This is a genomic window from Parabacteroides bouchesdurhonensis (assembly GCF_900186615.1).
GTDB lineage: Bacteria > Bacteroidota > Bacteroidia > Bacteroidales > Tannerellaceae > Parabacteroides > Parabacteroides bouchesdurhonensis.
On the sequence record NZ_LT896588.1, the window covers coordinates 1,862,428 to 1,920,098 of the forward strand.

At 40.9% G+C, this 57,671-nt stretch carries 48 protein-coding genes, 2 tRNA genes, 2 rRNA genes and 3 other annotated features (1 of these 55 running past the window's edge); of the genes, 32 read left to right on the plus strand and 20 right to left on the minus strand.

Features of this window, described 5'->3' with window-relative positions; translation table 11 throughout:
* The first annotated feature begins 40 nt into the window (after positions 1-40).
* Positions 41-112, plus strand: a sequence feature (16S ribosomal RNA rRNA prediction is too short).
* A 92-nt stretch (positions 113-204) separates the two neighbouring features.
* Positions 205-341 (plus strand) — a sequence feature (16S ribosomal RNA rRNA prediction is too short).
* A gap of 11 nt (positions 342-352) precedes the next feature.
* Positions 353-1,313, plus strand: a sequence feature (most likely nonfunctional fraction of RNA operon).
* Positions 1,314-1,500: 187 nt separating this feature from the next.
* From C1721_RS07915 to der, 10 genes are all read left to right on the plus strand, one after another.
* A tRNA-Ile gene (locus C1721_RS07915) sits at positions 1,501-1,574 on the plus strand.
* A 92-nt stretch (positions 1,575-1,666) separates the two neighbouring features.
* Positions 1,667-1,740 (plus strand) — tRNA-Ala (locus C1721_RS07920).
* A 200-nt stretch (positions 1,741-1,940) separates the two neighbouring features.
* Positions 1,941-4,824 (plus strand): 23S ribosomal RNA (locus C1721_RS07925).
* Positions 4,825-4,912: 88 nt separating this feature from the next.
* Positions 4,913-5,023 (plus strand): 5S ribosomal RNA (rrf, locus tag C1721_RS07930).
* 110 nt (positions 5,024-5,133) lie between these two features.
* Positions 5,134-6,291: a sensor histidine kinase gene (locus C1721_RS07935; RefSeq protein WP_102407880.1), complete on the plus strand. Its 1,158-nt coding sequence runs from the start codon at positions 5,134-5,136 to the stop codon at positions 6,289-6,291.
* Positions 6,292-6,379: 88 nt separating this feature from the next.
* Positions 6,380-6,970 carry a YceD family protein gene (locus C1721_RS07940; protein WP_102407881.1) on the plus strand — a complete coding sequence of 197 codons (591 nt, stop codon included), beginning with the start codon at positions 6,380-6,382 and terminating at the stop codon, positions 6,968-6,970.
* A 12-nt stretch (positions 6,971-6,982) separates the two neighbouring features.
* Positions 6,983-7,168 (plus strand): 50S ribosomal protein L32, encoded by a 186-nt coding sequence (gene rpmF / locus C1721_RS07945; protein WP_005634607.1) that lies wholly within the window; start codon positions 6,983-6,985, stop codon positions 7,166-7,168.
* A 107-nt stretch (positions 7,169-7,275) separates the two neighbouring features.
* On the plus strand, positions 7,276-8,280 hold the full coding sequence (locus C1721_RS07950) for a beta-ketoacyl-ACP synthase III (RefSeq protein WP_102409333.1): 1,005 nt from the start codon (positions 7,276-7,278) through the stop codon (positions 8,278-8,280).
* Entirely contained in the window at positions 8,264-9,154 is an 891-nt protein-coding gene (gene era / locus C1721_RS07955) for a GTPase Era (RefSeq protein WP_102409331.1), read from the plus strand. Before C1721_RS07950 ends, era begins: the two co-directional genes overlap by 17 nt.
* A 14-nt stretch (positions 9,155-9,168) precedes the next feature.
* The gene (der, locus tag C1721_RS07960) at positions 9,169-10,482 is read left to right on the plus strand and encodes a ribosome biogenesis GTPase Der (RefSeq protein WP_102407882.1); all 1,314 of its coding nucleotides are present in this window, start codon (positions 9,169-9,171) and stop codon (positions 10,480-10,482) included.
* Positions 10,483-10,936: 454 nt separating this feature from the next.
* Here der and C1721_RS07965 read toward each other — a convergent pair whose 3' ends face one another.
* From C1721_RS07965 to C1721_RS07980, 4 genes are read right to left on the minus strand one after another with little or no spacing between them, the layout of a single operon-like run.
* Positions 10,937-11,947 carry an FAD:protein FMN transferase gene (locus tag C1721_RS07965; protein WP_102407883.1) on the minus strand — a complete coding sequence of 337 codons (1,011 nt, stop codon included), beginning with the start codon at positions 11,945-11,947 and terminating at the stop codon, positions 10,937-10,939.
* A gap of 5 nt (positions 11,948-11,952) precedes the next feature.
* Positions 11,953-13,533, minus strand: coding sequence for a peptide chain release factor 3 (locus tag C1721_RS07970; protein ID WP_102407884.1), 1,581 nt, complete (start codon positions 13,531-13,533; stop codon positions 11,953-11,955).
* Positions 13,534-13,564: 31 nt separating this feature from the next.
* The gene (rfbD, locus tag C1721_RS07975) at positions 13,565-14,434 is read right to left on the minus strand and encodes a dTDP-4-dehydrorhamnose reductase (protein ID WP_102407885.1); all 870 of its coding nucleotides are present in this window, start codon (positions 14,432-14,434) and stop codon (positions 13,565-13,567) included.
* 9 nt (positions 14,435-14,443) lie between these two features.
* Complete coding sequence (locus C1721_RS07980) at positions 14,444-14,992, minus strand: DUF4924 family protein (RefSeq protein ID WP_102407886.1); 549 nt, start codon at positions 14,990-14,992, stop codon at positions 14,444-14,446.
* A 281-nt stretch (positions 14,993-15,273) separates the two neighbouring features.
* Here C1721_RS07980 and C1721_RS07985 point away from each other — a divergent pair, with 281 nt between their 5' ends.
* From C1721_RS07985 to rpsA, 3 genes are all read left to right on the plus strand, one after another.
* A complete protein-coding gene (locus tag C1721_RS07985; RefSeq protein ID WP_102407887.1) occupies positions 15,274-15,933 on the plus strand; it encodes a LysE family translocator in 660 nt (219 codons plus the stop codon).
* Between the two features lies 1 nt (position 15,934).
* The gene (locus C1721_RS07990) at positions 15,935-16,579 is read left to right on the plus strand and encodes a carbohydrate-binding family 9-like protein (protein WP_102407888.1); all 645 of its coding nucleotides are present in this window, start codon (positions 15,935-15,937) and stop codon (positions 16,577-16,579) included.
* A 191-nt stretch (positions 16,580-16,770) separates the two neighbouring features.
* Positions 16,771-18,564, plus strand: coding sequence for a 30S ribosomal protein S1 (gene rpsA, locus C1721_RS07995; RefSeq protein WP_102407889.1), 1,794 nt, complete (start codon positions 16,771-16,773; stop codon positions 18,562-18,564).
* 59 nt (positions 18,565-18,623) lie between these two features.
* On the opposite strand, the gene C1721_RS08000 is transcribed toward rpsA, so the two are convergent.
* Complete coding sequence (locus tag C1721_RS08000) at positions 18,624-18,887, minus strand: hypothetical protein (protein ID WP_102407890.1); 264 nt, start codon at positions 18,885-18,887, stop codon at positions 18,624-18,626.
* Positions 18,888-19,133: 246 nt separating this feature from the next.
* Here C1721_RS08000 and C1721_RS08005 point away from each other — a divergent pair, with 246 nt between their 5' ends.
* On the plus strand, positions 19,134-19,994 hold the full coding sequence (locus C1721_RS08005; RefSeq protein WP_102407891.1) for an AraC family transcriptional regulator: 861 nt from the start codon (positions 19,134-19,136) through the stop codon (positions 19,992-19,994).
* Positions 19,995-20,013: 19 nt separating this feature from the next.
* Positions 20,014-20,310 (plus strand): HU family DNA-binding protein, encoded by a 297-nt coding sequence (locus tag C1721_RS08010; protein WP_102407892.1) that lies wholly within the window; start codon positions 20,014-20,016, stop codon positions 20,308-20,310.
* A gap of 96 nt (positions 20,311-20,406) precedes the next feature.
* Here C1721_RS08010 and C1721_RS08015 read toward each other — a convergent pair whose 3' ends face one another.
* Genes C1721_RS08015 through C1721_RS08025 form a run of 3 tightly spaced genes read right to left on the minus strand, consistent with a single transcriptional unit; the run spans position 20,407 to position 24,107 of the window.
* On the minus strand, positions 20,407-22,179 hold the full coding sequence (locus tag C1721_RS08015; RefSeq protein WP_102407893.1) for a DUF4091 domain-containing protein: 1,773 nt from the start codon (positions 22,177-22,179) through the stop codon (positions 20,407-20,409).
* 15 nt (positions 22,180-22,194) lie between these two features.
* Complete coding sequence (locus C1721_RS08020; protein ID WP_102407894.1) at positions 22,195-23,265, minus strand: TIGR04133 family radical SAM/SPASM protein; 1,071 nt, start codon at positions 23,263-23,265, stop codon at positions 22,195-22,197.
* 8 nt (positions 23,266-23,273) lie between these two features.
* Positions 23,274-24,107, minus strand: a complete 834-nt coding sequence (locus C1721_RS08025; RefSeq protein ID WP_102409335.1) for a radical SAM-associated putative lipoprotein — start codon at positions 24,105-24,107, stop codon at positions 23,274-23,276.
* A 245-nt stretch (positions 24,108-24,352) separates the two neighbouring features.
* Between C1721_RS08025 and C1721_RS08030 the strand changes: the two genes are divergently transcribed.
* Both C1721_RS08030 and C1721_RS08035 read left to right on the plus strand, forming a co-directional pair.
* Positions 24,353-26,200: an ABC transporter ATP-binding protein gene (locus tag C1721_RS08030; RefSeq protein ID WP_102407895.1), complete on the plus strand. Its 1,848-nt coding sequence runs from the start codon at positions 24,353-24,355 to the stop codon at positions 26,198-26,200.
* A 17-nt stretch (positions 26,201-26,217) separates the two neighbouring features.
* Complete coding sequence (locus tag C1721_RS08035; RefSeq protein WP_102407896.1) at positions 26,218-28,662, plus strand: glycoside hydrolase family 95 protein; 2,445 nt, start codon at positions 26,218-26,220, stop codon at positions 28,660-28,662.
* On the opposite strand, the gene C1721_RS08040 is transcribed toward C1721_RS08035, so the two are convergent.
* The 7 genes from C1721_RS08040 to C1721_RS08070 all read right to left on the minus strand — a co-directional run bounded on the left by C1721_RS08040 (position 28,659) and on the right by C1721_RS08070 (position 36,125).
* Complete coding sequence (locus tag C1721_RS08040; protein ID WP_102407897.1) at positions 28,659-29,855, minus strand: porin; 1,197 nt, start codon at positions 29,853-29,855, stop codon at positions 28,659-28,661. The genes C1721_RS08035 and C1721_RS08040 overlap by 4 nt on opposite strands.
* A gap of 214 nt (positions 29,856-30,069) precedes the next feature.
* Positions 30,070-30,756, minus strand: coding sequence for a phosphate signaling complex protein PhoU (gene phoU, locus C1721_RS08045; protein WP_102407898.1), 687 nt, complete (start codon positions 30,754-30,756; stop codon positions 30,070-30,072).
* A 160-nt stretch (positions 30,757-30,916) separates the two neighbouring features.
* On the minus strand, positions 30,917-31,669 hold the full coding sequence (gene pstB, locus C1721_RS08050) for a phosphate ABC transporter ATP-binding protein PstB (RefSeq protein ID WP_102407899.1): 753 nt from the start codon (positions 31,667-31,669) through the stop codon (positions 30,917-30,919).
* 162 nt (positions 31,670-31,831) lie between these two features.
* Positions 31,832-32,716, minus strand: a complete 885-nt coding sequence (pstA, locus tag C1721_RS08055) for a phosphate ABC transporter permease PstA (protein WP_102407900.1) — start codon at positions 32,714-32,716, stop codon at positions 31,832-31,834.
* Positions 32,717-32,725: 9 nt separating this feature from the next.
* Positions 32,726-33,913: a phosphate ABC transporter permease subunit PstC gene (gene pstC / locus C1721_RS08060; RefSeq protein ID WP_102407901.1), complete on the minus strand. Its 1,188-nt coding sequence runs from the start codon at positions 33,911-33,913 to the stop codon at positions 32,726-32,728.
* Positions 33,914-34,089: 176 nt separating this feature from the next.
* A complete protein-coding gene (locus C1721_RS08065; protein WP_102407902.1) occupies positions 34,090-35,586 on the minus strand; it encodes a butyryl-CoA:acetate CoA transferase in 1,497 nt (498 codons plus the stop codon).
* 80 nt (positions 35,587-35,666) lie between these two features.
* Entirely contained in the window at positions 35,667-36,125 is a 459-nt protein-coding gene (locus C1721_RS08070) for a hypothetical protein (RefSeq protein ID WP_102407903.1), read from the minus strand.
* A 241-nt stretch (positions 36,126-36,366) separates the two neighbouring features.
* Between C1721_RS08070 and miaB the strand changes: the two genes are divergently transcribed.
* From miaB to C1721_RS08130, 12 genes are all read left to right on the plus strand, one after another.
* Positions 36,367-37,743 carry a tRNA (N6-isopentenyl adenosine(37)-C2)-methylthiotransferase MiaB gene (gene miaB, locus C1721_RS08075; protein WP_102407904.1) on the plus strand — a complete coding sequence of 459 codons (1,377 nt, stop codon included), beginning with the start codon at positions 36,367-36,369 and terminating at the stop codon, positions 37,741-37,743.
* A gap of 191 nt (positions 37,744-37,934) precedes the next feature.
* Positions 37,935-38,813 (plus strand): cell division protein FtsX, encoded by an 879-nt coding sequence (locus tag C1721_RS08080; RefSeq protein ID WP_102407905.1) that lies wholly within the window; start codon positions 37,935-37,937, stop codon positions 38,811-38,813.
* Positions 38,814-38,827: 14 nt separating this feature from the next.
* Positions 38,828-39,070 carry a DUF3098 domain-containing protein gene (locus tag C1721_RS08085; protein WP_102407906.1) on the plus strand — a complete coding sequence of 81 codons (243 nt, stop codon included), beginning with the start codon at positions 38,828-38,830 and terminating at the stop codon, positions 39,068-39,070.
* Entirely contained in the window at positions 39,067-39,861 is a 795-nt protein-coding gene (locus C1721_RS08090; protein WP_102407907.1) for an undecaprenyl-diphosphate phosphatase, read from the plus strand. Before C1721_RS08085 ends, C1721_RS08090 begins: the two co-directional genes overlap by 4 nt.
* Positions 39,861-40,571: a tRNA pseudouridine(55) synthase TruB gene (gene truB / locus C1721_RS08095; RefSeq protein WP_102407908.1), complete on the plus strand. Its 711-nt coding sequence runs from the start codon at positions 39,861-39,863 to the stop codon at positions 40,569-40,571. The genes C1721_RS08090 and truB overlap by 1 nt, the downstream gene beginning before the upstream one ends.
* A gap of 9 nt (positions 40,572-40,580) precedes the next feature.
* Positions 40,581-41,630 (plus strand): tRNA preQ1(34) S-adenosylmethionine ribosyltransferase-isomerase QueA, encoded by a 1,050-nt coding sequence (gene queA / locus C1721_RS08100; protein ID WP_102407909.1) that lies wholly within the window; start codon positions 40,581-40,583, stop codon positions 41,628-41,630.
* Positions 41,631-41,640: 10 nt separating this feature from the next.
* Positions 41,641-42,096, plus strand: a complete 456-nt coding sequence (gene folK / locus C1721_RS08105; protein ID WP_102407910.1) for a 2-amino-4-hydroxy-6-hydroxymethyldihydropteridine diphosphokinase — start codon at positions 41,641-41,643, stop codon at positions 42,094-42,096.
* Positions 42,097-42,127: 31 nt separating this feature from the next.
* Positions 42,128-42,316: a hypothetical protein gene (locus C1721_RS08110; RefSeq protein ID WP_102407911.1), complete on the plus strand. Its 189-nt coding sequence runs from the start codon at positions 42,128-42,130 to the stop codon at positions 42,314-42,316.
* Between the two features lie 82 nt (positions 42,317-42,398).
* Positions 42,399-42,842 (plus strand): copper resistance protein NlpE, encoded by a 444-nt coding sequence (locus C1721_RS08115; protein WP_102409337.1) that lies wholly within the window; start codon positions 42,399-42,401, stop codon positions 42,840-42,842.
* A gap of 201 nt (positions 42,843-43,043) precedes the next feature.
* The gene (gene metK / locus C1721_RS08120; protein WP_102407912.1) at positions 43,044-44,333 is read left to right on the plus strand and encodes a methionine adenosyltransferase; all 1,290 of its coding nucleotides are present in this window, start codon (positions 43,044-43,046) and stop codon (positions 44,331-44,333) included.
* A 154-nt stretch (positions 44,334-44,487) separates the two neighbouring features.
* Positions 44,488-47,400, plus strand: coding sequence for a M16 family metallopeptidase (locus C1721_RS08125; protein ID WP_102407913.1), 2,913 nt, complete (start codon positions 44,488-44,490; stop codon positions 47,398-47,400).
* 607 nt (positions 47,401-48,007) lie between these two features.
* Entirely contained in the window at positions 48,008-49,375 is a 1,368-nt protein-coding gene (locus tag C1721_RS08130) for a hypothetical protein (protein WP_102407914.1), read from the plus strand.
* A 247-nt stretch (positions 49,376-49,622) separates the two neighbouring features.
* On the opposite strand, the gene C1721_RS08135 is transcribed toward C1721_RS08130, so the two are convergent.
* The 3 genes from C1721_RS08135 to C1721_RS08145 form a co-directional block, all read right to left on the minus strand.
* Positions 49,623-50,393, minus strand: coding sequence for an ABC transporter ATP-binding protein (locus C1721_RS08135; protein WP_102407915.1), 771 nt, complete (start codon positions 50,391-50,393; stop codon positions 49,623-49,625).
* 1 nt (position 50,394) lies between these two features.
* On the minus strand, positions 50,395-51,141 hold the full coding sequence (locus tag C1721_RS08140) for an MlaE family ABC transporter permease (protein WP_102407916.1): 747 nt from the start codon (positions 51,139-51,141) through the stop codon (positions 50,395-50,397).
* Positions 51,142-51,204: 63 nt separating this feature from the next.
* Complete coding sequence (locus tag C1721_RS08145; RefSeq protein WP_102407917.1) at positions 51,205-53,274, minus strand: cation:proton antiporter; 2,070 nt, start codon at positions 53,272-53,274, stop codon at positions 51,205-51,207.
* Positions 53,275-53,370: 96 nt separating this feature from the next.
* Between C1721_RS08145 and lptB the strand changes: the two genes are divergently transcribed.
* A complete protein-coding gene (lptB, locus tag C1721_RS08150; protein WP_102407918.1) occupies positions 53,371-54,123 on the plus strand; it encodes an LPS export ABC transporter ATP-binding protein in 753 nt (250 codons plus the stop codon).
* Positions 54,124-54,130: 7 nt separating this feature from the next.
* Here lptB and C1721_RS08155 read toward each other — a convergent pair whose 3' ends face one another.
* Positions 54,131-55,036, minus strand: a complete 906-nt coding sequence (locus C1721_RS08155) for a CPBP family intramembrane glutamic endopeptidase (protein WP_102409338.1) — start codon at positions 55,034-55,036, stop codon at positions 54,131-54,133.
* A gap of 70 nt (positions 55,037-55,106) precedes the next feature.
* Entirely contained in the window at positions 55,107-55,352 is a 246-nt protein-coding gene (locus tag C1721_RS08160) for an RNA recognition motif domain-containing protein (protein ID WP_102407919.1), read from the minus strand.
* A 325-nt stretch (positions 55,353-55,677) separates the two neighbouring features.
* Between C1721_RS08160 and tig the strand changes: the two genes are divergently transcribed.
* Together tig and clpP are read left to right on the plus strand one after the other, a co-directional pair.
* Complete coding sequence (gene tig, locus C1721_RS08165; RefSeq protein WP_102407920.1) at positions 55,678-57,030, plus strand: trigger factor; 1,353 nt, start codon at positions 55,678-55,680, stop codon at positions 57,028-57,030.
* 188 nt (positions 57,031-57,218) lie between these two features.
* Positions 57,219-57,671 carry the 5' portion of an ATP-dependent Clp endopeptidase proteolytic subunit ClpP gene (clpP, locus tag C1721_RS08170; protein ID WP_102407921.1) on the plus strand. 210 nt of this gene lie beyond the right edge of the window, so only the first 453 of its 663 coding nucleotides appear in the window; the start codon lies at positions 57,219-57,221; its stop codon lies beyond the right edge, outside the window.

The window sequence follows — 57,671 nt, forward strand, 5'->3', positions numbered from 1 at the left end:
ATATTTGTTAAAGATTCATCGCTGATAGATAGGCATGCGTTCCATTAGGCAGTTGGCGGGGTAACGGCCCACCAAACCGACGATGGATAGGGGTTCTGAGAGGAAGGTCCCCCACATTGGTACTGAGACACGGACCAAACTCCTACGGGAGGCAGCAGTGAGGAATATTGGTCAATGGGCGAGAGCCTGAACCAGCCAAGTCGCGTGAAGGATGAAGGTTCTATGGATTGTAAACTTCTTTTATAGGGGAATAAAGTGCGGGACGTGTCCTGTTTTGTATGTACCCTACGAATAAGCATCGGCTAACTCCGTGCCAGCAGCCGCGGTAATACGGAGGATGCGAGCGTTATCCGGATTTATTGGGTTTAAAGGGTGCGTAGGTGGATAGATAAGTCAGCGGTGAAAGTTTGTGGCTCAACCATAAAATTGCCGTTGAAACTGTTTATCTTGAGTATGTTTGAGGTATGCGGAATGCGTGGTGTAGCGGTGAAATGCATAGATATCACGCAGAACTCCGATTGCGAAGGCAGCATACTAAACCATCACTGACACTGAAGCACGAAAGCGTGGGTATCAAACAGGATTAGATACCCTGGTAGTCCACGCAGTAAACGATGATTACTAGGAGTTTGCGATATACAGTAAGCTCTACAGCGAAAGCGTTAAGTAATCCACCTGGGGAGTACGCCGGCAACGGTGAAACTCAAAGGAATTGACGGGGGCCCGCACAAGCGGAGGAACATGTGGTTTAATTCGATGATACGCGAGGAACCTTACCCGGGTTTGAACGCATTTGGACCGGAGTGGAAACATTCTTTCTAGCAATAGCCATTTGCGAGGTGCTGCATGGTTGTCGTCAGCTCGTGCCGTGAGGTGTCGGCTTAAGTGCCATAACGAGCGCAACCCTAATCACTAGTTACTAACACATCAAGGTGAGGACTCTAGTGAGACTGCCAGCGTAAGCTGTGAGGAAGGTTGGGATGACGTCAAATCAGCACGGCCCTTACATCCGGGGCGACACACGTGTTACAATGGCGTGGACAAAGAGCAGCCACCTGGCGACAGGGCGCTAATCTCCAAACCACGTCTCAGTTCGGATCGGAGTCTGCAACTCGACTCCGTGAAGCTGGATTCGCTAGTAATCGCGCATCAGCCATGGCGCGGTGAATACGTTCCCGGGCCTTGTACACACCGCCCGTCAAGCCATGGGAGCCGGGGGTACCTGAAGTCCGTAACCGCAAGGATCGGCCTAGGGTAAAACTGGTGACTGGGGCTAAGTCGTAACAAGGTAGCCGTACCGGAAGGTGCGGCTGGAACACCTCCTTTCTGGAGCACAGAATTACCGAGTATAGTAACGAAGGTATTAACTTCCTTACTTGTGCTGCTTTAGTTGTAATGTATTTATATATGATCTTAAAACTGGACAACCCAGTAGAGAAAACAGAAGCTTCGACGCGGTATCCCCGCGGAAAGAAAGTTTCAGGAAGAAAAAGATAAGCCAGTCCTATAGCTCAGTTGGTTAGAGCGCTACACTGATAATGTAGAGGTCGGCAGTTCAACTCTGCCTGGGACTACACTCCGGGAGAAGTAGTAAAAGTAGTCAGGAAGTTAAAGTAGATAAGTCTACTAACTACTAACTACCAACTACTATCTACCAAACCAAGAGGGGGGATTAGCTCAGCTGGCTAGAGCATCTGCCTTGCACGCAGAGGGTCAACGGTTCGAATCCGTTATTCTCCACACTAAATAATGGATCAATGAGGCAATAGGCCAATATGCCAATGAAAAGAAATTGGCAAATTAGCATATTGAATAATTATCACATTATTAAGAAGATCTTTGACATGATGGACAGAATCAATAAAGTAAAGAAGTAGAGCGAACTTACAGAGATATCATCCCGACACGACAGCTAGTAATAGCTTGCAAGTGTCACCGGAAAGAAAGTAAGTAAGGGCAGACGGTGGATGCCTAGGCTCTCGGAGGCGATGAAGGACGTGATAAGCTGCGAAAAGCTTGGGGAAGGTGCAAATAACCATTGATCCCAAGATATCCGAATGGGGCAACCCGGCAGGTTGAAGGCCTGTCATCCCTTAATGGGAGGCAAACGTGGGGAACTGAAACATCTAAGTACCCATAGGAGGAGAAAACAAAAGTGATTCCGCAAGTAGTGGCGAGCGAACGCGGAACAGCCCAAACCGTTATTGTTTAGGCAATAGCGGGGTTGTAGGACCACGATATAGCAAGAACTTAATCAAGTGGAATGTTTTGGAAAGAACAGCGAAATACGGTGATAGCCCGGTACACGACTGGTTAACGAAGCTTAGTGGTATCCTGAGTAGCGCGGGGCACGAGAAATCCTGTGTGAAACAGCGGGGCCCATCCCGTAAGGCTAAATACTCCCGAGAGACCGATAGTGAACCAGTACCGTGAGGGAAAGGTGAAAAGAACCTCGAACAGAGGAGTGAAATAGACCCTGAACCCGTCTGCCTACAAGCGGTCGGAGCAACTTAAGTTGTGACGGCGTGCCTTTTGCATAATGAACCTACGAGTTACTTTCTCCGGCAAGGTTAAGTTCTTCAGGAACGTAGCCGAAGCGAAAGCGAGTCTTAACAGGGCGATTTAGTCGGAGTGAGTAGACGCGAAACCAAGTGATCTACCCTTGTCCAGGATGAAGGTTAGGTAACACTAACTGGAGGTCCGAATGGTTATACGTTGAAAAGTGTTCCAATGAGGTGAGGGTAGGGGTGAAAGGCTAATCAAACTTGGAGATAGCTCGTACTCCCCGAAATGCATTTAGGTGCAGCCTGTGAACTATATAGCATGAGGTAGAGCGACTGATTGGATGCGAGGGCTTCACCGCCTATCAAGTCCAGATAAACTCCGAATGCGTGCTATAGTTATTCATGGAGTGAGGGCGCGGGTGCTAAGGTCCGTGTCCGAGAGGAGAAGAATCCAGACCACCAGCTAAGGTCCCGAAATAACAATTAAGTTGAACTAACGAAGTCAGACTGCAAAGACAGCTAGGATGTTGGCTTGGAAGCAGCCATTCATTTAAAGAGTGCGTAACAGCTCACTAGTCGAGGGGTTTGGCGTGGATAATAATCGGGCATAAATTGTTTACCGAAGCTGTGGATTTCGAAAGAAATGGTAGGGGAGCATTCTAACGGCGCAGAAGATAAGGGATAACCCTTGTTGGAGCTTTTAGAAAAGCAAATGTAGGTATAAGTAACGATAAAGGAGGTGAGAAACCTCCTCGCCGAAAGACTAAGGTTTCCTGATCAACGTTAATCGGATCAGGGTAAGTCGGGCCCTAAGGTTAAGCCGAACGGCGATACCGATGGAAGAATGGTTTAATATTCCCATACTACTTTATGGAGTGATGTGGAGACGGAGAAGTGACAGTCCTGCCGGCAGACGGAATAGCCGGTTAAAGGGTGTAGACGTAGATCGAGGTAGGCAAATCCGCCTTGAGAGTCGAACCTGACAGTATGCAGCGTGCTTGCACAAAGCAATATGGATGTAAACAGGCTCCCAAGAAAATCCGCTAAACATAATTCATAAAGTACCCGTACCGTAAACGGACACACGTAGTTGGGTTGAAAATACTGAGGCGCTCGAGTGATTCACGGTTAAGGAACTAGGCAAAATGGTCCTGTAACTTCGGGATAAAGGACGCCATTCCAGAGATGGAATGGCCGCAGAGAATAGGCCCAGGCGACTGTTTAACAAAAACACATGGCTATGCAAAATGGAAACATGCAGTATATAGCCTGACACCTGCCCGGTGCTGGAAGGTTAAGAGGAGAGCTCAGGAGCAATCCGAAGGTTTGAATTGAAGCCCCAGTAAACGGCGGCCGTAACTATAACGGTCCTAAGGTAGCGAAATTCCTTGTCGGGTAAGTTCCGACCTGCACGAATGGTGTAACGATCTGGGCACTGTCTCAACCGTGAGCTCGGTGAAATTGTAGTATCGGTGAAGATGCCGATTACCCGCGATGGGACGAAAAGACCCCGTGAACCTTTACTATAGCTTTACATTGAGTTTGGGCAATGGATGTGTAGGATAGGCCGGAGACAAAGAAACGGGTACGCCAGTATTCGTGGAGTCATCGTTGAAATACGGCCCTTCTATTGTTTGAGTTCTAACCCGCAGGAGTGGGGACACTGTATGGTGGGTAGTTTGACTGGGGTGGTCGCCTCCAAAAGTGTAACGGAGGCTTCTAAAGGTACCCTCAGACCGATTGGTAACCGGTCGTAGAGTGTAATGGCATAAGGGTGCTTGACTGAGAGACCGACAAGTCGATCAGGTAGGAAACTAGAGCATAGTGATCCGGTGGTTCCGTATGGAAGGGCCATCGCTCAAAGGATAAAAGGTACTCCGGGGATAACAGGCTGATCATTCCCAAGAGCTCATATCGACGGAATGGTTTGGCACCTCGATGTCGGCTCGTCACATCCTGGGGCTGGAGAAGGTCCCAAGGGTTGGGCTGTTCGCCCATTAAAGTGGCACGCGAGCTGGGTTCAGAACGTCGTGAGACAGTTCGGTCTCTATCTATCGTGGGCGCAGGATATTTGAGGGGTTCTGACACTAGTACGAGAGGACCGTGTTGGACAGACCACTGGTTTACCGGTTGTACCGCCAGGTGCACTGCCGGGTATCTAAGTCTGGATTGGATAAGTGCTGAAAGCATCTAAGTACGAAGCCAGCCTCAAGATGAGATATCCCTGAAGGGTCGTTGTAGACTACGACGTAGATAGGCTACAGGTGTAAGTGCAGTAATGTGTGAGCCGAGTAGTACTAATCGCCCGAGACTTTCAGAAGGGAAAGTGGGATGATAGTTTTGTAGGAAAGGAGTTTTACTGAAAAGACTTTATTGATAGTCCAGAGTGTTTAAGAAATAAAAGATATTAAGGTGGTTATAGCACGAGGGATCCACCTCTTCCCATACCGAACAGAGAAGTTAAGCCTCGTCACGCCGATGGTACTGCGTAAAAGTGGAAGAGTAGGTAGCCGCCGTTTTTAAGGAATCAATCGAAAGGTTGGTTCCTTTTTTTGGTTTGTATAATATAATAATGTTACGTTTTTGGCGTTTTAATTAACTCAGGATTGATTGTAAAAGCAGAGTTAGTATGGGCAGCATTTATGATTCTCGTCAGAGATTTAAGCTTATCTTTATTTTTGCGGCTATTTTGATAGCTATTGCTTCTGTGGTAGTATCAGATATGTTGATAAAGAATTTAGCTCAGGAAGAACGTCAAAAAATTGAAGTGTGGGCGGAGGCTACTCGTGTTGTAACAAGTGAAAACCCAAGTCTTAACATGACACTTATCTTACGGATTATTCAAGGAAACACTTCTATTCCCGTTATCCTTTGTAATGACAGAGATAGTGTAATAGCGAATAAGAATATAGATCTTCCCGAAAAAGATGTAGATGCTTTTTTAAAAAAGAAAGTGAATGAGTTTAAAAGCAAGAACCAACCTATACCGGTTGATCTGGAAAACGGCTCATATCAATATCTTTATTATGACGACTCCATCATATTAAAACGTCTACTTATATATCCCTATGCCCAGCTTTCTGTTGTGTTTGTATTTATCCTGATTGCTTTTCTTGCATTGGCAAGTACGAAACGTGCGGAACAAAATAAAGTTTGGGTAGGTCTTTCTAAAGAAACGGCACATCAGCTAGGAACCCCTATTTCTTCTTTAATAGCTTGGGTGGAATATCTTCGGACGAAAGATATTGATCCGTCCTTGCTTAATGAAATGGAAAAAGACGTGAAACGGTTGGAAACTATTGCTGAACGTTTCTCTAAAATAGGTTCTAATCCAGACCCCGTTCCTGTGGATATAAATAATTCTATTCGTTCCGCATTGAGCTATATGGAAACCCGTATATCCTCCAAAGTAAAAATATACACGCATCTCTTGGATAAACCTCTGCTAGTTTTAATGAATGATTCCCTTTTTGCTTGGGTAATCGAAAATCTGATCAAGAATGCCGTTGATGCGATGGAAGGACATGGCGAAATTACTTTTCAAGTAGAAGAAAAAGATAAAGGCGTCCGTATTGATATTGCGGATACAGGAAAAGGTATCCCTAAATCTAAATTTAAAACAGTATTCAATCCCGGCTATACAACAAAGAAAAGAGGATGGGGATTAGGATTGTCTTTAGTGAAACGAATCATAGAATCTTACCATGGAGGAAAGATATTTGTGAAGAGTTCCGAGTTAGGAAAAGGCACTACATTCCGCATAGAACTTCGGAAGTATAAAGGCTAAATTGGGTTATAGTAAAAAATAACAATAAAGGTATTGCATTTGTGTTTAGTTTTTTCGTACCTTTGCAAGGTTTTTACACTAAAAGGCTTTGGGAAAGTTTAATTTATATAATGTAGATTTGAAGAATCTCACTCCAGGGGTACATGAATTTGATTACTTGTTGGAGAATAAGTTTTTTGTGGACATTGATGGAGATCAGGTTCAGAAGGGGAAAGTAAAAGTCCATCTGACAGTAAAAAGATCATCAATGATGTTTGAAATGAACTTCCAGATAGAGGGAGTTGTAATGGTTCCATGTGATCGTTGTTTAGATGATATGGAATTACCGATAGATACTCATAATCGTTTGGTTGTGAAATTCGGTAAAGAGTATGCTGAAGAAAGTGATGAAGTGGTAGTGATACCAGAGGAAGAAGGCTCTATTAATTTGGCTTGGTTCCTCTATGAATTTATTGCATTAGCAATACCAATGAAGCATGTACATGCTCCGGGTAAATGTAATAAGACAATGTCTTCCAAACTAAAGAAGCATACGGCAAGAAGTGCAAGTGAATCAGACAGCGAGTTAGACGATGACGTAGTTGACGACGATATCGTGATTGAAGACGAAGGAGGAATGGAAGCCTCCGATCCTCGTTGGGAAGCACTGAAAGGCTTAATAGAAAATGATAACAATTAAATAAATAAAAACATGGCACATCCTAAAAGAAGACAAGGTAAGACAAGAACAGCCAAGAGAAGAACTCATGACAAGGCTGTAGCTCCAACAATGGCTATCTGCCCTAATTGTGGCGCATGGCACATCTATCACACAGTTTGCGGCGAATGCGGCTATTATAGAGGTAAGTTAGCTATCGAAAAAGAAGCTGCCGTATAAGTTTGTCAAGCTTAGTAGGTTTGGTGAACTAAAGAAATAGCCCTAAAAATATTTTTAGGGCTTTTTTTTAATCAAAAGATGAGTTGTCTTTGTTTATGTTTGAAAATATGGATAAAATTAATGCAGTTATAACAGGTGTTGGTGGATTCGTTCCGGAGGACGTATTGACTAATGAGGATATTTCAAAGTTGGTTGATACCACCGATGAATGGATTATGACACGTGTGGGTATTAAAGAACGCCGTATATTGAAAGGGGAAGGGGTAGGCACTTCTTACATGGGTATACGTGCTGTGAAGCAATTGCTCGAAAAAACGAAAGTGAACCCTGACGAAATTGAAGTGATTTTGACCGCTACAACCACCTCTGATCATCATTTTCCTACTACCTCTTCTATTATAGCTTATCACACAGGCTGCAAGAATGCAATGACATTCGACTTGCAGGGTGCGTGTGCCGGATTTTTGTATGCTTTGGAAACAGGAGCTAACTATATTCGCTCCGGCCGTTATACAAAAGTAGTAGTAGTGGCAGGAGACAAGATGACCGCTATTACAGACTATCAGGATCGTTCTACCTGTCCCCTGTTTGGCGATGCCTGTGGCGCAGTATTGCTTGAACCTACAACGGAAGAAGTAGGAGTGATGGATACAATCTTGCGTACGGACGGCGTAGGCTATTCACATCTGATTATGAAATCCGGCGGTTCCGCTTATCCTCCTTCTCACGAGACTGTAGATAATCGGGAACATTTTGTTTTTCAGGACGGGAAATATGTTTTTAAGTATGCCGTTTCGTATATGGCCGATGTGGCTGCCGAGATTGCTGAACGAAATCACCTGACACATGATGACATAGCTTGGATCGTACCCCATCAGGCTAACTTGCGTATTATTGATGCTACGGCAAAACGCTTGGGTGTGGATATGGAAAAAGTTATGATCAATATTCAAAAATATGGAAATACCAGTGCCGGAACAATTCCTATTTGCCTTTGGGAATGGGAAGACAAGCTAAAGAAAGGAGATAATTTGATTCTTGCTGCTTTTGGTGCCGGCTTTACATGGGGAGCAATTTATCTTAAATGGGGATATGATGGAAAGAAAGCATAAATCCGGATTTGTAAATATTGTTGGTAATCCTAATGTCGGTAAATCTACCCTGATGAACCGGTTGGTGGGAGAACGTATATCTATTATTACGTCGAAGGCGCAAACTACGCGTCATCGTATTATGGGTATAGTGAATACCGACGATATGCAAATAGTGTATTCAGATACCCCCGGAGTTCTGCATCCTAATTACAAGTTGCAGGAATCTATGCTTAATTTCTCCGAATCGGCTTTAGGCGATGCCGATGTATTGTTATATGTAACAGACGTTATCGAAAAGATTGACAAGAACGAAGAGTTTCTCCATCGAGTACAGAGCGTAGAATGCCCGGTACTGTTACTGATTAATAAGATAGACCAGACTAACCAGGCCGATCTCGAAAAATTAGTTGCTCAATGGAAGGAACTGCTTCCGAAAGCGGAGATTATACCAATCTCAGCGCTTTCAAACTTTAATATAGATTATGTGAAGCAAAGGGTGGAAGACTTGATGCCCGAGTCTCCTCCTTATTTTGAGAAAGATGCACTAACTGATAAACCGGCGCGCTTCTTTGTAACGGAAATTATTCGCGAGAAGATACTCCTTTACTATCAGAAAGAAGTGCCTTACTCGGTTGAAGTCATAGTTGAGCTGTTTAAAGAAGAAGCAGAGATGATTCATATCAAGGCACTTATTGTGGTGGAACGCGACTCTCAGAAAGGAATCATCATAGGACATAGAGGGCAAGCATTAAAAAAGGTCGGCGCGATGGCCCGCAAGGATATAGAACGCTTCTTCGGCAAGAAAGTCTTTTTGGAAATGTTTGTCAAAGTAGAAAAAGATTGGCGTAACCGGGATAATTTATTGAAGAATTTCGGTTATCAACTAGATTAAGAAAAAATCTGATTATGGGAAATATTGTAGCAATAGTTGGTAGGCCCAACGTAGGTAAATCCACCTTGTTTAATCGTTTGATTGGCACCAGACAAGCCATTGTTAACGAAGAAGCAGGCACAACCCGCGACCGTCAGTACGGTAAAGTGGAGTGGACAGGTAAAGAATTTTCTCTTATTGATACCGGTGGATGGGTAGTTAATTCGGACGATGTTTTTGAAGAAGAGATAAACAAGCAAGTACAAATAGCTATTGAAGAAGCTGACGTTATCTTGTTTGTGGTAGATGTGTTGAATGGCATTACCGACTTGGACATAGAAGTAGCCGGTATCCTTCGCCGCTCTAAGAAACCAATAATTATCGTATCTAATAAAGCAGACACCTTTGAGATGCATGCTGCCGCTGCCGAGTTTTACTCTTTCGGATTGGGAGATCCTTTCTGTATTTCGGCCATTAACGGTTCCGGAACAGGTGACTTGCTGGATAAGATTGTGGAAACATTACCCCAGGAGAAGCCCGAGGAATTAGAAGAAGAACTACCCCGTATTGCTATTATTGGCCGTCCAAACGCAGGTAAATCGTCATTGATTAATGCTTTTATTGGAGAAGACCGCCATATTGTGACTGAAATAGCCGGCACTACGCGCGATTCCATATATACAAAATACAATAAGTTTGGTTTGAACTTTTATTTGGTAGACACGGCCGGTATTCGTAAAAAAGGCAAAGTGAATGAAGATTTGGAATATTATTCCGTAATCCGTTCCATTCGTGCTATTGAGAATTCGGATGTCTGCGTTTTGATGTTGGATGCTACGCGCGGTATCGAAAGTCAGGATTTGAATATCTTCTCCTTAGTGCAGAAAAATAAAAAAGGCTTGGTTGTCTGTGTAAATAAATGGGATTTGATAGAAGACAAAAGTCAAGCTGTTATTAAGTCTTACACGAATGCGATACGCGAACGTCTCGCTCCATTTACCGACTTTCCTATCCTGTTTATTTCGGCACTTACCAAGCAACGAATTCTAAAGGTATTGGAAACTGCAAAAGAAGTATATGAGAATCGTAACCGACGCGTTCCTACAGCTAAGCTGAACGAGGTGATGTTGCCTATTATCGAGAACTATCCGCCTCCCGCATGGAAGGGAAAATATATTAAGATTAAATATATTACGCAATTGCCAGCCGGAAGTATACCTTCATTTGTGTTCTTTTGTAATCTTCCCCAGTGGATAAAGGAACCGTATAAACGCTTCCTTGAAAATAAAATCCGTGACAATTGGGAGTTTACAGGTACACCGATCAATATATTTGTCCGGGAGAAATAATAAAACGATATAATATAGAAAAGGCTCATTCATCTGTCAACAGAGAATGAGCCTTTTTTTATTGAGGATAAAATATTCAACAGTGTTGCCTGATGTTAATTTGATAGGTGATTAAAGGCTGTATGGTGAAAATATGTGTACAATAGTTAATGCGATATTGATGATTTGAGTTCATGTTTCAAAGGATATATCTTTTGAATATAGAAGTCCCGTCTTAACATTTCAAAGGTCAGCTCTTTTGAAGTGTTAAGACGGGACTTTTAAGTTCAAAAGTCAGCTCTTTTAAATACCGGATTTACCATTGTTAATTGGGAAGGTTATGGGGTGATTGGACGGAACTGGAGGATGGGAGGCTATAACGATGGATGAACTTCCCGGAGGTGAGGGCACTGGCACGACCTTTCTTGCGATCGCAAAAATACTCGGGAGAAGCCATATTAAATTAAAATAACGATCATTCCTTTGCCGGCAAATACTTACCAAACCCTTCCGAATACTCTATACGGTAATTCGTGCTTGTAGAATCGGAACAAATGAGATAATATTCTATTTCCGGGGCTAATTCTTTTAGTTTGCGAGCCCCTTCAGAACCAAGTACCATACATGCGGTGGCATATGCGTCGGCTACCATGCCTTCGGGGGCGATTACGGTTGCTCCTAATACATCCCGTTGCACGGGACAACCTTCACGTGGGTCGACGGTGTGAGCATATTTCTTTCCGTCCTTTATATAAAAGTTGCGGTAGTTGCCCGAAGTTGCCAAAGCATGACGCCCGCATAAAGTAACGATCTCCTGTATATCTTGAGTTGCTCCGGAAGCATCGTCAATCGGTTTCGTTATACCGATACGCCAGCATTCGCCTTTGGGATTAACTCCTTTGGCCACAACTTCCCCTCCAAAGTCTATCATGAAATTCTGTATGCCTTTTTCTTCAAACATGCGGGCTATCATGTCACATACCGTACCGTCTGCCAAAGAAGAAGCATTCAATTGCAGGCGAGGGTCATTCTTCTTTATTTCTCCGTCTACCAGATGTATTTTCTGATAACCTACAAAAGCCTTAACACTGTCTATATGTCCGGGGGTAACACTGTCTTTCTTGCTAAATCCGAATCCCCAAAGGTTTATTATCGGGGCGGAAGTAATGTCATAAGCTCCGTCGGTCTGCTCCGATACATGTTTCGCTGTATTAAAGAGCTTGGCAAACAACGTGTCTTTTACCGACAAATCTTCATTACGGTTTATCCGGGAGATTACAGACGTGGAATCGAACGCATTAAACAGATGATAGAAATGTTGAAACTCTGCATTGATCTCGTTTGTTAGCGGTCGCTTATACTCATACTTTACAACGTAGGGAGTATGGAGTTGACCTGTTAGCGTATAGTACTGTTGTTTTTGCTGACAGGATGAAAATAGCATGCATGCGCTAAGAAAGACCAATATAGCAGTAGTCTGTTTCATTTTCTTTAGAACTCGGAAGTGAAATGGAATTTAATGTCCGGAAAGTCTTGTTGAGCCATCATCAGTACATACCCCGAGTCTGCCAGATAAACGTCGCGACCTTCTTTGTCTGTAGCCATATACTGCGCCTTGCGTTTCTTGAAGTTCTCTAATGCAGTGGCATTATCACTCTCTATCCAACAAGCCTTGTATAAACTGATAGGTTCCCATTTACATTGGGCGCCATATTCGTGCAGCAAACGGTACTGGATTACTTCAAATTGTAACTGGCCAACTGTTCCTATAATCTTGCGTCCGTTAAACTGGTTGGTAAATAGCTGGGCAACACCTTCGTCCATTAGCTGCTCAATACCCTTGTTAAGCTGTTTAGCCTTCATCGGGTCTGCATTTTCAATGTATTTGAACATTTCGGGAGAGAAGCTTGGCAAACCTTTGAAGTGGAGTTCTTCACCGGAAGTCAATGTGTCTCCGATTTTAAAGTTACCGGTATCGGGCAACCCTATGATATCGCCGGCATAAGCTTCGTCTACCACTTCTTTCTTCTGGGCCATAAATGCTGTGGGACTACTGAAACGCATTTGCTTACCGAAACGTACGTGTTTATAATTCGCATTCCGTTCAAAACGTCCGGAGCATATCTTTACGAAAGCAATACAACTGCGGTGGTTCGGGTCCATATTGGCATGTATCTTAAATATGAAACCCGAAAAGTTATCTTCTTCAGGATCAACGGTCCTTTCAATGGCCTGTACCGGTCGGGGAGACGGGGCTATTTTGATGAAGCAATCTAGCAGTTCCTTTACTCCAAAGTTGTTCAAAGCAGAACCAAAGAATACCGGAGCGATATCACCTTTCAGATAAGTTTCGACATCGAATTCGGGATATACACCTTCTATCAGTTCAATATCCTGGCGAAGCTTTTCTGCCTGGTGAGGATCAATATAGTTCTCCAATTCAGGATTGTTGATGTCTTTGAATTCTACATTTTCAGTTACATACTGTTTGCTTGGGGTATACAGGTTTAGATTTTGTTCATAGATATTATATACTCCCTTGAAACGCTGTCCCATGTCGATAGGCCAGCTTAACGGCCGTACATTTATATGCAGCTCTTCTTCTATTTCATCCAACAAATCGAACGGGTCTTTACCATCACGGTCCATTTTGTTTACGAAGACAATCACAGGTGTTTTACGCATACGGCACACTTCCATCAGTTTACGTGTTTGTGCTTCTACACCTTTTGCAATGTCGATAACGATGATAACGCTGTCTACGGCCGTTAACGTACGGAAAGTATCTTCTGCAAAATCCTGGTGACCGGGAGTGTCTAATATATTAATCTTATGATCGGCATAATCAAAAGCCATTACAGAGGTTGCAACAGAGATACCACGTTGTTTTTCTATTTCCATCCAGTCGGACGTTGCAGTCTTTTTAATCTTATTGGATTTAACAGCTCCGGCCACATGGATAGCTCCTCCGAATAACAATAGTTTTTCGGTTAATGTAGTTTTACCCGCATCCGGATGGCTGATGATGGCAAATGTTCTTCTTCTCTTGATCTCTTCGGAATATTGACTCATTGTTATGTATTAATACGTTTTGTTATTTGATTTATAAAGGAAGTAATTGTTTCAAACAAACCTGCAGGCTTTCTTCCCAATGCGGGATAATCAGCCCGTATGTCTTTTTGATTTTACTTTTGTTTAACACGCTGTAATGCGGACGAGAAGCCCGTGTCGGGTAATCTTTTGTCTCTATTGGAACTACTTTGTTGTTTCTTCCTGCCAATTGTACTATTTTTACTGTAAAATCGTACCAACTGCATACTCCTTCGTCCGAAAAATGGTAAATACCGGGATGATAGGCGCCATCTTCTCCCTGCTCAATAATTTGAAGGATAGCAGCAGCCAGATCTCCGGCATAAGTAGGAGTTCCTACCTGGTCGAATATGAAACGTAGCTCATTCGGGTTTTCGCTTAAACGTAATACTGTTTTTACAAAATTACTTCCGAATTCGGAATATAGCCAAGCTGTCCGGATAATTACTGCATCCGGACATGCTTTTAATAATGCTGTTTCTCCTTCCAGCTTCGTCTTTCCGTATATAGACACGGGGCAGGTGGGGGCTGTCTCCACATAAGGACAATAGTTTGTACCATCAAATACATAGTCTGTTGATACATGGATAATTCTTGCTCCCTCTATCCCGGCGGCTTCACCCAGATAACGGACGGCATCCCGGTTGATACGGGTACATAATTCAATATTATCTTCTGCTTTGTCAACAGCAGTATAAGCGGCACAGTTTACAATGTAGTCTATGGCATTGTTTTGTACGTATGACCGGACCGCTTCTTTGTCACAAATGTCTAATTGGTCTACATCTGTAAAAAGGAAATTAAACCGGGGATGTTTTCCGGATAATAAACGAATGGAATTACCCAATTGACCGTTTGCTCCGGTTATTAAAACTGTCTTCATAAGATACTATTATTCATCTAATTTCAGTTCTCCATTCATATCTTCACGATATTTTTCAGCAAGCAACGCTAAAAAAGAACTGATCTGTTTAATACCTTCCATTGTTTCCTTGCTGATCTCTTTTCCTTGCATTTTAAGGAGTAGATATCCATATACGGCCGCAAAGCATGTTTCTATTTCCGGCAATTCTTCTCCTCCTGATTTAGCGCGTAATTGTACTATATAAGGAAGCGTCTTATAGTAAGCTGCGCCGTATATCATTTCTTTTGGTGATTTGAGCAATTGCAGATGGAGATCGGTTAAAGCAATAATCACATTTTTATTTAATTGAATGTGGCCTTTTTCCTTTACACCTTCACTTTGCATCATGTCGATAAGTTCTTCGTACCATTGTTCGATCTCTTTCAGAACTTCTTCCGGTTGATTATATCGGGTTATCACCGTACGTCGGATAGAATCCATGTCAAACTTATTGGCACGTATCAAATCTTCCACTTGCCACATGTATAGCAAATACTCAGCTATGTTCTCCTTCCTTTTTTGTTTAGCTATAATCATGGTTGCAAAGATAAGGTATATTTGGATAACGCTTGATAAAAATAGGTATCTTGTTTTTTTAAAAGATGTTCCCTTTTCTCAAATCATCGGGATGTTTTTTAGAAATCATCGGGATGATTTGAGAAAAAGATCGGGATGATTTTATCTGTGAGTACCGAACAGATTCCCATTACAGATATCCGGACACAACAGGAGAAGCCTCTTTTTAAGTTTTTACTTTTTTTTATCGATACAATGAATGTATCTTTGCGAACAAAATAAGAGAAAAGTTCTAGCTCAGAATGTTCGGAATAATAATAAAAGGTATAATAATAGGGGTGCTGGTATCGTCTCCAATGGGACCGATCGGTATACTTTGCATACAAAGAACACTTAGCAAGGGACGTTGGCATGGATTTGTAACCGGCTTAGGAGCGGCGCTGTCTGATGTAATATATGCTGCTCTCACGTGCCTGGGAATGGGGGTTGTAGTGAATTTTGTGGAGGCTAATCAAGCACCTTTGCAAATAATAGGTAGTATCGTGTTGGGGATTTTTGGCTATTATATATATCAGACTAATCCGGCAAGGGGATTAAAGAAGCGAAAAGAGAAAAAATTGTCATACACTCAGGATTTTATTACAGCTTTTTTACTTACTTTTAGCAACGTTCTAATCGTTCTGTTATATATAGGTTTATTTGCCCGTTTCGGATTTGTTTTACCGGAATTCTCCGTGTGGATGTTGGCCGGTGGAATTGTATGTATCGGAATAGGTGCTATACTTTGGTGGTTTAGCATAACTTATATAGTAGCAAAATTAAGAAAATGGTTCAATGTGAGAGGTGTATGGATGATGAATAGAATAGTAGGTTCTATTATTATCGTATTATCAATAATAGGTGTATTGTCCGTATTGCTGACTTCCTATTTTCATTTGCCGTTAATCCAAATCTATATTTAAAATGAGAAATCTAAAAGTTCCCTGCTTGGAAATATTAGGAAATTTGCCTCTTTCTTCTATTGGCGATATGATGGAACAATATGCTCAACGCGAGTATATTGAAGTTGTTAACTGGAAGAAAGGGTATAGCTATAAGCCGATTGTCGCTTTTGACATAGCCCGCACCAAAACACATCTGTATATTCGTTATTTTGTGAAAGGCAACAGTCTTAAAGCGACTTATAGCACTAATAACTCACCTGTTCACCGGGATAGTTGTGTTGAATTTTTTATGCAGAAAGAGGGAGATTCAAAATATATGAATTTTGAATTCAACTGCATAGGCACTTGCGATGCCGCTTTACGTGAATCCCGTGAAAATAAAGAATCTCTTACCCCTCAAGAATACGCTTCTATTAAGACATATCCATCATTACCCCGTGAACCTTTTGACGAAAAGACGGGAGTGCATTCCTGGGAATTGACAGTAGTTATTCCATTCACCTTGATGGGGTTGGACCCGGATAATTTGCCCGAAAAGATTAAGGGTAATTTCTATAAATGCGCAGACGATACGGAGTTCCCTCATTTTATTAGTTGGAGTCCTATTGATTTACCTAATCCCGATTTCCATTGTCCGCAATTTTTTGGAGAAATATTCTTGTAAAAGACTGTTCTTTCACCTGCACTGAAAGAATAATAAGAACCACTTTGATAAGTACGTGGAAAAAGTGTCGTTTTTGAGATAAAAAGGCTTTTGTATTAGAAAAAAATATTACCTTTGCCCCGATTTTTGAGAGATGACAACATAAAGTCTAACTTACTAATTAAAACAAACTTAGTATTAACAATTAAAGAATGGAAAATTTAAAAAACATCCAGCCCATTGATGATTTCAATTGGGAAGCTCTTGAAAAGGGCGAAACTTACGGTGAAGTAAGCAAGGACGATCTTGTAAAAACGTATGACGAAACCCTGAACACTGTAAAAGATAAAGAAGTGGTTATGGGTACTGTTACTGCAATGAACAAACGCGAAGTTGTAGTAAACATCGGCTTTAAATCAGACGGTGTCGTTCCGATGTCAGAATTCCGTTATAACCCGGAATTGAAAGTTGGCGACGAAGTAGAAGTCTATATCGAAAGCCAGGAAGATAAAAAAGGACAATTAATCCTTTCTCACAAAAAAGCACGTGCTACACGTTCTTGGGATCGTGTTAACGAAGCTCTTGAAAAAGACGAAATTATCAAAGGTTATATTAAGTGTCGTACGAAGGGCGGTATGATTGTTGATGTATTCGGTATTGAAGCATTCTTGCCGGGTTCTCAAATCGATGTTAAGCCTATCCGCGATTACGATGTATTTGTAGGTAAGACAATGGAATTCAAGATTGTTAAGATCAATCAGGAATTCAAGAATGTTGTTGTATCCCACAAAGCTCTTATTGAAGCAGAACTTGAACAACAGAAGAAAGATATCATCTCTAAATTGGAAAAAGGCCAGGTATTGGAAGGTACGGTTAAGAACATCACTTCTTACGGTGTATTTATCGACTTGGGCGGCGTAGATGGTTTGATCCACATTACAGATTTGTCTTGGGGTCGCGTTTCTCATCCGGAAGAAATCGTTCAGCTGGATCAGAAGATCAATGTTGTTATCTTGGACTTCGATGATGAAAAGAAACGTATTGCTTTAGGCTTGAAACAATTAACTCCTCATCCTTGGGATGCTTTGGATCCGGACTTGAAAGTGGGTGACAAGGTTAAAGGTAAAGTTGTTGTTATGGCTGACTACGGTGCATTTATTGAAATTGCTCCGGGCGTAGAAGGTTTGATCCACGTATCAGAAATGTCTTGGACTCAGCATTTGCGTTCTGCTCAGGACTTCATGAAAGTAGGTGATGAAATCGAAGCTGTTATTTTGACTCTGGACCGTGACGAACGTAAGATGTCTTTAGGTATCAAACAGCTGAAAGCTGATCCATGGGAAAATATTGAAGAACGTTTCCCTGTAGGTTCTCGCCACATGGCTAAGGTTCGTAACTTTACTAACTTCGGTGTATTTGTAGAAATCGAAGAGGGTGTTGATGGTTTGATCCACATCTCTGACCTATCTTGGACTAAGAAGATCAAACATCCGTCTGAGTTTACTCAGATTGGTGCGGAAATCGAGGTTCAGGTTCTGGAAATCGATAAGGAAAACCGTCGTTTAAGTTTAGGCCACAAACAGTTGGAAGAAAATCCATGGGATGTATTTGAAACAATCTTTACTGTAGGTTCTATCCACGAAGGTACAATCATTGAAGTATTGGATAAGGGTGCTGTTATTTCTTTGCCTTATGGCGTAGAAGGTTTCGCAACGCCGAAACATTTGGTAAAAGAAGATGGTTCTCAAGCTGCTGTAGATGAAAAGTTGCAGTTCAAGGTAATTGAATTCAACAAAGAAGCTAAGCGTATTATCCTTTCTCACAGCCGCATCTTTGAAGATGAACAAAAAGGTGCAAAGAAGGAAACTGCAGAAAAGAAATCTTCTGCAAAGCGCAGTAGCAAGAAAGAAGATGATTCAGCAATGGTAACCAGCTCGGTTGAAAAAACTACACTGGGCGATATTGAAGAACTTGCTGCATTAAAAGAAAAATTAGCTGGTAAATAAGTTTATTTTTCTATATAAATACGAAAGGGCATGTCATTAGTTGACATGCCCTTTTTTTATTAGCCAATAGTTTCTTTTAATTCATGTTCTTGTTCTTTTTCACCATAGTAATTGCAACTTTCTTCAATATGTAACAAGTGATTTATTTTATGTCTCTTGTTTAAGTCGGTAAAATAGGTTTCTATTACTTTGTACAGGTCAAATCCATCTGTAGAGCCGGCTGCCAGATTTAAGTTTTCAACCAACACTTCCACGGCCTTATGAATATCACTTTTTTTTATCAGGTGAAATTCATTGTTATGAACTAAAGGTTTACTTTCCATAGCATTTGTATTTTTATTGATTCTTTTTTTAATAACCAATCATCCTCTTAATATGTTTAGATAGTTCGTGCCGGATATTTTGTTAGGATTTGCAATTAAGAGAGACTGTTTTTCAAAAAATGTCAAAAATAAGGTCTATTTTTCTTCAATATTATACCAAAATTCTAATATCGAAAGTCGATTAAAAATGATGTTATATTTTTACATAACAAATGGGGTAAATTATAAAGAAGATAATTTTGATTCATGAACACAATCATGATATATTCTTTGGATAACGATTTTAAGATTTACGAAAACTACTATCAAATACCAATAGCTTCCTATCCTTCTTATATAGGATTCGGTATGATTGTGTTTTGTGTGAAAGGAAAAGCGAAAATTAATATACATGGTTATGAACATACGATTGAGCAAAATGAAATAATTTTTATTTTCCCGGGTCAACTAGTGATGGTATCGGAAACGACGTCTGACTTTCGAATGAATTCTTTTGAAATATCTCAACCTCTTTTTGATGACATATTAGGTGGAATTGGAATTATTTCGCCACAATTTTTCTTTTATATGCAAAGCCACTATCATTATTTTTTGGACGAAAATGAACTTAGCTCTTTTAGAAATTATTTTTCTTTTCTTTGCCGCAGGATAAAAGATATTCACTGTTTATACCGTAGGGAATATATTCTTCACTGCCTGAGAATTCTGTATCTGGATATTTATAATGAGTATAAAAAAGATCCCTTAGTGGATAATTTTGACTTTAGTGTAAGGAAAAAACAGATTGTTCATCAATTTTTTCATCTGATAATAAAGTATTTTAAGGACTATAGAGAAGTTGGGTTTTATGCAAACCAATTATGTATAACTCCTAAATATCTGTCAACCGTAGTAAAAGAAATAACGGGTAAATCAGCAAAAGATTGGATATTGGAATATACGATTTCTGAGATTAAGAGTCTTTTGAGAGACTCTACTCTAAATATACAAGAGATAGTTTCGAAGACCAATTTTTCAAATCAATCAGCTTTAGGACGATTTTTCAGAAAACATACCGGGATGTCTCCATCCCAATATAGAAAAGATAAGTTGGATAAAATGAATTAACTATTAAAAATAACAAACAATGAATAAGAGTCAATTGGTTAATGAGTTGTCGGAAAGAACAGGAAGAAATCAGCGAGAACTTAGAAGCATTGTAGAAGAAATGATGAACATCATTGCCGAAGGAATTAAAAAGGGTGAAAGAGTAAGCTTACAGAATTTTGGAACATTTAAACCGCGTTTGCAAACAAGCCGCCTGGCACGTAATCCCAGAACAGGAGATACCGTTATGTTAATACCTAGGACAATAATTTGTTTTAAATGTTCTCCCTGCCTGTTAGATACTCTAAATGAAAAGGAACAGGACATGCATAATTGAAAGATGGTGGTATATATAAGTATGCTTATTAAGAGAGAAGCCTCCGGTGTTCATTTTTGAATTGCCGGAGGCTTAATGATTATTCTCTTTTTATTTTCAGAATTTATTCAGTTCCTTTCTTGCTTCAATAACCATTTCTGTCGGATCTTGCTGGGTAGAAGCTAAACCTTCGGGTGTGAATTTAGAAACAAGTTTATTGAGTTTGTCCAGTTTACTTTTATTATTCTTCGCTGTTAATTCTTTACGGAGTATACGAATCTTTTCATAGTCCTGGATGCCTTCGATAAGGCACTCCATCCGGATGCTGCTACGTTCCGGATATACAATATAGCAATCACCGGCTGCCCATGTACGGAAACGGGAATCACGTAACGGATCGGCGGTCCAACTGTTATATGCCCAACGCAAATAACCGTCGTAGTTTCCGGCCATAGTGTGCCAACCTATCCATGTAGCTTCGGCAGGCGCAGAGAACGTGAATACATTTGGGAAAGCTTCGCTACAGCAAGTATAAACTGTACTGATTTTTCCGGCCTTTTCTCGTTTTGTTTTTATGTCTGCCGGGAAATTATGTCCGTAACCTAAACAATAATCATATAAATCAGGCTCTATTTCCTGATGATAATTTCCTGCTAATGAAATTTTATATTCAGGATCAGCACTCCGAATTACCTTAATAGCTTCTTGCATGGCTTCCATACCTCGCTCGTCCATAGCAATAGTGGTTTTTTCAAACCAGCCTTTTTGACGTAGATGACGGGCAAAGTCTTTTAAAAAGCTACCCCAATAGTCTTTGTATGCGGCATCTCCGGGTTTAGCTTCAACAAATTTTATCCGATTGGTTGCCTGATCGAAATAATCGAAAGAAAGGGCCCACGGGATCATTGTGTAACAGTTGATTTGTTGATCTATGCCAATTTCATTCATCATATATTCTACCCATTTATCAAATACGGTATAATCGAAAGTCCAGCTCCCGTCTATGTTTTTCATGCGAAAGACCATACTGTCAAAGTGATCTTCTGTTTGTCCCGCCCAGGGCTTATACATAATACTTGTTGTAATAATTTTTTGTCCGGCATTAGCCAACATTTTCATAATAGGGCGCATGGCATCAAAATGTTCTTTGCTCCATAAAGGGAGGTCATAATAACGGGCTACAGCATATGGGTTTTGCCATAAATCCAGGTGAAATGCCCATTCCTTAGGTGTTGGCAATGTATGGTTTAATACATTGATTTGAATTTGTAAGTTCGTAGGAGTTATATCTTTACCTGATATGGTTAGTATTCCTTTGTACTTTCCTGCTTTACTATTTTGAGGCACCCAAATGTTTACCCATATAGGTTGTGTGGTCCGGGCTGTTATGTCACGAACTTTTACGATATCCAGAACATCGGCAACAATGGACGAGTCCCATTCTGCTTTATTTTCACGATTTCCACATCCTCCTTGACGGTCTTTATTTAGTTCATCTGTCATGATATAACGAACGAAGTTTGTGGAAATGGCTGATGCCGGAATTACAGAAGAACCATTTACTAGGTCGCTAACTGTTAACGTAACATCTTTAATGTCCGATTTTGTCCATAAAACGGCCTGAGCATTAACTCTTTCCCCTTTCCAGGCATTTGTTTGCCAACGGGACGTCTTTGTAACTTCCGGAATGCTTAATTTCGGATATCTTGTATAGATTGTTCCCCAGCTGAGTTGGGGTGTTGCAGGAAGTTTGTCCCAAACAGCTTCACTGTCATGTGGCTTGGTGTCTGCTAACTCTGCATAGTCATTTGTTGATGGGAAATGATTGGTTTGAGCCGATATGAAACAGTTAAACATCATAATGGCACAAAGAATGAATGTGTTTTTCATGTGTCTGAATTTTTGTTATGTAATTCTCTTATAATGGCAAACTAATAGTTTTCCGTTGTCGTCGTGCAAGTGCATTCCATTTCCTTCGCAATAACGGAACATACTGCAATCCGCACATTCGCCTTGCTTGGCCCACTTGCGATCCCGGTAAGGTTGAAATTTGTTGTTCCATACATCAATGAAATTATCTTTATAGATACTTCCCTGATGGTAATTAGCCCGGATACTGGGGCAACCGGAAATAGCTCCGTCTGCTAATACCGAAGCTGTATTGATTCCTGCATTACACTGGAATAACTGATCTCTCACTTCTGCTTCATAGTTCCCAAGGAAACCTTCGCAGCCGTAGCTGGTATGTATTTTCCCTTCTTTCCGGCAATAACGTATAAAGTTAAGTACCCATGTGTATTGTTCATTACTTAATTGTAATTCAGGAACATTGGCAGCTCTTCCGACCGGGAAGATCGTAAAGATACGCCAATTTTTCACACCCATATCTATAAGGAAGTCTTTAAATAATTTAAGGTCTTTAAAATTTTGCTGATTTACACAAGTAACTACATCCCAGACTATTTCTTTTTCCTCTGTTAGCATACAAATCGCATTTAGCGCATTCTCGAAGCTTTTGGGGTGACGGCGAAGCCAGTTATGCGCATTCTCGAAGCCATCAAGGCTTATGGTTATTGAATGCAGACCGGCAGCAAGGAGGGAATCCAGCCTTTCTCTTGTAAGGAGTAATCCGTTAGTAACGATACCCCAGGGAAAACCACGATGGTATAGTTCCCGGCCGCATTCTTCAATGTCTTTACGGACTAATGCTTCTCCGCCGGTAAAAACGACCATGACTTTGTTTGGCTCAACATAAGGCGTAATATCTTCTATTACTTTTAGAAAGTCATTTACAGGCATATCGGGTTGTTGTGCTGATACATGACAGTCACTTCCGCAATGACGGCAAGCTACATTGCAACGAAGCGTACACTCCCAAAAGAGTGTACGCAATTCATGTATCTTTGTGCGGTTTCGTTTTAAACTTCTAAACAATTCCAGCGCTATACGTTTTCGAAATCCGGGGCGTTTGTCCATTCTTGTATCTATTTATAAGCTTTGTCTTTCAGTACAAAGTTAACTTCTTTTTTTCCTTTCCCTATCAACATGCCCTTTCCTTCAGATAATGGAATGTCGGCAAAATTGACGGTAGCGGAGCTTTCATAATAAGCCTCCCAATTCCACCAGCCTCGATATAAAGAAGCTTGAATAGTATGTTCGGTAGCCGTTGCTTTGTCGTAAGTAAAGCTGTAATTACCACTATGGTCGGTGATGGCGGGATAAGAATAAGGGTTGTTTGCGTCATTAAAAGTATATGACGGCAACGTATTAATTAATATTCCTGCTAAAGGATAACCGTCTTTATCGGTTACTCTCCCGTAAATAGTATATAAAACGTAGGGAGACGTATGCGGATCCACATACTTTTTGAGAGTTATTTGTATTTCCTTATCTACGCTTCCCTGAAACCAACGATGGCCATTTCTATAATCTTCCCGATTGAGTGCCAGTATCGTTGTGTCGTTTGCAAAAAAGCCTCCATTGGCTTCTCCATCGGTATCGGAAATAATAAACTTGTATTTGCTTACGGGAAAATCGGCCTTTTCAAACAGGAATGCTCCTTGCTGATCACTATAAAGCGTATCGGCTTTGATCCATTCTTCACTGGAGTCCGGCGTTCTAACCAGTATCCGGACATTTGGTACGGGGTGGTTTTGTTCGTCTGTTACTTTTCCTTTAATACTGAAACTTGCATAAGGTGTTCCATATTCGGCAGGGACAGGATCGTTTTGATCGGAACAAGCGATTCCAAATAAAGCAAGAAGTGCAACCAGTACAGAATTGCAAAGTTTTAGCAAGATACGATATGGAGCATTCATACATCTCTCCTTTGTTTTAATTTTACCCTTTATCCCAAAAGTTAAAAACGAAACCGGCGTATTATTGGCTTTTTCCGGTTGTGTGTGTTGGAAATTATTCATACTTCCTCCTCTCATTATAATTAGTATATAATGATAAATACAAAAGTAGGCTAAATACTGCATACTTTTATTCTTTTTTTCTGATATTTTTATCCGTTAAAATCCGTAACTTGCGCCCTCAATTATCCATACGTAGCATTTATATGAGAGATTTCATCCGTATTTTGAGGCGTTTTGTGCCTCCATACAAAAAGTTTATGATATTGAACATTGTGTTCAATATTCTATCAGCGATATTAAATCTGTTCTCTTTTGCATTAATTATTCCGATTCTCCAGATACTTTTTAAGATAAATGAAGCTACCTATACCTATATGGAATGGACGTTTCATCCATTGTCTCTCGAATCATGGAAAGCTATGCCCGAGATTTTAAAGAATAATTTCTTTTGGTTTGTAACGGACGTCATTGAGACGCATGGAGGCTCGTTTGCATTAATTGTAATGGGGCTTTTCCTTGTTATAATGACCTTCTTTAAAGTTGCTACCATGTATATGGCATTCTTTACGATGATTCCTATACGAACAGGAGTTGTGCGCGACATACGTAACCAGATAAACAAAAAGATCACCCAATTGCCTCTTGGTTTCTTCTCGGAAGAACGTAAAGGAGATATTATAGCCCGAGTATCCGGTGATGTAAATGAAATAGAGGCCTCTATTATGAGTTCATTGGATATGTTGTTTAAGAATCCTATTCTTATCCTTATCTATCTGGCTGGTATGATTATGATAAGTTGGCAGCTTACATTATTTGTATTGATCCTTCTACCTCTTGCCGGTTATGTAATGGGACAGGTTGGAAAGAAATTGAAACGTAAATCGTTGGAAGGTCAGCAACAATGGGGATTGCTTATGAGTCAAATTGAAGAAACACTTGGAGGTTTACGTATTATAAAGGCATTTAATGCCGAAAAGAAGATTCAGATACGGTTTGAGAAGAATAACGAAATCTTTCGTAACACCACCAACCGTATCTATCGACGCCAACAAATGGCGCATCCGATGAGTGAATTTTTAGGAACAGCTACCATTGCAATTGTATTATGGTATGGCGGTACATTAATATTAAGTTCAAACAGTCCGATTGATGCACCTACTTTTATCTATTACCTGGTGATATTTTACAGCATTATTAATCCGGCAAAAGACTTAAGTAAATCTGTTTATTCCATCCAGAAAGGTTTGGCTTCTATGGAGCGTGTGGATAAGATTTTAAAAGCCGAAACCAACATCCATGACCCAAAGAATCCCCAACCTATCCGGTTGACAAAATCTATTTCATACAACGACGTATGGTTTAAATACCAGAATGAATGGATATTGAAAGGCATTAACCTGAACATCCCTAAAGGTAAGACTATTGCTTTAGTTGGCCAGTCAGGGTCCGGCAAAAGTACTTTAGTGGATTTGTTGCCCCGTTTCTACGATGTAAACAAAGGTAGTATTACAATAGACGATGTGGATATCCGTGATGCCAGACTATATGATTTGCGTGGACTGATGGGCAATGTAAACCAGGAGGCTATCTTGTTTAACGATACTTTCTTCAATAATATCTCATTTGGTGTTGATAATGCAACGCAGGAGCAAGTGGAAGAAGCCGCCAGGATTGCCAATGCCCACGATTTTATTATAGCCAGCGAAGAAGGATATAATACCAATATAGGTGACCGTGGCGGTAAATTGTCCGGCGGACAGCGCCAGCGTGTCAGCATTGCGCGGGCTATCTTGAAAAACCCTCCTATCCTTATCCTGGATGAGGCTACCTCAGCATTGGATACCGAATCGGAACGGTTGGTGCAGGATGCTTTAGAAAACCTGATGAAGAACCGTACTACTATCGTTATAGCCCACCGTCTTTCTACCATCCGCAATGCCGATGAAATATGTGTGATGCACGAAGGCGAAATAGTGGAGAGAGGCCGCCATGAAGAACTTCTTGCTTTGAATGGCTACTACAAACGTTTATGCGACATGCAAAGTTTCTAATTTAATACGTAATACACATGAAAACAAACTGCATTTCTTTGCTTTTTATCCTCCTGCTGGTGGCTTGCGATAAGATGCCGGAAACGAATAAGAAATCTTCGTTATCGTATCATTTCGATCAGCCTGCACGAATGTGGGAAGAGACCTTCCCCCTTGGTAACGGTCGTTTGGGAATGATGCCGGATGGTGGAATGGACAAGGAAAATCTTGTCTTGAATGAGATATCTATGTGGTCCGGCAGCAAACAAGACACCGATAATCCGAAGGCATACGGGGCTTTGGCTACTATCCGGAAGCTCATTTTTGAAGGACGGAATGACGAGGCTCAGGACTTAATGTACAATACTTTTGTTTGTAAAGGATTAGGCAGTAACTATGGAGACGGCTCCAATGCCCCTTATGGCAGTTATCAGCTGGTAGGTAATTTATATTTGAATTACACTTACCCAAATGCAGAATCCGTTTCTTCCTATAAAAGAGAGCTGAACTTAAATGAAGCCATCGCCACCGTCTCGTTTCAAAAGGGAGGGGTGAATTATTTACGTGAAGCTTTCACCTCCTTCTCGGATGGTATTGGAGTGATTCACCTGGTGGCTGATGCCGATAAAGCTTTGAATTTCTCTTTCGGAATGACTCGCCCGGAACACTATACGGTTACGACGGAAGGTAACGATCTGGTAATGCGCGGTCAGTTGCCGGATGGCGTAGACACTGTTGTGATGCAGGGAACTTGCTACGAATCACGAGCAAGAGTAGTTCTCCCCAAAGGCGGACGGATTATCGCAGGAGATTCCACCGTCGCCGTGCAAAGTGCGTCTGAGGCCATTATTCTGGTTAGTATGGCTACGGATTACTTTAATAAAGATACTTATCAGGCTCAGGTACGTTCTTTATTGGAAAAGGCCGGAAGCAAAGACTATCTTACGTTAAAGAAAGAACACATAGCTGCCTACCGCAGCCTGTTTGGACGTGCAGAACTGGATTTGGGAAGCTCGGGGAATGAGGCGTTACCAATGGATAAACGCTTACAAGCTTTCGCTGCCGATAGCAGTAAAGCGAAAGATCCCGCGTTGGCCGCTCTTTATTTCCAGTTCGGGCGTTATTTGTTGATCTCTTCCACCCGTCCGGGGCTTTTGCCTCCAAACCTTCAAGGGCTTTGGTCGCAAAGTGTTAATACACCATGGAATGGAGATTACCATCTGAATGTCAATTTCCAGATGAACCATTGGCCGGCAGAGGTAACCAACTTGTCTGAACTGCATCTTCCGTTGATAGAGTGGACAAAACAACAAGTAGCCAGCGGCGAACGTACGGCACAGGCCTTCTATAATGCACGTGGCTGGGTGACCCATATACTGGGTAACCTTTGGGAGTTCACCGCGCCGGGCGAACATCCGCAGTGGGGGGCTACTAACACTTCGGCTGCCTGGTTGTGCGAACACCTCTATACCCATTACCTGTATAATAAGGATATTGATTACCTGCGTGAAGTCTATCCGGTGATGAAGGGGGCTTCGCTATTCTTCGTTGACATGCTGGTACAAGACCCTCGAACCAAGTATCTGGTAACGGTTCCGACAACTTCACCTGAAAATACATTCAAGCTGCCTAACGGAAATGAAGTAAGCGTATGTGCCGGTTCTACTATGGATAACCAGATACTGCGCGAATTATTCACAAACACGATAGAGGCTGCCTCGATATTGGGCGTAGACGAAGACTTTGCCCAGATACTTGCCGAGAAACGTTCGCGACTGATGCCTACGACGATAGGTAAGGACGGGCGCATCATGGAATGGCTTGAGCCATACGAAGAAGCGGATGTGCACCATCGCCACGTCTCTCATTTGTTCGGTCTCTATCCGGGTAATGAAATCTCTCCGGAAGAAACACCGGAACTGGCTGCCGCCGCCAGAAAGACCCTCGAGATGAGGGGCGACGGAAGTACCGGCTGGTCGATGGCCTGGAAGATTAACTTCTGGGCTCGCTTACGTGATGGCGAACATGCCTACAAGCTATTGGCGGCTTTGCTGCATCCGTGTGAAACGGATAAGGTGAACTATGCCGGAGGCGGAGGCAGTTATCCTAATCTGTTCTGTGCTCACCCGCCGTTCCAGATAGATGGCAACTTTGGTGGCTGTGCCGGTATTGCAGAGATGCTTGTGCAGAGCCAGAGCGGTTACATCGAGCTGTTGCCCGCTATTCCTTCCGCATGGAAGAGAGGTAGCTTCAAGGGCTTGAAAGTGCGTGGCGGCGGTGAAGTATCGGCTAAGTGGGCCGACGGACAGTTGTCGGAAGCCACTCTGAAAGCTGTAATTGCCGGTACATTCCGCATCAAGCTTCCGTCTGAATCGGCCAACCTGACCGTGCAGATGAATCAGAAGAAGGTGTCGCTCCCTGTTGTGGACGGTGTGTTGACTGTTGAGTTGCAGGAAGGAGACAGCCTGCTGCTCCAGTTCTAGTAAAGCGGCAGACGATATACGAAACCTACGGCAAGGCGTGCGGTATTCTCCGGGGAGATGCCGGGCGCCTTTGCTCTTTCCGTCAGGCTGTAGGCGCGTCCGGTACCAATCAGGAAGAGGTGAAGGTTGTCGTCGGCCATCGGATAATATTCCACTCCTCCCTGATAGCCCCAGGCTGTGCGGTACTTCCCCTTCTCAAACACTTCGTTGGCTTTGTAAACGGAGGCTGTTTCGTACATTCCTTTCACAAACAGGTTCCATTTGGGATGGAGGCGGTACTGGGCTTCTGCCACCAGCGACAGGTAACTGCAATTCTCTGCTCTCACCGGGAGCGCATCCTCTTCTTCGGGAGGCATTAGTTCGGTAATCAGCCCCAGCGGATCGAGTGCTCCGCGTGAATACATTACGTCGAAATAGGCATAGAGCGGACCTGTCTCCAGGCTCTGCCCTGCAAAGATGCTATACATATATTTACCTCCGGCCTGTTGGGCGGCCGATACGGAATAGCGCAGGCCGACGAGTTCGTCCAGATAGCTGCTGTTCCAGTTCAGGGTGTAGAACAGGGGGACTTTGGATTTCTTGATGCCTTGGGGCAGGCTTCCGTAGTCGTCTTCCATAGAGCCTGCGCGGCTGTTGACTATCTGTAGGCGTATTTCCTGCGACGGGCTGGCGGCGTAACCCAGGCTGAGGCCGGTGAAGTAGCAGGGCTGGTATTCGTTCATGTCGCTATATTCGTAGATAAGCAGCGGATTCTCATCGTACTCATATCCTCCGTAAAGTATTTCCTGCTTACCGGCCAGCAGGGTGAACTTCGGGGACAGGCGGTAGCCTATAAAGGCGTATTCGATGGATTCGCTCAGGTTTTCGAGCGGCTGGTTTTCGTATCCGGCGTTTAGCTTCTGGCGATACCAATAGAATAGGCGGTTGCTCACTTCTCCGTTTATATCTACTTTGATGTCTTTCATGCGAAAGGCGGCTTCATCCAGTTTGCCCGAAAGAAAGTCGGCATTAAATCCGGCGTGCATTTCCAGATCGAAATTGAACGTTTTGTTTCGCTTGCGGTTCCCCGTAGCATGTTCGAAAAGGGAGACTGCGGACGAGTCTCTTTCCGGCAGGGGAGATTGCGCTGTTGCGGGAATGCCGCCTGTGCATAGCAGGAGGGCCGACAGATAGAGGGCTGCTGGTCGTTTCATTTGTCTGTACCTTGTTTTCGTATTTGCGCGGCAAAGGTACAAAAAGTATCCGCTTTTCGGTAACGTCTATACCGTGTACGCGGTACGAACATTACCGTTATAACAGTAAGAGCTTTGCGCCTATAGGCGCAATCCCTTTGCGGCGTACACCTCAAGAGCGTTGCGGTTATAGGCGCAAGAGTATTGCGCTTGGCGGCGCTGTGCGGGGAAGGCGTTAATGGTTCGCCTCTTTTTCAGTTTTGTCCATGTGTTTCATTACTTTAGCCTCCAGATAGAAGATAAGTTCTTCGGCAATGTTGGTGCAGTGGTCGCCAAAGCGTTCCATCTTGCGGATGATGCCGGCCATATACAGTCCGGCCAGCGCGCTTTCGGGATGCTTCTCTATATAATGTGCGATGATAGCGGTAGAACTGTGGTTGATCTCGTCTATCAGGTTGTCTTTAATGAAGATGCGTGATGCGATTTCGGAACTCTCTTTATCGAAGGCTTCCTGTGCCAGGGAGATCATGCTGAGCAGCTCTTCGAGCATTTCTTCCACGTGTGTTTCTTTAATAAGCTGCGGGTCGATGGGCTCTTTGTCCGGCAGGTTGCAGGTAAAGCGGGCTATGCTTTCGGCAAAGTCGCCCAGACGTTCCAGGTTCGTGTTTATCTTATACATGGCCAGCACGAAGCGCAGGTCTATGGCTACGGGAGCGTACAGGGCGATGATGTCTTCGCAGTCGCTGTCTATCTTCAGCTCGAAGGCATTTACGCGGCGTTCGCGGTTGATTACTTTATAGGCCAGTTCTTTGTCTCCGGTCAGCATGGCTTCTCCTGCATTGTATATCTGCTGATGCACGAGCGACCACATTTCGCTTACGCTGTTCTTTAACGTTGCTATTTCTTGTTCTATAACTTTCATGTTTGTGGAATTATTAGTAGTTAGTAGTTAGTAGATAGTAGTTATCACTCGCTTTGCTCGTTAGTAGTTAAGTAGGCAAGTAGTTAGTAGTTAGTAGTGGGGTATGCTATTTCTACTTGACTACTTAACTACTTTAACTACTTAACTACTTGCTTTTCTCCTATCCGAAGCGGCCGGTGATGTAGTTCTGTGTACTTTCTTTCTCCGGATTGGTGAATATCTTGCGCGTATTGTCGTACTCGATAAGCTCACCCAGGTAGAAGTAGCCGGTCTTGTCGCTTACACGTGCAGCCTGCTGCATGTTGTGGGTTACTATTACGATGGTATATTGCATCTTCAATTCGTGTATCAGGTCTTCTATCTTGCCGGTTGATATAGGGTCCAGAGCCGAGGTAGGCTCGTCCATAAGAAGGATGGAAGGCGAGATGGCAAGCGCCCGTGCGATACATAACCGCTGCTGCTGTCCGCCGGAGAGGGCAAAGGCCGATTCGCGCAGCTTCTCTTTCACTTCGTCCCACAGGGCTACCTGCTTGATGGTCTTTACCACGGTTTCCTCAATGTACGACTCATCCTTGACGCCGTTTACCCGAAGCCCGTAAGCTACGTTTTCGTAGATGCTTTTAGGAAAGGGATTGGGCTTTTGGAATACCATGCCTACGTTTTTGCGCAGTTGGTCTACCTTCTCTCCTTTGTCGTAAATGTTTCGCCCGTCAATGCAGATGCTTCCGGTGAGGCGCGTGCCGGGGATAAGGTCGTTCATCCGGTTGAACAGGCGCAGGTAGGTGGACTTTCCGCATCCCGACGGACCGATGAAGGCTACGGACGTGTTGGCTTCTATCTGCATGGATATGTTTTTCAATGCGTGGAAGTCGCCGTAGTAAAAGTCTACGCTTTGAGTATCAATTTTTATCATATTTATAGTAGTTAGTAGATAGTAGTTAGTAGTTATCACTCGCTTTGCTCGTTAGTAGTTAAGTAGGCAAGTAGTTATCACTCGTTTCACTCGTTAGTAGTTGGTAGATAGTAGTTGGTAGGTAACAGCTCTGTCTACTATCTACCAACTACTATCTACTAACTACCAGCGAGCAAAGCGAGCAAAATAGTTTCGCAGCGCGTTGGCTAGTAAGTTAACCACCAGGATGATGGCGATAAGAACTAATGCTGTGCCGTAAGCTGTTCCCCGTGAAGCCTCTATGTCCGTTCCGCTGGTCGATATTACGTATAAGTGGTAAGGCAGGGCCATGCACTGGTCGAATATGCTTTTGGGCAGGTGAGGCAAGAAGTAGGCGGCTACCGTGAACAGGATAGGGGCTGTTTCGCCGGATACGCGTCCGATAGACAGGATTAATCCGGTGATGATATTGGGAAAGGCCATAGGGAGTACCACCCTGCGGATGGTTTGCAACTTGGTAGCTCCTAAGGCAAGGCTTCCGTGACGGAAGGAATCGTCGATGCTCTTCAATGCCTCTTCGGTGGTGCGGATGATGAGCGGCAGAGACATCAGCGCCAGCGTAAACGAGCCGGCTATGATGGAGTCGCCCCATCCCAGTGCATTTACAAACAATGCCATACCGAACAGTCCGAACACTACAGAGGGTACGCCGCTCAGATTGTTTGTCATGATGCGGACGAAGCGGATAACTTTTCCGTTCGTTGCATATTCGTTCATGTATATGCCGCTCATGATGCCGATAGGGAAGCTGATAAGACTGCTTCCTATTACGAGATAGAGCGTCCCTACGATAGCGGGAAAGATACCGCCGGAAGTCATGCCCTCTTCCGGTGCAGTTGTCAGGAACTCCCAACTGATTGCTTTCGCGCCTTTTATGATAATGAAACCCAGTATGACGAATAGTATGGCTACGACAGTGTAGCTCAGTAAGGTGAAAGTGCCAAAGGCTACTTTCTGAGAGGTCCGTTTCTTGCGGTCTACGTTTCCTAAATGCTGAATAGGTGTCATGTCTTTATCTTACATTTTACGTTTGGAGGATATATATTCTACCGAGAAGTTCAACACCAGCGTGATGATAAATAAAACAGCCCCCAGCAGGAAGAGTGCTTCATAATGTGCACCTCCGGCGGGCGCTTCTCCCAGTTCGGCAGCGATAGTGGCGGGTATGGTACGTACCGGCTCAAAGAAGGACGTGGGGATGATAGCGGCATTTCCCGTAACCATCAATACGGCCATTGTTTCGCCGATGGCGCGTCCTATACCCAGCACGATTGCCGATGTTATGCCTGATATGGAGTAGGGTATAATTACTTTATAAATCGTCTGCCACTGGGTAGCTCCCAATGCCAGGCTGGCTTCTTTCATTGCCTGCGGAGTGTTTCGCATAGCATCTTCGGCTACGGTGATGATTGTAGGCAGGGCCATGATGGCAAGGACTATACTGCCGGCAAAGGCTGTCTCGCCAACAGGCAGATTCATTACTTTCTGGATGAGCGGGACGATGACTACCAGCCCGAAGAATCCATAAACTACGGAAGGTATTCCGGCTAGCAATTCTATAATGGGCTTCAAGAGGCCGCGCGTTTTTATATTTGCAATCTCTGCCAGATAAATGGCTACTGCCAGCCCGAATGGCAGTGCTATAACAATAGCGCCTATACTAACCAGAAGTGTCCCCAACAGAAGGGGTACCAGCCCGAAAATAGGAGCCGGCGTAGAAGTGGGATACCATTCTGTGCCGCAAAAGAAGTCGGCCGGAGTTATTTTGTCTCCGGAGATAATGTTCCCCTGAAAGTCCTTTGCCAGGTATTGTTGGGGAAAGAAAGCGATGATTCCGGGTTCTTTGGTTACGAGTTCGCTTATTTTGTCGGGGACGTATTGAAATTCGTCTCCCAATTCTTCTTCTGTGTAATAGTTGGTAAGGTCGGAAAAGCGGAATACGAGAATATCTTCGTCCGGACCGCCTAATTCTTCCCAATTGGTTATCTCCGCATCGAATATGTCCATGATCTTTTCCGGAGACAGGTGTTTTACCGGATTCTCTTTGTTGAGAGCAAGCACATAGCCTTCTTCTACGGCAGGACTGTTGAATAATCCTCCGGCTTCCTTAAATAAAAAGATGATGATTAACAGGATAGCAAGACTACTTACACTACCGCTTATCAGTAAACCTCCTTCTACTAGCTTTTCTATAAACTTTCTCACGTTCTTACTTAGATTAGTCTGCGGCAAAGGAACGATAAGAGTGTTAAGACGGTGTTAAACCGATTTGAAAGATATGTTTCAGGAGTATTACATTCGGGTTACGGGTAAAAAGAAATTGGAGCAACAGCTTAAAAAGTAAGCGTTGCTCCAATTCCCGAATATGAAATAGTTATTTCTTATTTATTGTATTTGCTCCAATCTACGTTGTGCATATCACCGCTTGCTGCTAATTCTTCATGGAAAGCGAAACAGCATTTCAGGTTCTGTGGAGTGTGTCCTTTAATGCCCATTGCCAGATATTCTTCCAACAGTGGCTTATAGTCTGGATGAACACAATTCTCAATAATGCAGCGGGCACGCTGAACAGGCGATTTGCCGCGTAAGTCGGCAACTCCGTATTCTGTAATGATAATCTTAACGGAATGTTCGCTGTGGTCTAAATGAGATACCATTGGAACGAATGCACTGATCTTTCCTTCTTTTGCAGTGGATGGGGTTGTGAAAATAGATAGCATTGCCGAACGGGTAAAATCTCCCGAACCGCCAATACCATTCATCATCTTGGTCCCTAACACGTGGGTAGAATTGATATTACCAAAAATGTCAGCTTCCAAAGCTGTATTAATAGCAATCAAACCTAAACGACGGGCTACTTCCGGATTGTTTGATATTTCTTGCGGGCGAAGCAATATTTTGTCTTTGAAGAAATCGAGGTTGCCGTAAATCTCACGAATGACTTCGTTACTAACGGATAAAGAGCAACCGCTGGCGAAATTAACGCGTCCTTGCTTCATTAAAGAAATAACGGCATCTTGAATAACTTCCGTATATACATTAAATGCAGGGATTTCTTTGTTTTCACCCATACAACCTAATACGGCGTTAGCTACATTTCCTACTCCACTCTGTAATGGAACAAATTCTTTCGGTAAACGACCTGCACGTATTTCGCTAACAAGGAAATCTGCCACGTTTTTACCGATAGCCAATGTTACATCGTCCAGTGGAGCAAAAGGTTTACCTTCGTTAGGTTCATCTGTTTTAACGATACCTACAATCTTTGCCGGGTCAACCTTTACACAATCGTTACCGATACGGTCCGAAGGAGTATAAATAGGTATTTCACGACGGTAAGGGGGATCTGCCGGCTCATAAATGTCGTGCATTCCGCGTATTTCTTTCGGATGGCGGCTGTTCAACTCAATGATGATACGGTCTGCCATACGGCAGATAGTAGGTAAAATACCTACACCGGAAGTAGGAACAATCTCTCCGTCTTCTGTAACATCGGCAGCCTCAACGATGGCTACATCAATCTTACCTAAGAATCCGTAACGTAAATCTTGGGCCAATTCAGACAAATGCATGTCAAAATACTGAGCCTGGTGAGCATTAAGAGCCGCACGCAAATCTTTGTTTGATTGGTAAGGGGTACGGAATTTAATTGCATTTGCGCGAGCCAGTTCTCCATCGAGTTTGTCACCTGTAGAGGCTCCGGTAAACATTCCGATTTGAAACGGATTGCCTTTCGCATGTTCTTCTTCCGCTTTTTTAGCAATAGCTCCCGGAACGGCTTTCGGACAACCCGCAGGAGTAAAACCGCTAAAGCCTACGTTATCATTATGATGAACGAATGCTGCAGCTTCTTCAGCAGTGATAAATTTTAAAGCCATGTTAAATTAGTTTTTATTTTTTGTAGTAAATTTTGTTGTTCAATAATCGGGCGCAAACTTACATATAAAATACGATGTATTTAATATTTACGGTTAAGAATCTCCGTATAAATGATGGCTTTTCTTAGTTCAGCCATTTCATTGAATGTTTCGGGCATAAATCCGCTTTCTTCTTCTTCCGCTAATATACGCTCTGAGATAGGATTCTTTGTAACTGATGTCGATACCTTTTCTCCGGATAGGAAAGGTGATGAAGATTTAGGAGTAGAAACCCGGGTTTGTTGTGTATATGTTTTTTCTTTCTTTTGTTCCTTTTGTTTGATTACAACTCTAGGTTGCTTAGGCTTTTCTTCTTGAACTTCCTGCAAAATATCCCAAAATCCTTTATCTGTAGCAGGCTTGTTATTCGAGGGAGTGCCGTTGCCTGGTTGTCCAAGGATTTGTTTGGATTGTTTTTTCTTTTTACCGGAACCCAGTAAACCACTAACACCGGCAATGATTAAAAAAACAATATACAACCAATCATTCAGGTTATCCATAACTTTGATTATTTTTGTACTCCAAAAGTATGAAGAATTATTGAAATGTGAAACAACCGATAGGGATAAAAGTAAATAAGGGTAACTTCGCAGCCACCCTTATTCAATTTAACCAAAACCTTAACTATGAAAAAATTTACGTTTTTCAATTGCAAATGTAAACCAGGTATTTGGAAAAAACAAGCATTTGAATGATTATTTTTAAAGAAAATGAATATTTAAATTTTATTTAGTAATTAAGATGGTTAAACAAGAAGATGGCGCGGACTTAAAATCTGTAGCCATGAAAGAAGAAAAGAGACTGTTTATTGAAACTTATGGTTGCCAGATGAATGTGGCAGACAGTGAAGTTGTGGCGTCTATTATGCAAATGGATGGTTATGCTCTGACGGAAAATATAGAGGATGCAGATGCCATTTTTGTAAATACTTGCTCTGTACGCGATAATGCCGAACAGAGGGTTTATGGACGTCTTCAGTATTTTCAGTCACTCAAACGAAAGAAAAAATCTCTTATTGTAGGTGTTCTTGGTTGTATGGCTGAACGCGTAAAAGAGGATTTATTGAATGTCCACCATGTGGATTTAGTGGTTGGACCGGATTCGTATATGGACTTGCCTAATCTGGTGGGAGCTGTAGAACATGGTGAAAAGGCAATAAATGTTGAATTGTCAACGCAGGAGACTTATAAAGATGTAATTCCTTTGAAATTGGGAGGAGGAGTACATATTTCGGGTTTTGTTTCTATAATGCGTGGTTGTAATAACTTTTGTTCTTATTGTATAGTACCTTATACTCGTGGACGTGAAAGAAGCCGGGACGTGGAGAGTATCTTGAATGAGATAGATGACATGAGGAAAAAAGGCTTTAAGGAGGTGGTCTTATTGGGACAAAATGTAAATTCTTATCGGTTTGAAAAGGATGGTGAGGAGATTACATTTCCGGTCTTGTTAGAGCGTGTTGCACTGGCTGCTCCGGAAATGCGTATTCGTTTTGTAACTTCCCATCCGAAGGATATGAGTGACGATACACTCCGGGTAATTGCCGAACATGATAATATATGTAAATATATCCATTTGCCTGCCCAGTCAGGCAGTTCCCGCATGTTGAATGTAATGAACCGTAAATATACCCGCGAATGGTATCTGAATAGAATTGCCGCGATCCGTAGGATTGTGCCGGATTGTGCTATTTCTACCGATCTGTTCTGTGGCTTTCATTCCGAAACGGAAGAAGACTATCAAGATACATTATCTTTAATGCGTGAGGTTGGTTATGATAGTGCATTTCTGTTTAAATATTCCGAACGTCCGGGAACGTATGCCGCAAAGCATCTTGCGGATGATATTCCTGAAAACGAAAAAGTTCGTCGTTTGCAAGGAATGATTGATTTGCAAAATAAATTATCGGAAGAAAGTAACCAGCGTGATATCGGCAAAGTATTTGAGGTTTTGATTGAAGGCTTTTCTAAGCGCTCGCGAGAACAACTTTTCGGCCGTACAAGCCAAAACAAAGTGGTAATCTTTGATAAAAAGAATTATCGTGTCGGACAGTTTATTAAAGTAAAAGTGACGGGAGCTTCATCCGCTACGTTATTTGGAGAACCTGTAGAGGAATGATTGCGTATTGTTCAAATCATCGGGATCTTTTTTCAAAATCATCGAGATGATTTTGAAAATGCATTAGGATGTTAAAGAAATTCAATGTGCAGGTTTATTCGTAATTTATTTGTTCTTTTGCAAAAAAATTGGGGGATGTGTTGTCTTTACATATCTCCCCAATTTATTTAACTCAAATAAGAACGCGTCTGATGGCTGAAAATAAAAAAGTTAGTACTATATCTTTCTTTAATTCTCGTCTTACTTCTGTAGTCAGTATCGCATTGGTACTTTTCTTGTTGGGATTGATTTTTTTAATGGGTTTATTGGGTAATAAGCTGTCGGTTTACGTAAAGGAAAATATTTCATTCTCAATCATATTGAAAGATAGCCAGAAAGAAGCGGATATAAAACGCATGCAGAAAAGTCTGGATGCGTTACCTTTTATTAAATCAACAGAATATATATCGAAGGAACAAGCTGCAAAGGAACTGGAAGAAGAATTAGGAGAGAATCCGGAAACCTTTTTGGGTTTTAATCCGTTGCAGGCTTCTATAGAGGTGAAATTACATTCAGACTATGCGAATCCGGACAGCCTCAAGCTGATAGAAAGAAAAATAAAGACCTATACATCTGTATCCGACTTGCTTTACCGTAAAGATATGATGGAAATGGTACATAATAATATAAAGCGGGTAGGTGTTATTTTGTTAGTGCTAGCCGTGATTTTGATGTCTATTTCATTTGTCCTTATAAGTAATACGATCCGTTTATTGATTTACTCTAAACGTTTTTTGATTCATACAATGAAGCTGGTTGGCGCGACATCCGGTTTTATTCGTCGTCCTTTTATAAAATATAATGTTGTTAGTGGCATTTTAGCTTCTATATTAGCAATATTAATGTTAACTGGTGCGTTATATTATTTACAAAGAGAGTTAAGTGGTTTTATTCAGATATTGGATATACGATCATTGTTATTTGTTTATGCGATTGTATTGATACTAGGCGTTTTATTGTCTATTATAGCTACCATATTTGCCGTGAATAAATATCTGAGAATGGGTGTTGATAAGTTGTATTATATTTAACTAAACATAGAAAGATGGCTAAAAGAGATTTTGCTTTCGGAAAAGAGAATTTTATATTGATTGGTGTTGCAATCGTTTTTATTGTTGTAGGATTTATGTTGATGAGCGGAGGTAAATCCGTAGATGGAGTGTCTTTTAATCCTGAAATATTCAGTACTCGCCGTATTGTGGTTGCTCCGGTAATTACGGTGTTGGGATTTATGATTATGATTTTGGGAATCCTGAGAAAGAGTAAAAGTAAAGAAGTCGGAGAATGAGTTGGTTTGAGGCGTTGATCTTAGGCATAGTTCAGGGACTTACCGAATTCTTGCCGGTTAGTAGTAGTGGCCATCTGGCAATTGGAAGTGCTTTGTTTGGAGTGAGTGGTGAAGAAAATCTCACATTTGCTGTGGCCGTACATGCTGCTACCGTATTAAGTACAATTGTAGTGTTGTGGAGCGAAGTCTCTTTTTTGTTTAAAGCTTTTTTTAGTTTTAAATGGAATGAGGGGACAAAGATTGTTTGTAAGATATTGTTATCTATGATTCCGGTTGGAATCGTAGGAGTCTTTTTTAAGGATTATGTTGAAGCGATTTTTGGTAGTGGGCTGTTGGTTGTTGGCTGTATGTTGTTAGTTACAGCAGCATTACTGGCATTTTCATATTATGCTAAACCGCGTCAGAAAGAAGAGATTTCTTTTAAAGATGCGTTTATTATCGGTATTGCGCAGGCTTGTGCCGTATTACCTGGTTTATCCCGTTCCGGCTCAACGATTGCTACAGGACTTTTATTAGGGGATAAGAAGGAACAAGTGGCTAAGTTTTCTTTCCTTATGGTAATTATACCGATTTTAGGTGAAGCCTTTTTGGACTTGATGAAAGGAGGTTTTTCTCCTGAAGAATCTGGTATTTCTGCTATCGCTTTAATTACAGGTTTCTTGGCCGCTTTTGTTTCGGGTACGATTGCTTGCAAATGGATGATTAATTTGGTGAAGAAAGGAAAGTTGATCTATTTTGCATACTATTGTGTTATAGCTGGGGTATTTACAATAATATATTCACTTGTTTAATGGATTTTATTGCAGGGGAAGTTCTTTATTTTAATAAACCACTAACGTGGACCTCTTTCGATTTAGTAAATAAGTTTCGCTATAAATTATCGCGTAAGCTGAAAGTGAAAAAGATAAAGGTGGGGCATGCCGGTACATTAGATCCCTTGGCGACAGGGGTCATGATTGTATGTACGGGAAGGGCCACCAAACGGATTGATGAGTTACAATATCAGACGAAAGAATATGTTGCTACCCTTAAACTGGGGGAAACAACGCCTTCTTTTGATCTGGAGAAAGAAATAGACGGAATTTATCCGACTGAACATATTACAAAAGAAATGGTGGAAAAGGTTTTGCAATCGTTTGTTGGGACAATACAACAAATTCCACCGGTCTTTTCCGCTTGTAAAGTGGAAGGAAAACGGGCTTACGAATTGGCCCGAAAAGGAGAGGATGTTGAGTTGAAAGCAAAGACATTGGTAATAGACGAAATGGAATTGCTTGAATATGATCTTCCTGTAATAAAGATTCGTGTGGTATGTAGTAAAGGAACTTATATACGTGCACTTGCCCGTGATATAGGTGTTGCATTACATTCAGGTGCACATTTGATCGCTTTGGAACGAACCAGGATTGGTAATGTAACTTTGGATATGTGTATGTCTCCGGAGGATATCGACGATTTTCTGGAGAAGAATGTAATGGAGGAAATAAAAGAAAATAAATAGAGTAGCATTATGAAGCTGTCGAAATTCAAATTTAATTTGCCGTCGGAACAAATCGCGTTGCATCCGACAAAGAACAGAGATGAATCAAGATTGATGGTCATTGATAGAAAGACCGGAAAAATTGAGCATCGTACGTTCAAGGATATCATGGAGTACTTTGGTGAAAAAGATGTGTTTATCTTTAATAATACGAAAGTCTTTCCGGCTCGTTTATATGGAAATAAAGAAAAAACAGGAGCTCGTATTGAAGTATTCTTGTTACGTGAATTGAATGAAGAATTGCGTTTGTGGGATGTTTTGGTTGATCCGGCCCGTAAGATACGTATTGGTAATAAGTTATATTTTGGTGAAGACGATTCTATGGTCGCAGAAGTTATTGATAATACAACTTCACGCGGACGTACACTTCGTTTTTTGTATGACGGCAACCATGATGAATTTAAAAAGGCACTTTATGCTTTGGGGGAAACGCCATTGCCTAAGTATATTGATCGTGAAGTAGAGTCCGAAGATGAAAATCGTTATCAGAATATTTTTGCAACGGAAGAAGGTGCAGTTGTAGCTCCGGCTGCGGGCTTGCATTTTAGTCGTGAATTGATGAAGCGTCTGGAAATAAAAGATTGCCGTTTTGCCTTTCTGACATTACATTCCGGTTTAGGTAATTTTCGCGAGATAGATGTAGAAGACCTTACTAAGCATAAAATGGATTCTGAACAGATGGTTGTGAATGCGGATGTAGTCAAAACCGTTAATATAGCAAAAGATGCAGGACGTCAGATTTGTGCCGTAGGAACATCTGTTATGCGTGCAATTGAAACAGCAGTAAGTACCGATGGACATTTGAAGGAATTTGAAGGTTGGACAAATAAATTTATTTTCCCACCTTACGACTTTAGTGTTGCTACCAGTATGGTGACGAATTTCCATATGCCATTGTCTACATTACTGATGATGGCCGCTTCTTTTGGTGGTTACGAGTTAATAATGGATGCTTATGAAGTGGCATTGAAAGAACAATATCGTTTTGGTGCCTATGGTGATGCGATGTTAATTCTGTAAAAAAGAAGAAATGGCTGTAGCTTACCTTAGTTTAGGTACAAATATTGGTAATAAGCGAAGACATTTGATAACAGCCGCTGCGTTGTTAGCTGAAAGGGTGGGAGATATTCTTGCCCTTTCTGATATGTATGAGACGGAACCGTGGGGGTTTGAATCCGAAAATACGTTTCTGAATGCTGCGGCGGAATTACAGACTACCTGTTCTCCGTTGGAATTGTTGGATGCGACCCGCTTAATTGAAATAGAGATGGGGCGCATTGAAAAAAGTAATGGAGCATATCACGATCGCATTATAGATATTGATATATTAATGTATGATGATTTAGTAATGCAGACACCCCGTCTTACGATTCCACATCCGTTGATGCATAAGCGCCCGTTTGTAATGACACCATTGATGGAGATTGCACCGGATGTGGTTCATCCGGTCTTCCATAAAACAATAGCCGAACTTGCCGGTTTATAAAGAAAGAATATTTACCCGTTAATTAAGAAGTATGAGCGTAGATAAGATATTGACAGATGGTATTGTTTTTAAGAAAGCGAAACAAGAAGCTTTTAAAGGCGAAAAAAAAATTAAGTTTTCTGATTTCCTGAAAGGAACACATGGCTCTGATTCTGCCAAGAAGAAGGCGGAATATAAATATAAGAAAGCTTTAAAAAACCAACGAAAGAAGAAAGGATGATATAAATAATTCAGCAATGCCGAAACAAATGCTTATATATTTATTGTTCTAACGATATATATAATGTTTAATGAAAATAAGTATGAAAAAAATTGCTGTTTTATTATGCTCATGTTTCTTGCTGGCAGTGACTGCTTGCGGAAACAATACCAAGACAAATAAGGATAAAGAGGAAATAAAGAAGACGGAAGCTGTTGTGGATATACACAACGCTGAAAATTCGTTGGATGTGGATGGCGTATATAAAGGAACTTTCCCTGCTGCTGACGGACCGGGTATTGAAATAACCTTGACATTGAATAAAGATAAAACTTTCACAATGCATTCTGTGTATATTGATCGTAAAGACGGTGTATTTGATGATAAGGGGACTTATACGATAGATAAAAATTTACTTACGCTTAAAATAGAAGGCGACGCCGATCAATACTATAGAATAGGAGAGTCTAAACTACTTCGTTTGGATAGTGAAAAACAAGAAATTACCGGTGCTTTAGTAGATCATTATTATCTTACCAAAGAATAATTTTAATAATAAGGGGCAAAGTTTTTTGCTTTTGCAAGTTTTATATATCTTTGTACCCGAATTGACGTGGATAGATTTGTATTGCTTGCAACCACAAGAAAAAATGCTAAAAAACAAACTTCTTTTCTAAGCCGTTCGGCAAACAGACTTCCCCAATCGTCAATTCATTACTGAATAAACACATAATTAATCATTTAAGTAATGAGTTATTTATTTACCTCCGAGTCGGTGTCTGAAGGACACCCCGATAAAGTAGCCGATCAAATTTCGGATGCTTTGCTGGATGAGTTTTTGGCTTATGACAAAAATTCTAAAGTTGCTTGCGAAACCCTTGTTACAACTGGGCAGGTTGTCTTGGCTGGAGAAGTTAAATCAACTGCATATGTAGATGTGCAGGAAGTAGCGCGTAGCGTAATTGAAAAGATTGGTTACACAAAAAGTGAATACCAGTTTGAGGCCAAATCATGCGGTGTGTTTTCTGCTATTCACGAACAGAGTGGCGATATTAACCGTGGTGTAGAACGTGAAGACCCTTATAATCAGGGAGCGGGAGATCAAGGTATGATGTTCGGCTATGCTACAAATGAAACTGAAAATTATATGCCTCTTGCATTAGACCTTTCCCACAGTCTATTATGGGAATTGGCATCTATTCGTAAGAATGAACCGGATCTGATGCCCTATCTTCGTCCGGATGCTAAAAGTCAGGTTACGATAGAATATGACGATAACGGCAAGCCGTTACGTATTGATACGGTCGTTGTTTCTACACAACATGATGAATTTGTAGCTCCCAAAGGTATTACGCAGGAAGAAGCTGATGCTGCTATGCAGAAAAAAATAGCTACAGACGTAAAGAATATTCTTATTCCGCGCGTAAAGGCTCAATACCCGGATCATGTTCAGGCATTGTTCAATGATAAAATCATTTATCATGTTAATCCCACTGGAAAGTTTGTTATAGGTGGTCCTCATGGTGATACGGGCTTAACCGGGCGTAAGATTATCGTTGATACGTATGGAGGCAAAGGGGCTCATGGCGGTGGAGCTTTCTCAGGCAAAGACCCTTCGAAAGTTGACCGTTCAGCTGCTTATGCAGCTCGCCATATTGCAAAGAATATGGTTGCAGCCGGCGTAGCAGACGAAATGCTGGTACAGGTTTCGTACGCTATTGGTGTTGCAAAGCCTATGAATATTTTTGTAAATACATTTGGCCGTGCCAATGTGAAAATGACAGATGGTGAGATTGCTGCAAAAGTATGGGATTTGTTTGATATGCGTCCAAAAGCAATTGAAGAACGTTTGAAGTTACGTAACCCGATTTACTTTGAAACAGCTTCTTACGGACATATGGGGCGTAAGCCGGAGATGGTAACAAAGACTTTCTCTTCCCGCTACAACCCGAAACCTACTATTTGTGATGTTGAGCTTTTTACATGGGAAAAACTGGATTATGTAGATAAAGTAAAAGAAGCTTTCGGCTTGAAATAAAACTTTTGTTTCATAATAGATAGAAAAACTGTTATCGTAATAACTACGATAGCGGTTTTTTTTTGAGACATTAGATAAATAAGAGGATTGTAAAAATAATGTATGACTATATTTTATACCTTTGGCGTCAAGTATTTACTTAATTCTAAACAATATGCAGAGAATAACTAATTTTCTTTTGCTTGTCGTTGTTATACTGTTAACCGGCGCTTGCAAGGAGACCTCTTCGTTTAAATACGAGTCTGTGCCCAATGATCCGATGAAGGCTCGTATTTATACATTGGATAATGGTTTAAAAGTGTATCTTACGGTTAATAAAGAAACACCTCGCATTCAGACTTATATTGCTGTTCGCGTAGGAGGAAAGAACGATCCAGCCGAGACTACCGGCCTGGCGCACTATTTTGAACACCTGATGTTCAAGGGAACTAAACAGTTTGGTACACAAAATTATGAGCAGGAAGAACCTATGCTCGACCAGATAGAACAACTATTTGAAGTGTACCGTAAAACAACCGACGAGGCTGAGCGGAAAGCTATCTACCACCAAATAGACAGTATTTCATACGAAGCATCCAAAATTTCCATCCCGAATGAATATGATAAACTGATGGCTGCTATCGGCGCAGCAGGAACAAACGCATATACCGGTTTTGACGAGACCGTATATACGGAAGACATTCCATCCAACCAGATAGAAAACTGGGCGAAGATTCAGTCCGATCGTTTTGAAAACACCGTAATCCGCGGTTTCCATACTGAACTGGAAACGGTATATGAAGAAAAGAACATGTCTCTTACCAGTGATGGACAGAAAGTTGAAGAAAGCGTCTTAAATGCTCTTTTCCCCGATCACCCTTATGGTACACAAACTGTTTTGGGAACTCAGGAAAACCTGAAAAACCCATCTATTACCAATATCAAGAAGTATCATGCTATTTGGTATGTCCCTAACAATATGGCTATTTGTATGTCCGGTGATTTCGATCCGGATCAGGTAATCGCGACTATCAATACATATTTCGGTCATCTGAAACCGAATCCGGACCTGCCTAAACCGCCGGTAACCCGCGAGTCTCCTATTGAAGCTCCGGTTGTTAAAGAAGTATTGGGGCAAGATGCGGAAAATGTAACTTTAGGCTGGCGTTTCCCGGGTGCAACTTCTCCTGAACAGGATTTGTTAAACCTGACCGGTCAGATTCTATATAACGGAAAAGCCGGTTTACTGGATATTGACCTGGTTCAACAACAGAAAGTATTGAATTGCTATGCCGGAACATACGGTATGGCAGACTATAACGCGTTCGTTATAGGCGGACGCCCGAAACAGGGACAGACCTTGGATGAAGTGAAAGACCTCTTTCTGGCAGAAATAGACCAGCTGAAAAAGGGAAACTTTGATGAAGGATTGCTGGAAGCATCTATCAATAATTATAAATTGGAACAAATGCACAATATGGACCAAAACGAGGGTCGTGCAGATATGCTTGTATCTTCTTTCATCAACGGAGTAGACTGGAAAGATGAAGTCGGCCAGTTAGACCGCATGAGTAAAGTAACCAAACAGCAAATCGTTGATTTTGTCAATAAGTATTTCGGCGACAATTACGCTCTTGTTTACAAAAGACAAGGTAAAGACCCGAACGAAAAGAAAATAGACAAACCGCAAATCACTCCTATTGTGATGAATCGTGACAGTTCAAGTGCTTTCTTAAAAGAAATTCAGGCAACCAAGGTTACACCGATAGAGCCTGTATTCCTGGATTATGATAAGGATTTGCAAAAACTGACCGCCCAATCCAATATCCCGGTTCTGTATAAAGAAAATACATCCAACGATTTATTCTCTTTGATGTATGTATTTGACATGGGTAATAATAACGACAAAGCGATGGCTACCGCGTTTGAATACATGAAATATCTGGGAACTTCAAAGAAAAGCCTGAAAGAAATTAACGAAGAATTTTACCGGTTAGCTTGTGATTTCAATGTATTTCCGGGTTCAGACCGTACCTATGTTGTGCTGGAAGGTTTAAAAGAAAATATGCCGAAAGCAATGGTGTTGTTTGAAGAAATCCTGGCCGATGCCCAGGTTAACAAAGAAGCCTATGCCAATTTGGCCGGCGACATCTTGAAGAAACGTGCGGATGCCAAGTTAAATCAGGGACAAAACTTCGGACAACTCATCCAGTATGCTGTTTGGGGGCCAAAGTCTCCGGCAAAAAATGTATTGTCTACAGCCGAATTGCAACAAATGAATCCGCAAGAACTGGTTGACCGTATCCGCCGGATTAATTCTTATCAACATAGCATATTATACTATGGCCCAGAAAAACCGGAAGCCCTGTTGGATATCATTAAGAAATACCATAATGTTCCCGCAACGTTGAATCCGGTTCCGGAAGCTATCGAGTTTATCCAACCGGTAACACAAGAGAATAAAGTGCTGCTTGCCCAGTACGATGCCAAACAGATTTACTACTCTGCCGTGTCTAATCGGGGAGAGAAATTTGATCCGACAATCCAACCTACATTGAATATGCTCAATGAATATTTCAGTGGCGGTATGAATGCAGTCGTCTTTCAGGAATTGCGTGAATCCCGTGGTCTGGCTTACACTGCCGGAGCATACCTGATCTCGCCATCCAAGCTGAAATACCCGTATATATACCGTACTTTTATTGCCACGCAGAATGATAAGATGATTGATGCCATGAAAGCGTTTGATGAAATCATCAACAATATGCCGGAATCGGAAAAAGCATTCAGCTTGGCTAAAGAGTCTATTATTACTCGCTTGCGTACGGAACGTATCACAAAATCAGATGTTCTGTGGTCTTATCTGCGCTCCAGGGATTTAGGCCTGACTACCGACAGCCGTAAAGCATTGTTTGAACAAGTCCAGACAATGACGCTGCAGGATATCAAGGCATTCCAGGAAAAATGGGTGAAAGGGCGTAAGTACACCTATTGTATATTAGGCGATGAAAAAGACCTGGATTTAAAATCCCTGGCTACTTATGGACCTATACAAAAATTATCACAGGAAGAATTGTTTGGATATTAATCCCGATTCTCCGAAATAGAAAGAGGCTGCATGCTACTTTGAAGTAGAGTGCAGCCTTTTCTTTTTAGATACAACAAACGTCAATCAATCTTCATTCAAAAACGTACCGGAAAAGAACCAGTTTTCCTTAATATCTGTTAATCCGGAGAAAGATTTCTGTTTTCGTTTTAAAAGAGCTGACTTTTGCATTTAAAAGTCCCGTCTTAACATTTCAAAAGTCAGCTCTTTTGAAGTGTTAAGACGGGACTTCTGTGTTCAAAAGATAGCTCTTTTGAAAACCTTTTTCCGGACTGTTAATATATACGGATCATCGAGGCCTTTTTTGAAATCATCGGGATGATTTTGGAAAAAGATCCCGATGATTTATAAATCACTTTCCGGTTACGTGAATAAGATAAAAGGATAAAATAAAGAAATTTTAGGGAGTGGATTTTCTTCGTATATATAACGTACGCGCGTACATTTATTTATTAGGAAAATAGAAAAGTCGTGTCATCTTCCAAAGCATTCGTTTTCGTTAGTCATTTCTAATGTCTTATGGAAAGCGAAAGCCTTTGATAAATAAGTTTTTTAATGAACACTATTATTAATATTAAATGAGAAAAGTATGAACAAAAGATTTTCTACTCTTTTGGCTACCGCTCTGGTGGCCAGTGGAATGTCCGCTTTTGCACAGCAACCTGATGGTGAGCTGATCTATAGCACTTTTAATAAAGTGAAAGATGGCGAACGCATGCAGTTGGCTAGTGCACAAGGCGGTAAACCAAGTGCAACTAGCAAAATTTTTGTAGTTGGCGCAGATAAAGGTCACCAGGTATTAAAACCTTTTGATTTGGTAGGACGCGGAGACGGTGATCTTGCACAATCTAAAATTGACTCTACCAGCTATGCCGGTTTGGATTCAACATTATGGACCGTAACCGTTAAACTGTCTGGAACAAGCCGTTCTTATTCGTTTACAAACTCTAAGGGAGCTAAACTTACTGTTCCTACAGTAACTAATGCTAAGTCTGTTAACGGCGGTAAAGAAGGCGGTAAAATTGCAGGCGACGACTTGACTCTTGTTAGTAGAGGTATAAGCGAATGGAACTATAGCGATGACAAACAATGTCTTTATGCCTTCAATAATGACTCTGTATTCTATTTGGGAACATCAAACGACAAAGTAGAACTTTATTCTGTAAAAGGAGACTCGGAAGATGCTATTTCAGGAGGAAATTTATTTGTAGCACGTTATCCTCAGGCTTCTTTAACATTGGATGCAAAGAGCTTTAACCAGATGTTGGCAAAGAGCCATGGTAAGTTGTTCTTCCATCAGTCTGACGTAAAGGGTGCTCCTGTAACAAATAATGCAGGCGATAATATCCTTACAGCTAAGACATGGAAAGCTTATCAGGCTAACGTAGCAAGCGAAAACGTAGAAGACTCAATCCCTGCAAATGGACAAAAGTCATGGGGAAAAGGCGGTAAAGGTTTGGGTATGTTGTTCCCTCACTTAGCGAATCCGGATCAAGCCGATTCATTATTGGTACTTTGGTCTACAGGCGATAACAAAGCATTGGTTGTTGATACGGCTTATCTTGCCGGTACAGTTTCCAAGGATACTAATATGGTGATAGGTAATAACAAAATAATTATGCCGGCCTGGAAGTTAGGTTTGGCTGATAATAAACAAATCACAGAAAAAGGAAAAGTAAATCGTCCTATTGGTTCTGTAGCTTTTGTTGTAAAGATTAATGTGGCTACCGACTCTATCAGCATCCGTCCGTATAACTTGCCTAAGTATAAGGAAGCAGATCACGCATTCTCAGATAGTTTGATAACAAACTTCACAATGCAAGAAGGTGCAACCAAGATGGTTGCAGGAGACTTTACAGTTCCTACTCCAGCTTTGAGAAAGTTGGGTAATCCTGCTTCTTCAGGCGTGGTTCTTGTTAAGGTTGGTAGCGAAGTTGTTAAGACTGTAGTAGATTAAGAAGAACAGAAAAATTAAATAAATAATCTAATTAATATCCGTGTGGATCGGGGAGTGGGGTAGAGACCACTCCTTCCCCAAGTACCCTGTGATAGGCGAACAAGCGGATAGAATATTAATACTAAAGTAATAAAATTAAAAGTTCTAGCTGCCTGTACTTCCGTGAGGAAGGAAAGCGGTAAAAAATTAGAGGCTGTCTCTATAATAGAGTTCAGCCTCTTTTTTTATTGTCTTTTTAAAAGATGTTTTATCCTTCTTCTTGCTGCATTTCCACTTCTTTTACTTTGCGGAATAAATCGGAAGCGAAAATAAAATCATTTAAGGCTTTGTTATTGGAGGTAATAACTTGTTCTTTTGTTCCTTGCCATTCTTTTATACCTTCTTTAATGAAGATAATGTTTTCTCCGATGTTCATCACAGAGTTCATATCATGCGTGTTAATAACGGTAGTCATGTTGTATTCTACTGTAATGTCATGGATCAGGTCGTCAATAATTAAGGATGTTTTGGGGTCTAATCCCGAATTAGGCTCATCGCAGAACAGATATTTCGGATTCAATGCGATAGCACGGGCAATGGCGGCACGTTTCATCATACCCCCACTGATCTCGGAAGGATATAAATGTCCTGCATCGGACAGGTTTACACGATCCAAACAGAATTGAGCGCGTTTCTCGCGTTCTTTGAATGTATCATTGGAAAACATATTTAACGGAAACATGACGTTTTCCAAAACAGTCATACTGTCGAATAAAGCCGAACCTTGAAACAGCATACCCATCTCACGACGGAGCATGTTCAGGTCATGTTTATTCATCGTCAGAAGATTGCGTCCGTCATATAATATCTCTCCCTGGTCCGGTTTTATCAATCCAATGATATTTTTAATAAGGACGGTTTTCCCCGAACCGCTTCGACCAATAATCAGGTTTGTTTTCCCGTCTTCAAAAACGGTACTGATGTCATGGAGAACAGTACGTCCGTCAAACGATTTTGTTATATTTTTTACTTCTATCATCCTATGTAAGCATTATATGTGTTAATACTACGTCGGCAAGTAGAATCATGATACTGCTCATTACCACTGCATTTGTACTGGCTTTACCCACTTCTAAAGCTCCGCCTTTTACGTAATAGCCGAAATAGGCGGCAATAGAAGAAATAATAAAGGCGTAAACAACCGACTTAATAATGGAATACCATATGTAGAATTCATTAAAATAGAATTGTAACCCATACTCAAAAGACGCCGGTGTCATTCCTGTTCCTGTAGAATAACTGGCGGCTATACCTCCTAAAATACCCGTGAACATACTGAATATAACTAATACAGGGATAAAGATCATCAACCCGATCATTTTGGGTAATATCAGGAAGTTTGCCGAATTTACTCCCATAATTTCCATAGCGTCAATTTGTTCCGTTACCCGCATTGTCCCTATTTCGGAAGCAATATTACTTCCTACCTTACCTGCCAGAATTAAACACATGATGGAAGAAGAGAACTCCAACAGGATAATTTCACGTGTTGTATATCCGATTGTGAACTTTGGGATTAGTGGCGAACTGATATTCAAAGATATCTGGATGGCAATAACTGTACCGATGAAAACTGAAATAATAATTACAATCCAAAGAGAGTCTACTCCTAATTTATATATTTCTTTAATAAGTTGCTTGAAAAACATACTCCATCTGTCTGGTATACTAATGCTTTTCATCATCAGCAGGGTGTATTCACCCATTCTGTGTAATGCTTTGTTCATTATCCGATTATAATTCAGTTACAGTCTGCAAATATAACTCAAATATGTCAACAAGTGTTCACCTTACGTAAAATATCGCGTTCCTTCATTTATAGCAGCTTGTATAGGATAACACAATACGAAGCTATTCGACTGAAAGTATTTATTTAGATATCCGGGGATGCGAGACATGGCAGGTGTATATGAAATACCCTCTTTCCGGCTAAGTATAATCCATAAGTTATCATCTGTTTTTATATCTCTGAAAACAATCAGAAAGTCATCCCATTCATTGAATGTGATGTATGATGTTTCTCCGGGGATCTTTTTTAAAAGCTTTTTAACGACAGCCAAACTTCCTTCCGAACCATAGAAAACGATTTTGGCACCGGTGTTTTGTATGATGTTGGATACGCGGTTTATTGTGGAAATAAAGCCTACTTCTTTCTCTGCTGATTCGGGGATAAGTACTATATGTCTTTTGACTGTGGAAAGAGGTTGTGCCGGTTTATAAATAAATATATTTACACTGCTTTTATGCAAAACGCCTTCTAGTATATGTCCCAGGAATGCTGTCGGAATATCCTTTTCTTTATGCAAACCCATAACCATGTCGGTTATTTCCCTTTCTTTTATTACGCTTGTAATTGCATTGGCTATGCTTAAATCATAACGAAGCAGGCTTTTTATGAATGTGTCTGTTGCAGCAGCCGTGCTAACAGCTTTCTGTAATATCTGTTGGGATATTTTTACTGTATTATCATCTGTATTATTATTGTCAATTACTTTCAGGGCATATAACCCGTTCGTGTTATTCTTTGATTTTATGGCCAGACTTAAATTTACAAGTTCTTCTACTGTTTCTTCGTTGCTCACCGGGATGAGTATATGTTCATTCTGATTTTCTTTTTTCTTGTCACCGTCGGTGGTTTCTTTTATTGCCAGGTTGTGAGCTCCTTTCTGAGCAGAGAATGAGGCTATGGTGCATGTGACTAATATCATTAAAATAGTCCCGTTTAGCACACTCTCGTTTAACAGTCGAATTGGCGCACCGTCCGGATCTGTGCCTAATATGACATTGTACCCAATCATTACGGCGGCAAGGGTTGCTGCTGCTTGTGCATTACTTAGTCCGAAAATGACACTTCTCTGGTCAACAGACAGACGAAATGTTTTTTGTGTCAACCAGGCTGCCGCGTATTTAGCAGCTGTGGCAACAATTATCATTATAACTCCGACTTTTATAGTTTCAAAGCTGGTGAAAAAAGCCCGGTAATCAATTAGCATCCCCACTCCGAGAAGGAAGAATGGGATAAAAATAGCATTACCTACAAATTCGATACGGTTCATTAATGGTGAAGTCTGAGGAATAAGCCTGTTTAAGGCTAAACCTGCTAGAAAGGAGCCTATAATTGCTTCCATTCCTGCAAGCTGGGCTAGGAAAGCTCCGAAAAAAACCATTGATAATACAAATATGTATTGTGAAATGTTATCGTGAACTCTTTTGAAGAAGAAACGTCCAATAAACGGAAATACCAACAATACGAATAATGCAAATATGATAACGGAAATGCTTAACCGTATCCAGAACGTCTGGTCGGCGTTGCCGGTAGCTATGCCAACTATGATAGTTAGTACCAGCAATGCCAACGTGTCGGTTATCATTGTTCCTCCAACAGTGATGCTGACGGCGTTATTCTTGCTGATACCTAATTTGCTGATGATGGGATAAGCTATTAGTGTGTGTGATGCAAACATACTGGCCAGCAATATGGATGTTAATGTGCTGAAATTTAATATCCATATACTAACAACGGTTCCTAATATCATAGGAATAATAAATGTGTAAAGCCCGAAAACCAGGCTACGTCCGCTGTTCTTTTTAAAATCGCTCATGTCTATCTCCAGACCGGCAAGGAACATGATATAAAGTAATCCGGCTGTTCCTGAAAGGATGATGCTGCTATCTCTTAATACAAGATTAAAACCGTTAGGCCCAATAATCGCGCCGGCAATAATCAATCCCAATAAGTGAGGTACTTTAAGCTTATTAAGCAAAAGAGGTGCGGCCAGTATTATTAAAAGTATTAGCAGGAACTTTAATACAGGATCAGTTAATGGCAAAGAGAAGTCTATCGTGGAAAGTAATATCATAATCCGTTTGATTTAGCAATTAATAGAGATACAAATCTAAAAATAACTCTTGTACAAAACTAATTATTTATGTTTCTTTGCATCAAATCTTTAATTATGTCAGAAGAAGAACAAATGATACTCCGCACGGAGGATCTGGTTAAGAAATATAGAACTCGTACAGTTGTTAATCATGTTTCTATCAATGTGAAACAGGGAGAAATTGTGGGTTTGTTAGGTCCTAACGGAGCTGGTAAAACAACCACTTTCTATATGACTGTAGGATTGGTAACGCCAAATGAAGGGAAGATTTTCCTGAATGATATGGAAATTACAAAATATCCTGTTTATAAACGTGCGCGTAACGGTATAGGATATTTGGCACAGGAAGCATCTATTTTCCGAAAGATGACGGTAGAAGATAATATCCGCGCAGTCTTGGAAATGACAGATACAACGAAAGAGTATCAAAAGGAAAAACTGGAAAGCCTTATTGCCGAATTTGGTTTGACTAAGGTTCGGCGGAATTTGGGAGACCAGTTGTCGGGAGGGGAGCGTCGTCGTGCAGAAATTGCTCGTTGCTTGGCTATTAACCCGAAGTTTATTATGTTGGATGAACCGTTTGCAGGGGTAGACCCTATTGCTGTGCAAGATATACAAACGATTGTAGCTAAATTAAAACATAAGAATATCGGTATTTTGATTACCGACCACAATGTATATGAAACGCTGAGTATTTGTGATCGTGCTTATTTGTTGTTTGAAGGGAAAGTCTTGTTTCAGGGTACTGCTGAGCAATTGGCGGAAAATGAAATTGTACGGGAAAAATATTTAGGAAAAGATTTCGTGCTCCGAAAGAAAGATTTATAACGGATGTTTATTCTTTTGTCATTTCATCCCGAAGATGTTTATTCAATGCGATAAATGCGAAAAGAGTGAGTAATGATGCGCATGCGAATGGCATTAAGTGGGCGTTAGTTATATTGCCTGACATAAATTCATTTTCTTTCCATTGACCGTTTGACATGACGATAACAGCTGTTGCATTATTCACAAAGTGTGCAAATACAGGTATCCAGATACATTTACTCCAGTAAAGCAGATAACCGAAATAAGCCCCTAGCAACAAGCGGGGGATGAAGCCGAAGAATTGTAGATGGAATGCGCTAAAAATAAAAGCTGTACCCCATATTATGATATGATAATTTGCTGTCCACTTACCCATAATTTTTTGTATGGTTCCACGAAAAAGAAATTCTTCTGTAATAGCAGCCGTTATGGCAATAACAAGTAAATTGGAGAGTAATACAAATATGCCATTTCCGGATAACAGATATTCAGTTATTTGTTCGGCAGCATCTTCCTGTGTACGCATCCAATTTTCTATAGGGGCTAAAAATGTAGGTAATTCTATTTGTTTATTTAATACTCCTGTCAGGCTGATGGTTGGTGAAAACAGGAACATACTTATGAATACATAAAATAATATCTTATTATTCGGTATTTTACGTATGGAGAGATAACTTAATGGATTGTTGCTGCAAGTCCATGCTATTGCCAAAGCGGGGAATAAAAACATGAATATAGACGAAATAAATTGTATCGACCGTAGCATCTCCGGATATTGTGCCATATTGGAACTTAGCGCATCTGTGCCATAAATGAAAAACAGCATACCTGTGCCTGTAAGAGTAGCTAATAACCCTCCAGCCAGCATAAATACTAATAGTATGAATATCTGAAAAATTGCTGGTTTGTCTGTATATATACCTTTAAGCTTCATATTTTCGGACATAAAAAAACTTCTGCCCAAAGATAGACAGAAGTTTTTATTTTTTTAGGAAGTAAATAGATTACATTCTTGGTCTTGCTTCTTTGACTACCATTTGACGACCTTCGAATTCTGCTTCATTCAGTTCGTCAATAGCTTTCTTAGCTGCATCATCATCCGGCATTTCAACGAAAGCGAAGCCTTTGGATTTGCCAGTTTCACGGTCTTTGATAATCTTTACAGAGTCAACAACTCCGTATTCTTCCATTACTTGTTTCAAATCATCTTCCCGAACACGATAATTCAGGTTTCCAATGTAAATGTTCATAAAAATAGAAATTAAAAAATAAAATTGTTACTAAAATGAAAGTGTGTAAACCGGAATTTCGTAACAGTGAGAAATAATTCGACAGGTAAATGAAGAAATAAAAAACAATGTTATGTACGTTCTAAGGTAAATCCCTCTTTCACGCTACAAAGGAATATAAATATTTTATATAAACAACCATTTCAGGAAATAAAAAAATAAAACCGTACATTTTTATTTAATCTATCTGAAACAATTTAGGTTAACTACTTGCGAGATTAAAAGAATAAGTCTAATTTTGCACCCTAAAATTCGATTAATATATTAATTAAATAAATCATTTAGAATGAACATTTCGCTTAGCAACAATGGTACCTTAAGTGGTATCGTGAAATTAGAAATAGTGAAAGCCGACTATGCTGATCAGGTCGAAAAGAGCCTGCGTAATTTCCGTCAAAAAGCTAATATACCAGGATTCCGTAAAGGTATGGTCCCTATGAGTATGGTGAAGAAAATGTATGGCAAACACGTATTGATAGAGGAGGTGAATAAGCTTGTGTCAGAAAACCTGTTCAAATATATCCGTGAAAATAATGTGCCTGTTTTAGGTGAGCCGATGCCTAATATGACCGAACAACAACCGGTCGATTTTGACAAGCAAGAAGACTTTGAATTTTATTTTGATGTTGCTTTTGTTCCGGAAGTTAATGTTGAATTGAGCAAAAAAGATAAATTGCCTTATTATCAGGTAACTATTGATGATGATATGTTGAATAAGCAAGTGGAAGCTTATAGCTCTCACTTCGGATCTTATGATAAAGTAGATGAAGTTGAAGAAAAAGATTTGGTAAAGGGTATTGTTGTCGAACTTGAAAACGGAGCCCCTAAAGAAGGTGGTATCGTTGTGGAAGGTGTCGTGTTGATGCCTTCTTATATCAAGGATGAAGCTGAAAAAGCTAAATTTATAGGAGCAAAGGATAATTCGGTAATCGTGTTTAATCCCAATAAGGCATACGAAGGTGCGGATGCTGAAATCTCTTCTTTCTTGAAGATTGCTAAAGAAGAAGTTGAGAACCATACCGGTGATTTTAGTTTTGAAATTACGGAAATCACTCGCCATAAGGATGCTGAATTAAATCAGGAATTATTCGATAAAGTATTTGGAGAAGGTGTTGTAACAAGTGAAGAGGAATTTAAGAATAAGATTAAAGAAGCTCTGAGTGAACAGTTTGAACCTCAAAGCAATTATAAATTCTTGTTGGATGCTCGCGAATTATTATCGAAAAAGGCAGGAGATGTTGATGTAGATGATGCATTGTTAAAACGTTGGTTGCTGGTTGCTAATGAGAAAAACACTCCGGAATCAATTGAAAACGACTATCCTCATATTAAAGAGGATTTGAAGTATCATTTTATAAAAGAAAGCCTCATAAAGAAATTTGAACTAAAAGTTGAAAATACCGAAATTGAAGAATTTGCAAAACGAGTGGCTAAAGCTCAATTCGCTCAATATGGTATGCTTTCTGTTCCTGAAGATGTATTGGCGAACTATGCAAAGGATATGATAAAAAATAAAGAAACTTTGCAGAATATAGTAGACCGTGCTATGGAAGAAAAGCTGGCTGCATGTATAAAAGAACAGGTGAAACTGGAAATAAAAGAAGTTTCGGCTGATGAATTCAATAAACTGTTTGAATAGTATAAATCAGCGATTAACTGAAAAACAATTCTTTTTAAAGAAAAGGGATTTCTCTCAAAAAATATCTTAGCGGACAACAAATAAGTTGTATCTTTCAGAAATTTATTTATAACTTTGTTTTTCCGTTAAGCCGAAAGAGGGAAATCCCTTTTTTTCGTCTTTTCGGAAATAAATATAATAGAATGAATATGGAAGACTTTAGAAAATATGCTACAAAGCATTTAGGTATGAATGGTACGGCTCTTGATAGCTATATGAACATTACCAGTAGTTATATATCACCGACAATTATTGAAGAACGCCAGTTGAACGTTGCTCAAATGGACGTTTTTTCACGATTGATGATGGACCGTATTATATTTTTAGGAACGCAGGTAGACGATTATACAGCCAATGTTATTCAGGCACAGTTGTTGTATTTGGATTCAAGTGATCCAGGTAAGGATATTTCTATCTATATCAATTCACCAGGTGGCTCGGTATATGCGGGATACGGTATCTATGATACAATGCAGTTTATAAGTTCGGATGTTTCTACTATATGTACGGGAATAGCGGCATCCATGGCTTCTGTCTTATTGGTTGCCGGAACTAAAGGGAAACGTTTTGGGTTACAACATTCTCGTGTGATGATCCATCAA

Bases quoted from the DNA above. Each gene is read 5' to 3' on its own strand.
- C1721_RS08160 (WP_102407919.1), bottom strand. From the start codon at position 55,352: ATGAACATTTACATTGGAAACCTGAATTATCGTGTTCGGGAAGATGAT.
- rpmF (WP_005634607.1), top strand. From the start codon at position 6,983: ATGGCACATCCTAAAAGAAGACAAGGTAAGACAAGAACAGCCAAGAGA.
- C1721_RS08065 (WP_102407902.1), bottom strand. From the start codon at position 35,586: ATGGCTTTAAAATTTATCACTGCTGAAGAAGCTGCAGCATTCGTTCAT.
- rfbD (WP_102407885.1), bottom strand. From the start codon at position 14,434: ATGAAGACAGTTTTAATAACCGGAGCAAACGGTCAATTGGGTAATTCC.
- C1721_RS08085 (WP_102407906.1), top strand. From the start codon at position 38,828: ATGGCTAAAAGAGATTTTGCTTTCGGAAAAGAGAATTTTATATTGATT.
- folK (WP_102407910.1), top strand. From the start codon at position 41,641: ATGGCTGTAGCTTACCTTAGTTTAGGTACAAATATTGGTAATAAGCGA.
- metK (WP_102407912.1), top strand. From the start codon at position 43,044: ATGAGTTATTTATTTACCTCCGAGTCGGTGTCTGAAGGACACCCCGAT.
- C1721_RS08135 (WP_102407915.1), bottom strand. From the start codon at position 50,393: ATGATAGAAGTAAAAAATATAACAAAATCGTTTGACGGACGTACTGTT.
- C1721_RS08005 (WP_102407891.1), top strand. From the start codon at position 19,134: ATGAACACAATCATGATATATTCTTTGGATAACGATTTTAAGATTTAC.
- C1721_RS08145 (WP_102407917.1), bottom strand. From the start codon at position 53,274: ATGATATTACTTTCCACGATAGACTTCTCTTTGCCATTAACTGATCCT.
- C1721_RS07935 (WP_102407880.1), top strand. From the start codon at position 5,134: ATGGGCAGCATTTATGATTCTCGTCAGAGATTTAAGCTTATCTTTATT.
- pstA (WP_102407900.1), bottom strand. From the start codon at position 32,716: ATGACACCTATTCAGCATTTAGGAAACGTAGACCGCAAGAAACGGACC.
- C1721_RS08115 (WP_102409337.1), top strand. From the start codon at position 42,399: ATGAAAAAAATTGCTGTTTTATTATGCTCATGTTTCTTGCTGGCAGTG.
- C1721_RS08090 (WP_102407907.1), top strand. From the start codon at position 39,067: ATGAGTTGGTTTGAGGCGTTGATCTTAGGCATAGTTCAGGGACTTACC.
- rpsA (WP_102407889.1), top strand. From the start codon at position 16,771: ATGGAAAATTTAAAAAACATCCAGCCCATTGATGATTTCAATTGGGAA.
- C1721_RS08110 (WP_102407911.1), top strand. From the start codon at position 42,128: ATGAGCGTAGATAAGATATTGACAGATGGTATTGTTTTTAAGAAAGCG.
- C1721_RS07990 (WP_102407888.1), top strand. From the start codon at position 15,935: ATGAGAAATCTAAAAGTTCCCTGCTTGGAAATATTAGGAAATTTGCCT.
- C1721_RS08025 (WP_102409335.1), bottom strand. From the start codon at position 24,107: ATGAATGCTCCATATCGTATCTTGCTAAAACTTTGCAATTCTGTACTG.
- tig (WP_102407920.1), top strand. From the start codon at position 55,678: ATGAACATTTCGCTTAGCAACAATGGTACCTTAAGTGGTATCGTGAAA.
- C1721_RS08015 (WP_102407893.1), bottom strand. From the start codon at position 22,179: ATGAAAAACACATTCATTCTTTGTGCCATTATGATGTTTAACTGTTTC.
- C1721_RS07950 (WP_102409333.1), top strand. From the start codon at position 7,276: ATGGATAAAATTAATGCAGTTATAACAGGTGTTGGTGGATTCGTTCCG.
- phoU (WP_102407898.1), bottom strand. From the start codon at position 30,756: ATGAAAGTTATAGAACAAGAAATAGCAACGTTAAAGAACAGCGTAAGC.
- truB (WP_102407908.1), top strand. From the start codon at position 39,861: ATGGATTTTATTGCAGGGGAAGTTCTTTATTTTAATAAACCACTAACG.
- C1721_RS08130 (WP_102407914.1), top strand. From the start codon at position 48,008: ATGAACAAAAGATTTTCTACTCTTTTGGCTACCGCTCTGGTGGCCAGT.
- C1721_RS08125 (WP_102407913.1), top strand. From the start codon at position 44,488: ATGCAGAGAATAACTAATTTTCTTTTGCTTGTCGTTGTTATACTGTTA.
- C1721_RS07970 (WP_102407884.1), bottom strand. From the start codon at position 13,533: ATGAGTCAATATTCCGAAGAGATCAAGAGAAGAAGAACATTTGCCATC.
- miaB (WP_102407904.1), top strand. From the start codon at position 36,367: ATGGTTAAACAAGAAGATGGCGCGGACTTAAAATCTGTAGCCATGAAA.
- C1721_RS08030 (WP_102407895.1), top strand. From the start codon at position 24,353: ATGAGAGATTTCATCCGTATTTTGAGGCGTTTTGTGCCTCCATACAAA.
- pstB (WP_102407899.1), bottom strand. From the start codon at position 31,669: ATGATAAAAATTGATACTCAAAGCGTAGACTTTTACTACGGCGACTTC.
- C1721_RS08035 (WP_102407896.1), top strand. From the start codon at position 26,218: ATGAAAACAAACTGCATTTCTTTGCTTTTTATCCTCCTGCTGGTGGCT.
- C1721_RS07985 (WP_102407887.1), top strand. From the start codon at position 15,274: ATGTTCGGAATAATAATAAAAGGTATAATAATAGGGGTGCTGGTATCG.
- C1721_RS08010 (WP_102407892.1), top strand. From the start codon at position 20,014: ATGAATAAGAGTCAATTGGTTAATGAGTTGTCGGAAAGAACAGGAAGA.
- C1721_RS08000 (WP_102407890.1), bottom strand. From the start codon at position 18,887: ATGGAAAGTAAACCTTTAGTTCATAACAATGAATTTCACCTGATAAAA.
- C1721_RS08070 (WP_102407903.1), bottom strand. From the start codon at position 36,125: ATGGATAACCTGAATGATTGGTTGTATATTGTTTTTTTAATCATTGCC.
- C1721_RS07965 (WP_102407883.1), bottom strand. From the start codon at position 11,947: ATGAAACAGACTACTGCTATATTGGTCTTTCTTAGCGCATGCATGCTA.
- era (WP_102409331.1), top strand. From the start codon at position 8,264: ATGGAAAGAAAGCATAAATCCGGATTTGTAAATATTGTTGGTAATCCT.
- der (WP_102407882.1), top strand. From the start codon at position 9,169: ATGGGAAATATTGTAGCAATAGTTGGTAGGCCCAACGTAGGTAAATCC.
- C1721_RS07980 (WP_102407886.1), bottom strand. From the start codon at position 14,992: ATGATTATAGCTAAACAAAAAAGGAAGGAGAACATAGCTGAGTATTTG.
- C1721_RS08040 (WP_102407897.1), bottom strand. From the start codon at position 29,855: ATGAAACGACCAGCAGCCCTCTATCTGTCGGCCCTCCTGCTATGCACA.
- queA (WP_102407909.1), top strand. From the start codon at position 40,581: ATGAAGCTGTCGAAATTCAAATTTAATTTGCCGTCGGAACAAATCGCG.
- C1721_RS08020 (WP_102407894.1), bottom strand. From the start codon at position 23,265: ATGGACAAACGCCCCGGATTTCGAAAACGTATAGCGCTGGAATTGTTT.
- C1721_RS08140 (WP_102407916.1), bottom strand. From the start codon at position 51,141: ATGAACAAAGCATTACACAGAATGGGTGAATACACCCTGCTGATGATG.
- lptB (WP_102407918.1), top strand. From the start codon at position 53,371: ATGTCAGAAGAAGAACAAATGATACTCCGCACGGAGGATCTGGTTAAG.
- C1721_RS08155 (WP_102409338.1), bottom strand. From the start codon at position 55,036: ATGAAGCTTAAAGGTATATATACAGACAAACCAGCAATTTTTCAGATA.
- C1721_RS08080 (WP_102407905.1), top strand. From the start codon at position 37,935: ATGGCTGAAAATAAAAAAGTTAGTACTATATCTTTCTTTAATTCTCGT.